General features: G+C 70.9%; 50 protein-coding genes and 2 pseudogenes (2 of these 52 running past the window's edge). 32 read left to right on the forward strand and 20 right to left on the reverse strand.

Annotated elements, in window-relative coordinates; all coding sequences use genetic code 11:
• The 7 genes in view from OG303_RS05345 to OG303_RS05375 are tightly spaced (at most 35 nt apart) and all read left to right on the forward strand, a layout consistent with a single transcriptional unit that may run on beyond the window.
• A protein-coding gene (locus OG303_RS05345) for a (2Fe-2S)-binding protein (protein ID WP_405865245.1) crosses the window boundary here: on the forward strand, positions 1–288 show its 3' portion. 183 nt of this gene lie to the left of the window's left edge; only the last 288 of its 471 coding nucleotides appear in the window; the start codon falls outside the window, past its left edge; it ends in the stop codon at positions 286–288.
• Positions 285–2,648: a xanthine dehydrogenase family protein molybdopterin-binding subunit gene (locus tag OG303_RS05350; RefSeq protein ID WP_405865247.1), complete on the forward strand. Its 2,364-nt coding sequence runs from the start codon at positions 285–287 to the stop codon at positions 2,646–2,648. The genes OG303_RS05345 and OG303_RS05350 overlap by 4 nt, the downstream gene beginning before the upstream one ends.
• Positions 2,645–3,499: an FAD binding domain-containing protein gene (locus tag OG303_RS05355; RefSeq protein ID WP_405865249.1), complete on the forward strand. Its 855-nt coding sequence runs from the start codon at positions 2,645–2,647 to the stop codon at positions 3,497–3,499. Before OG303_RS05350 ends, OG303_RS05355 begins: the two co-directional genes overlap by 4 nt.
• A gap of 27 nt (positions 3,500–3,526) precedes the next feature.
• The gene (locus tag OG303_RS05360; protein WP_405877097.1) at positions 3,527–4,411 is read left to right on the forward strand and encodes an AAA family ATPase; all 885 of its coding nucleotides are present in this window, start codon (positions 3,527–3,529) and stop codon (positions 4,409–4,411) included.
• Positions 4,408–5,601: a vWA domain-containing protein gene (locus tag OG303_RS05365; protein ID WP_405865251.1), complete on the forward strand. Its 1,194-nt coding sequence runs from the start codon at positions 4,408–4,410 to the stop codon at positions 5,599–5,601. Before OG303_RS05360 ends, OG303_RS05365 begins: the two co-directional genes overlap by 4 nt.
• Positions 5,594–6,703, forward strand: a complete 1,110-nt coding sequence (locus OG303_RS05370) for an XdhC family protein (protein ID WP_405865253.1) — start codon at positions 5,594–5,596, stop codon at positions 6,701–6,703. Before OG303_RS05365 ends, OG303_RS05370 begins: the two co-directional genes overlap by 8 nt.
• Positions 6,704–6,738: 35 nt before the next feature.
• On the forward strand, positions 6,739–7,338 hold the full coding sequence (locus tag OG303_RS05375; RefSeq protein ID WP_405865255.1) for an SRPBCC family protein: 600 nt from the start codon (positions 6,739–6,741) through the stop codon (positions 7,336–7,338).
• A gap of 7 nt (positions 7,339–7,345) precedes the next feature.
• On the opposite strand, the gene OG303_RS05380 is transcribed toward OG303_RS05375, so the two are convergent.
• From OG303_RS05380 to OG303_RS05395, 4 genes are all read right to left on the reverse strand, one after another.
• Positions 7,346–8,269, reverse strand: a complete 924-nt coding sequence (locus OG303_RS05380) for an aminoglycoside phosphotransferase family protein (RefSeq protein WP_405865257.1) — start codon at positions 8,267–8,269, stop codon at positions 7,346–7,348.
• Between the two features lie 237 nt (positions 8,270–8,506).
• Positions 8,507–8,965 (reverse strand): SMI1/KNR4 family protein, encoded by a 459-nt coding sequence (locus tag OG303_RS05385; protein WP_405865259.1) that lies wholly within the window; start codon positions 8,963–8,965, stop codon positions 8,507–8,509.
• Between the two features lie 46 nt (positions 8,966–9,011).
• Positions 9,012–9,512 (reverse strand): metallophosphoesterase family protein, encoded by a 501-nt coding sequence (locus OG303_RS05390; RefSeq protein WP_405865261.1) that lies wholly within the window; start codon positions 9,510–9,512, stop codon positions 9,012–9,014.
• A 59-nt stretch (positions 9,513–9,571) separates the two neighbouring features.
• A complete protein-coding gene (locus OG303_RS05395) occupies positions 9,572–10,384 on the reverse strand; it encodes an SAM-dependent methyltransferase (protein WP_405865263.1) in 813 nt (270 codons plus the stop codon).
• Positions 10,385–10,540: 156 nt separating this feature from the next.
• Between OG303_RS05395 and OG303_RS05400 the strand changes: the two genes are divergently transcribed.
• From OG303_RS05400 to rfbC, 5 genes and pseudogenes are all read left to right on the forward strand, one after another.
• Positions 10,541–11,002, forward strand: coding sequence for a MarR family transcriptional regulator (locus tag OG303_RS05400; protein WP_405865265.1), 462 nt, complete (start codon positions 10,541–10,543; stop codon positions 11,000–11,002).
• A gap of 29 nt (positions 11,003–11,031) precedes the next feature.
• Positions 11,032–11,911, forward strand: a pseudogene (locus tag OG303_RS05405) (MFS transporter).
• A 3-nt stretch (positions 11,912–11,914) separates the two neighbouring features.
• A complete protein-coding gene (locus tag OG303_RS05410; RefSeq protein WP_405865267.1) occupies positions 11,915–12,499 on the forward strand; it encodes a hydrolase in 585 nt (194 codons plus the stop codon).
• A 148-nt stretch (positions 12,500–12,647) separates the two neighbouring features.
• Complete coding sequence (locus OG303_RS05415) at positions 12,648–14,606, forward strand: glycosyltransferase family 2 protein (RefSeq protein ID WP_405865269.1); 1,959 nt, start codon at positions 12,648–12,650, stop codon at positions 14,604–14,606.
• 4 nt (positions 14,607–14,610) lie between these two features.
• The gene (gene rfbC / locus OG303_RS05420; RefSeq protein ID WP_405865270.1) at positions 14,611–15,213 is read left to right on the forward strand and encodes a dTDP-4-dehydrorhamnose 3,5-epimerase; all 603 of its coding nucleotides are present in this window, start codon (positions 14,611–14,613) and stop codon (positions 15,211–15,213) included.
• Here the strand turns inward: rfbC and OG303_RS05425 are convergent.
• From OG303_RS05425 to OG303_RS05445, 5 genes are all read right to left on the reverse strand, one after another.
• On the reverse strand, positions 15,203–16,006 hold the full coding sequence (locus OG303_RS05425; RefSeq protein WP_405865272.1) for a class I SAM-dependent methyltransferase: 804 nt from the start codon (positions 16,004–16,006) through the stop codon (positions 15,203–15,205). The genes rfbC and OG303_RS05425 overlap by 11 nt on opposite strands.
• Complete coding sequence (gene rfbD, locus OG303_RS05430; RefSeq protein WP_405865274.1) at positions 15,993–16,874, reverse strand: dTDP-4-dehydrorhamnose reductase; 882 nt, start codon at positions 16,872–16,874, stop codon at positions 15,993–15,995. The genes OG303_RS05425 and rfbD overlap by 14 nt, the downstream gene beginning before the upstream one ends.
• Positions 16,871–17,839 carry a dTDP-glucose 4,6-dehydratase gene (rfbB, locus tag OG303_RS05435; RefSeq protein WP_405865276.1) on the reverse strand — a complete coding sequence of 323 codons (969 nt, stop codon included), beginning with the start codon at positions 17,837–17,839 and terminating at the stop codon, positions 16,871–16,873. The genes rfbD and rfbB overlap by 4 nt, the downstream gene beginning before the upstream one ends.
• The gene (locus OG303_RS05440; RefSeq protein WP_405865278.1) at positions 17,836–18,903 is read right to left on the reverse strand and encodes a glucose-1-phosphate thymidylyltransferase; all 1,068 of its coding nucleotides are present in this window, start codon (positions 18,901–18,903) and stop codon (positions 17,836–17,838) included. The genes rfbB and OG303_RS05440 overlap by 4 nt, the downstream gene beginning before the upstream one ends.
• Before the next feature lie 401 nt (positions 18,904–19,304).
• Entirely contained in the window at positions 19,305–20,273 is a 969-nt protein-coding gene (locus OG303_RS05445) for an alpha/beta hydrolase (protein ID WP_405865280.1), read from the reverse strand.
• A 174-nt stretch (positions 20,274–20,447) separates the two neighbouring features.
• On the opposite strand from OG303_RS05445, the gene OG303_RS05450 reads away from it, so the two are divergent.
• The gene (locus OG303_RS05450) at positions 20,448–20,900 is read left to right on the forward strand and encodes a MarR family winged helix-turn-helix transcriptional regulator (protein WP_405865282.1); all 453 of its coding nucleotides are present in this window, start codon (positions 20,448–20,450) and stop codon (positions 20,898–20,900) included.
• On the opposite strand, the gene OG303_RS05455 is transcribed toward OG303_RS05450, so the two are convergent.
• The gene (locus OG303_RS05455; RefSeq protein ID WP_405865284.1) at positions 20,890–23,340 is read right to left on the reverse strand and encodes a SpoIIE family protein phosphatase; all 2,451 of its coding nucleotides are present in this window, start codon (positions 23,338–23,340) and stop codon (positions 20,890–20,892) included. The genes OG303_RS05450 and OG303_RS05455 overlap by 11 nt on opposite strands.
• Before the next feature lie 195 nt (positions 23,341–23,535).
• On the opposite strand from OG303_RS05455, the pseudogene OG303_RS05460 reads away from it, so the two are divergent.
• Positions 23,536–23,814, forward strand: a pseudogene (locus OG303_RS05460) (lantipeptide synthetase); the annotation flags it as partial.
• A gap of 136 nt (positions 23,815–23,950) precedes the next feature.
• Positions 23,951–26,104, forward strand: coding sequence for a SpoIIE family protein phosphatase (locus tag OG303_RS05465; protein WP_405865286.1), 2,154 nt, complete (start codon positions 23,951–23,953; stop codon positions 26,102–26,104).
• Between the two features lie 97 nt (positions 26,105–26,201).
• Here the strand turns inward: OG303_RS05465 and OG303_RS05470 are convergent, their stop codons facing one another.
• Positions 26,202–27,608 carry a S1 family peptidase gene (locus OG303_RS05470; protein WP_405865288.1) on the reverse strand — a complete coding sequence of 469 codons (1,407 nt, stop codon included), beginning with the start codon at positions 27,606–27,608 and terminating at the stop codon, positions 26,202–26,204.
• Between the two features lie 190 nt (positions 27,609–27,798).
• On the opposite strand from OG303_RS05470, the gene OG303_RS05475 reads away from it, so the two are divergent.
• The 5 genes from OG303_RS05475 to OG303_RS05495 all read left to right on the forward strand — a co-directional run bounded on the left by OG303_RS05475 (position 27,799) and on the right by OG303_RS05495 (position 34,843).
• Positions 27,799–28,212: a PaaI family thioesterase gene (locus OG303_RS05475; protein WP_405865290.1), complete on the forward strand. Its 414-nt coding sequence runs from the start codon at positions 27,799–27,801 to the stop codon at positions 28,210–28,212.
• A 451-nt stretch (positions 28,213–28,663) separates the two neighbouring features.
• A complete protein-coding gene (locus OG303_RS05480; RefSeq protein ID WP_405865292.1) occupies positions 28,664–28,879 on the forward strand; it encodes a type A2 lantipeptide in 216 nt (71 codons plus the stop codon).
• 120 nt (positions 28,880–28,999) lie between these two features.
• Positions 29,000–29,806: an HlyD family efflux transporter periplasmic adaptor subunit gene (locus OG303_RS05485; protein WP_405865294.1), complete on the forward strand. Its 807-nt coding sequence runs from the start codon at positions 29,000–29,002 to the stop codon at positions 29,804–29,806.
• A complete protein-coding gene (locus OG303_RS05490) occupies positions 29,803–32,025 on the forward strand; it encodes an NHLP family bacteriocin export ABC transporter peptidase/permease/ATPase subunit (RefSeq protein WP_405865296.1) in 2,223 nt (740 codons plus the stop codon). The genes OG303_RS05485 and OG303_RS05490 overlap by 4 nt, the downstream gene beginning before the upstream one ends.
• Position 32,026: 1 nt before the next feature.
• Positions 32,027–34,843, forward strand: coding sequence for an NHLP bacteriocin export ABC transporter permease/ATPase subunit (locus OG303_RS05495; protein WP_405865298.1), 2,817 nt, complete (start codon positions 32,027–32,029; stop codon positions 34,841–34,843).
• A gap of 4 nt (positions 34,844–34,847) precedes the next feature.
• Here the strand turns inward: OG303_RS05495 and OG303_RS05500 are convergent, their stop codons facing one another.
• Together OG303_RS05500 and OG303_RS05505 are read right to left on the reverse strand one after the other, a co-directional pair.
• Complete coding sequence (locus tag OG303_RS05500; protein ID WP_405865300.1) at positions 34,848–35,375, reverse strand: SRPBCC family protein; 528 nt, start codon at positions 35,373–35,375, stop codon at positions 34,848–34,850.
• Between the two features lie 6 nt (positions 35,376–35,381).
• Positions 35,382–35,726 carry an ArsR/SmtB family transcription factor gene (locus tag OG303_RS05505; RefSeq protein WP_405865302.1) on the reverse strand — a complete coding sequence of 115 codons (345 nt, stop codon included), beginning with the start codon at positions 35,724–35,726 and terminating at the stop codon, positions 35,382–35,384.
• 202 nt (positions 35,727–35,928) lie between these two features.
• Here OG303_RS05505 and OG303_RS05510 point away from each other — a divergent pair, with 202 nt between their 5' ends.
• The 4 genes from OG303_RS05510 (at position 35,929) to OG303_RS05525 (ending at position 39,646) form a co-directional block, all read left to right on the forward strand.
• Positions 35,929–37,431: an MFS transporter gene (locus OG303_RS05510; protein ID WP_405865304.1), complete on the forward strand. Its 1,503-nt coding sequence runs from the start codon at positions 35,929–35,931 to the stop codon at positions 37,429–37,431.
• 89 nt (positions 37,432–37,520) lie between these two features.
• A complete protein-coding gene (locus tag OG303_RS05515) occupies positions 37,521–38,015 on the forward strand; it encodes a methyltransferase family protein (RefSeq protein WP_405865306.1) in 495 nt (164 codons plus the stop codon).
• 38 nt (positions 38,016–38,053) lie between these two features.
• The gene (locus OG303_RS05520; protein ID WP_405865308.1) at positions 38,054–39,061 is read left to right on the forward strand and encodes a Ppx/GppA family phosphatase; all 1,008 of its coding nucleotides are present in this window, start codon (positions 38,054–38,056) and stop codon (positions 39,059–39,061) included.
• A gap of 207 nt (positions 39,062–39,268) precedes the next feature.
• Positions 39,269–39,646: an STAS domain-containing protein gene (locus OG303_RS05525; protein ID WP_405865310.1), complete on the forward strand. Its 378-nt coding sequence runs from the start codon at positions 39,269–39,271 to the stop codon at positions 39,644–39,646.
• A 140-nt stretch (positions 39,647–39,786) separates the two neighbouring features.
• Here the strand turns inward: OG303_RS05525 and OG303_RS05530 are convergent, their stop codons facing one another.
• A complete protein-coding gene (locus OG303_RS05530) occupies positions 39,787–40,221 on the reverse strand; it encodes a protease inhibitor (RefSeq protein WP_405865312.1) in 435 nt (144 codons plus the stop codon).
• Between the two features lie 324 nt (positions 40,222–40,545).
• Here OG303_RS05530 and OG303_RS05535 point away from each other — a divergent pair, with 324 nt between their 5' ends.
• The 4 genes from OG303_RS05535 to OG303_RS05550 all read left to right on the forward strand — a co-directional run bounded on the left by OG303_RS05535 (position 40,546) and on the right by OG303_RS05550 (position 45,200).
• The gene (locus OG303_RS05535; RefSeq protein ID WP_405865314.1) at positions 40,546–41,121 is read left to right on the forward strand and encodes a hypothetical protein; all 576 of its coding nucleotides are present in this window, start codon (positions 40,546–40,548) and stop codon (positions 41,119–41,121) included.
• A 193-nt stretch (positions 41,122–41,314) separates the two neighbouring features.
• On the forward strand, positions 41,315–42,898 hold the full coding sequence (locus tag OG303_RS05540; RefSeq protein ID WP_405877099.1) for a purine-cytosine permease family protein: 1,584 nt from the start codon (positions 41,315–41,317) through the stop codon (positions 42,896–42,898).
• Positions 42,899–43,053: 155 nt separating this feature from the next.
• Positions 43,054–44,223: a lactate 2-monooxygenase gene (locus OG303_RS05545; protein WP_405865316.1), complete on the forward strand. Its 1,170-nt coding sequence runs from the start codon at positions 43,054–43,056 to the stop codon at positions 44,221–44,223.
• Complete coding sequence (locus OG303_RS05550) at positions 44,220–45,200, forward strand: 2-hydroxyacid dehydrogenase (protein WP_405865318.1); 981 nt, start codon at positions 44,220–44,222, stop codon at positions 45,198–45,200. The genes OG303_RS05545 and OG303_RS05550 overlap by 4 nt, the downstream gene beginning before the upstream one ends.
• A 21-nt stretch (positions 45,201–45,221) precedes the next feature.
• Here OG303_RS05550 and OG303_RS05555 read toward each other — a convergent pair whose 3' ends face one another.
• The 3 genes from OG303_RS05555 to OG303_RS05565 form a co-directional block, all read right to left on the reverse strand.
• Complete coding sequence (locus OG303_RS05555; protein WP_405865320.1) at positions 45,222–46,814, reverse strand: RICIN domain-containing protein; 1,593 nt, start codon at positions 46,812–46,814, stop codon at positions 45,222–45,224.
• A gap of 444 nt (positions 46,815–47,258) precedes the next feature.
• Entirely contained in the window at positions 47,259–47,636 is a 378-nt protein-coding gene (locus OG303_RS05560) for a toxin Doc (protein ID WP_164311823.1), read from the reverse strand.
• 3 nt (positions 47,637–47,639) lie between these two features.
• Positions 47,640–47,885: a hypothetical protein gene (locus OG303_RS05565; RefSeq protein WP_405865322.1), complete on the reverse strand. Its 246-nt coding sequence runs from the start codon at positions 47,883–47,885 to the stop codon at positions 47,640–47,642.
• Positions 47,886–48,031: 146 nt separating this feature from the next.
• On the opposite strand from OG303_RS05565, the gene OG303_RS05570 reads away from it, so the two are divergent.
• Both OG303_RS05570 and OG303_RS05575 read left to right on the forward strand, forming a co-directional pair.
• Positions 48,032–48,523, forward strand: coding sequence for a methylated-DNA--[protein]-cysteine S-methyltransferase (locus OG303_RS05570; RefSeq protein ID WP_405865324.1), 492 nt, complete (start codon positions 48,032–48,034; stop codon positions 48,521–48,523).
• A 14-nt stretch (positions 48,524–48,537) separates the two neighbouring features.
• Positions 48,538–49,260 (forward strand): 2OG-Fe(II) oxygenase, encoded by a 723-nt coding sequence (locus OG303_RS05575; protein ID WP_405865326.1) that lies wholly within the window; start codon positions 48,538–48,540, stop codon positions 49,258–49,260.
• A gap of 8 nt (positions 49,261–49,268) precedes the next feature.
• On the opposite strand, the gene OG303_RS05580 is transcribed toward OG303_RS05575, so the two are convergent.
• Complete coding sequence (locus OG303_RS05580; protein WP_405865328.1) at positions 49,269–49,880, reverse strand: hemerythrin domain-containing protein; 612 nt, start codon at positions 49,878–49,880, stop codon at positions 49,269–49,271.
• 181 nt (positions 49,881–50,061) lie between these two features.
• Here OG303_RS05580 and sigJ point away from each other — a divergent pair, with 181 nt between their 5' ends.
• Both sigJ and OG303_RS05590 read left to right on the forward strand, forming a co-directional pair.
• The gene (gene sigJ / locus OG303_RS05585; protein ID WP_405865330.1) at positions 50,062–50,982 is read left to right on the forward strand and encodes an RNA polymerase sigma factor SigJ; all 921 of its coding nucleotides are present in this window, start codon (positions 50,062–50,064) and stop codon (positions 50,980–50,982) included.
• Complete coding sequence (locus OG303_RS05590; protein WP_405865332.1) at positions 50,979–52,451, forward strand: cytochrome bc complex cytochrome b subunit; 1,473 nt, start codon at positions 50,979–50,981, stop codon at positions 52,449–52,451. Before sigJ ends, OG303_RS05590 begins: the two co-directional genes overlap by 4 nt.
• A gap of 22 nt (positions 52,452–52,473) precedes the next feature.
• Here the strand turns inward: OG303_RS05590 and OG303_RS05595 are convergent, their stop codons facing one another.
• Positions 52,474–54,717: a glycoside hydrolase family 9 protein gene (locus OG303_RS05595; protein ID WP_405865334.1), complete on the reverse strand. Its 2,244-nt coding sequence runs from the start codon at positions 54,715–54,717 to the stop codon at positions 52,474–52,476.
• Positions 54,718–54,868: 151 nt separating this feature from the next.
• On the reverse strand, positions 54,869–57,160 hold the 3' portion of the coding sequence (locus OG303_RS05600; protein ID WP_405865336.1) for a glycoside hydrolase family 2 TIM barrel-domain containing protein. It continues 804 nt past the right edge of the window; only the last 2,292 of its 3,096 coding nucleotides appear in the window; its start codon lies beyond the right edge, outside the window; it ends in the stop codon at positions 54,869–54,871.

Genomic DNA, 57,160 nt, shown 5'->3' on the forward strand with positions numbered 1-57,160 from the left:
GTGCTCGCCGTCCAGGCGGACGGGAGTGAGGTGACGACGGTCCAGGGTCTGGCCCACGACGGTGAGCTGAGCGCTCTGCAGCGCGCCTTCCACGAGAAGCACGCCCTGCAGTGCGGCTACTGCACCCCGGGGATGCTGATGGCCGCGCGCGATCTGCTGCGCGAGCACCCGCACCCCACCTCGGAGGAGATCCGCAACGCGCTGGAGGGCAACCTCTGTCGGTGCACCGGCTACCAGAACATCGTGCGGGCCGTACAGGCCGCCTCCGAACAGGAGGTCCCGGCATGACCGACCAGGCCGTGGAACCCGAGGTCGGCCGCGCCCGGCCCCGCAAGGAGGACGCCCGTCTGCTCACCGGGCAGACCAACTGGACCGACAACATCAGCGTCAACGGACTGCTCCACCTGGCGATCCTGCGCAGCCCGATGGCCCACGCCCGCATCGGCCGTGTCGACGTCGCGCCGGCCCTGGAGCGCCCCGGGGTCATCGCCGCGTTCAGCGGCGCGGACCTCGCGGAGGGACTCGGTTCCCTCCCCTGCGCCTGGCCGGTGACCGAGGACATCGTGCTGCCCGACCACCCGCCGATCGCCGTCGACGAGGTGCGCTACGCCGGTGACCCGGTGGCCGTCGTGGTGGCCCGCGACCGGTACACGGCCGCCGACGCCCTGGAAGCGATCGAGGTCGACTACGAGCCGCTGTCCCCGGTCCTGGACCTGGAGGCCGCACTCACGGACGACTCCCCGCTGGTCCACTCCGACAAGGGCACCAACCGCTGCTACGTCTGGCCGCTGAAGACGGGCGAGGACTTCGACTCCGTACGGCAGCGCGCCGAGGTCACACTGAAGCGCCGCTACCACCAGCAACGGCTCATCCCCAACGCGATGGAGCCGCGCGCGGTCGTGGTCACCCCGCTCCCCGCGTCCGGCGAGTACACGCTGTACTCCGCGACCCAGATCCCGCACGTCCTGCGGATCATGCTGTCCGTCGTCACCGGCATCCCCGAGCACAAGCTGCGGGTCATCGCCCCGGACGTGGGCGGCGGCTTCGGCTCCAAGCTCCAGGTGTACGGCGAGGAGGCCCTCGCGCTCGCGGTCGCCCGCCGGATCGGCCGACCGGTGAAGTGGACCGAGTCCCGCTCCGAGGGCTATCTGGCCGCCCACCACGGCCGCGGCATGATCCAGGACATCGAGATCGCCGCGAACCGCGACGGGAAGCTGCTCGGACTCAAGGTCGACCTGCTGAGCGACATGGGCGCGTACCTGATGCTCGTCACCCCGGGCATCCCCATCCTGGGCGCCTTCATGTATCCGGCGATCTACAAGATGGACTCCTACGACTTCACGTGCACCGGCGTCTTCACGACCAGGACGCCCACCGACGCCTACCGCGGCGCCGGGCGCCCGGAGGCGACGTACGCCATCGAACGGATCATGGACGAGCTGGCCGTCGAACTCGGCCTGGATCCGGTGGAGTTGCGGCGCCGGAACTGGATCGGGCACGAGGAGTTCCCGTACACGTCGATCGCAGGTCTGACGTACGACAGCGGCAACTACGAGGCCGCGACCGAGAAGGCGCTCGCGCTGTTCGACTACGACAAGCTGCGCGCCGAGCAGGCGGACCGCAATCACCGGGGAGACACCGTCCGGCTCGGCATCGGGGTGTCGACGTTCACCGAGATGTGCGGGCTCGCGCCGAGCCGGGTGTTGCGCGACCTGCGCTACACGGCCGGCGGCTGGGAGGCAGCGAGCATCCGGATGCTGCCCACCGGCAAGGTCGAGGTGGTCACCGGGACCAGTCCGCACGGGCAGGGGCATGCGACCTGCTGGAGCCAGATCGCCGCCGATGTGCTGGGCGTGCCGTTCGAGGACGTCGAAGTGGTGCACGGCGACACCAAGGCGGCCCCGCAGGGCATGGACACCTACGGATCGCGCTCCCTCGTCGTGGGCGGGACGGCCGTCCACCTCGCCGCGCAGAAGGTGGTCGACAAGGCGCGGAAGGTGGCCGCGCATCTGCTCGAAGCGAGCGAGAACGACCTGGAGTTCACCAACGGCGTGTTCTCCGTGAAGGGTTCCCCGGACGCCCGCAAGACCATCCAGGAAGTCGCCTTCGAGACGTTCACCTCGCACGACCTGCCCGACGGCATGGAGCCCAGCATCAACGCCGAGCACCTGATCGAGCCGGACAACTTCTCCTATCCGCACGGCACTCACCTGTGCGCGATCGAGGTCGACACCGAGACGGGTCGGACGCACATCCGCTCCTACGTCTGCGTCGACGACGTCGGCAAGGTCGTCAACCCGACGATCGTGGAGGGGCAGGTGCACGGCGGCATCGCGCAGGGCATCGCGCAGGCGCTGTACGAGGAGGCCGTGTACGACGACGAGGGCAACCTTGTCTCCGGCACGATGGCCGACTACCTCGTACCGTCGGCGGCCGATCTGCCCGACTTCGTGACGGACCGCACGGAGACGGCGGCCACCTCGAATCCCTTGGGCGTCAAGGGAGTTGGGGAGGCGGGGACGATCGCCTCGACGCCGGCCGTCGTCAACGCCGTCATGGACGCGCTGCGGCCGATGGGGGTCGCGGACATCCGGATGCCCTGTACACCCGAGCGGATCTGGCGAGCGGTGAGGGAGACACAGCGATGATTCCTCCGGCATTCGACTACACCCGGCCGGCCACCGTCGACGAGGCGGTGCGCGCTCTCGCCGACGCCGGCGAGGACGCGAAGGTGCTGGCCGGCGGGCAGAGCCTGCTGCCCCTGCTGAGGCTGCGGCTGGCCTTTCCCGAGCTGGTCGTGGACGTCGGCCGCATCCCCGAGCTGCGCGGGGTGCGCGAGGACGGCGACACGCTCGTCATCGGCGCGATGACCACGCACCACGACGTCATCCACGACCCGCTGGTCCGCCGGCACGCGGGCCTGCTGGCGTCCGCCACGGCTACGGTCGCGGATCCCGCCGTACGGCACCGGGGCACCCTGGGCGGCTCCCTGGCGCACTCCGATCCGGCCGCGGACCTGCCCGCGGTGGTCCTGGCGCTGGACGGCGAACTGGTGGCCCAGGGCCCGCGTGGCCGGCGCGCGATCCCCGCACGCGACTTCTTCGTCGACTACCTGCAGTCCGCGCTCGAACCCGACGAACTCCTGGTGGAGGTCCGGGTGCCGAAGGTGGACGGCTGGGGCTTCCACTACGAGAAGTTCCACCAGGTCGCGCAGGCCTACCCGATCGTCGGCGTGGCCGCGCTGGTGCGGCGCGACGACGGGCACATCGCCGAGGCGCGGGTCGGTCTGGCCAACATGGGCTCGACCCCGCTGCGCGCCTCGGCGGCCGAGGAGGCCCTGTCCGGTGCCGGCGACGCGGAGGCCGTGGCGCGGGCCGCCGGGTCGGCGGCGGAGGGGACGCGTCCGTCGCAGGACACCTCGGGCTCGCCCGAGTACCGCGAGCACCTGGCGCGGGTGCTCACCAGGCGGGCGGTCCTGGTCGCGGCCGGAATGGGGTGAGGACCGATCACGCTCAAGCGGGACCCGATCGGGGGCATCGACGGCCCGGAGCAGGTACGGGACCGCCTGGAGAAGACGGGATATCTCGTCGACGACGGGCTGGCGACCGCCTGCTTCCTGGCCCTGCGGCTGCACCGGCCGATCTTCTGCGAGGGCGACGCGGGCGTCGGCAAGACCGCGCTGGCGTCCGCCCTCGCCGAGGCGCTCGACGCGCCGCTGATCCGGCTGCAGTGCCACGAGGGCATCGACGCCTCGCAGGCGCTGTACGACTGGGACTTCCCCCGTCAGCTGCTGCACCTGCGGGCCGCGGAGGCGGCCGGCATCAGGGACGCCGACCGGCTCGAGGGCGAGCTGTACGACCGGCGCTTCCTGGTGGCCCGTCCGCTGCTCAAGGCCCTGGAGACACAGCCGTCGGTGCTGCTGGTGGACGAGATCGACCGGGCCGACGACGAGTTCGAGGCGTTCCTGCTGGAGCTGCTGTCGGAGTTCTCGGTCACGATCCCGGAGCTGGGCACCCTGCGCGCCGAGGTGCCGCCCGTGGTGGTCCTGACCTCCAACCGCACCCGCGAGGTGCACGACGCGCTGAAGCGGCGCTGCCTGTACCACTGGTTCGACCACCCCGGCTTCGCCCGCGAACTCGCCATCGTGCGGCGGAGGTTGCCCGGTGTGTCGGCACGGCTGGCCGAGCAGGTGACCGCACTGGTGCAGGCTCTGCGCTCGCAGGACCTGCTCAAACCGCCGGGGGTCGCCGAGACGATCGACTGGGCCGAGGCCCTGGACGCACTCGGCGCGACCGAGGTGGACGCCGAACTGGCGGTGACGACACTGGGCTCGGTACTGAAGTACCGCGAGGACGCGGAACGGGCACGGGGGCTCGACCTGTCGGCGGTACTCGCGGCTCGGGGGGCGTGAGCGGCGTGGGCGGGCGGACCGACGCGGGCGACCCGGACGGCGGGCACTCCACGGGCGTCCGTGCCGACGCCGCCCTGCTGGGTTTCGCCCGGGCGCTGCGAGCCGCCGGGGTCGATGCGAGTGCCGAGCGGGTGCATGCCTATGTGCGGGCGGTGGGTGAGTTGGGGCCCGGGATGCGGGCAGACGTGTACTGGGCGGGGCGGTTGACGCTGTGCGGCGGGCGGGACGATCTGGAGCGGTACGAGCGGGTGTTCGCCGCCTACTTCGGGGGTGACCCGACGGGTGGGGGGACGGTGGCCGCCGCTCCTCGGTCACGGCTGCGGCTGATCGCACGGGACGGTCCTGTGCCTCGTTCGAGTGCTCGGGACGAGAACCAACAGGCACCGCCCGCGGCCTCACTCGCGAGTTCCTCCGAGGTCCTGCGCCATCGCGACGTCGCCGAGCTGGACTCCGCCGAGCGCGATCAACTGCGCCGTCTGCTGGCCGCGTTCGCGCTGCGCGGCGAGGTGCGGCGCACCGCGCGGCGGCGGCCGTCCCGGCGCGGGGAGGTCGATCCGCACCGCACGGTGCGGGAGTTGCTGCGGCGCGGCGGGGAGCCGGCGCGGCTGCGGCGGCACGCCCGGGCCGACCGGCCGCGGCGGTTGGTCCTGCTCGTGGACGTCAGCGGTTCGATGGCGCCGTACGCGGACGCGCTGCTGCGGTTCGCGCACGCGGCCGCCCATGGAGGCCGTACGGAGGTGTTCACCATCGGCACCCGGCTGACCCGGGTGACGCGCGAACTGTCGCACCGTGACCCGGACTTGGCGATGACGGCGCTCGCGGCGGCCGTGCCCGACTGGCGTGGCGGCACCCGGCTCGGGGAGCTGCTGCGCGAGTTCCTGAACCGCTGGGGGCAGCGGGGCATGGCGCGCGGGGCGGTCGTGGTGGTGCTGTCCGACGGGTGGGAGCGTGGCGATCCGGAGCTGCTCGGGGCCCAGATGCGACGTCTGCACCGGCTGGCGCACCGGGTGATCTGGGCCAACCCCCGCAAGGCACGGCCCGGTTACGCTCCCCTGGCCGCCGGGATGGCGGCGGCGCTGCCGAGCGTGGACGCGTTCGTGGAGGGGCACAGCCTGGCCGCGCTGGAGCGTCTGGCAGCGGTGGTGCGCGGGGCCGGGCCGGCCCCCGTGGAAGGAGCGGATCGTGCGTGAGATTCTCCCGACGCTGAGCGAGTGGTACGCGGCGCGGGTCCCGTTCGGCCTCGCGACCGTCGTCGCCGTGAGCCGCAGCGCACCGCGTGATCCCGGTGCGGCGATGGCGGTGGGCCCCGCCGACGAGGTGGTGGGGAGTGTGTCCGGCGGCTGTGTCGAGGGCGCCGTCTTCGAACTCGCCCAGGAGGTCGTGGAGAGCGGCGAGGCACGCCTCGAGACCTTCGGATACAGCGACGAGGACGCGTTCGCGGTCGGGCTGACCTGCGGCGGCGAGATCACCCTGCTGGTCCGGCCCGTCACGGCCGAGACCGATCCGGCCTTCGTGGCGGTCGCGGAGTCCGTCGCCGCGGGCCGTCCGGTGACCTTGGCGACGGTGACGGACGGCCCGGCGCCGATCGGGGCCACCCTCGCGGTCTGGCCGGACGAGGTGTCCGGCACGCTGGGCTCGACCGGCCTGGACGTGGCCGTCACCGCGGACGCGCGCGGGGAACTCGCCCTGGGCGCCACGGGGTTGCGCCACTACGGCCCCCGGGGCGAGCGCCGCGAGGACACGGTCACCGTCTTCCTGCACTCCTTCGCCCCACCGCCGCGAATGCTGGTCTTCGGCGCGATCGACTACGCGGCCGCCGTCGCCCGCATCGGCAGCTTCCTCGGCTACCGGGTCACCGTGTGCGACGCCCGCCCGGTGTTCGCCACACCGAAACGCTTCCCCGAGGGCGTCGAGGTGGTCGTCGACTGGCCGCACCGCTATCTCCGGGGCACCGACACCGACGAGCACACGGTGATCTGCGTCCTCACTCACGACCCCAAGTTCGATGTGCCGCTGCTGGAGGAGGCGCTGCGCCGGCCGGCGGCCTACATCGGGGCGATGGGCAGTCGCCGTACGCACGACGACCGGATGAAGCGCCTGCTCGAGGCCGGACTCACGGAACCCGAACTGTCCCGGCTGCGCTCACCGGTGGGACTCGACCTCGGCGCCCGTACGCCCGAGGAGGTCGCCGTGTCCGTGGCCGCCGAGATCGTCGCACTGCGCTGGGGCGGCAGCGGCACCCCGCTGACCGCGACCGGCGGAGCGATCCACCCGCCGCCCAACTCCCCTTGAATCCCTGTGAATCGCACGCATCCCAGGAGGATGTCATGGAGCTGAACCACGAGTTCACCGTGCCCGTCCCGGTCGACGACGCCTGGCAGACGCTCCTCGACATCGAGCGGATCGCACCGTGCATGCCCGGGGCGACCGTCGAGGAGTACGACGGGAAGACCGTCACCGGCTCGGTGAAGGTCAAGGTGGGTCCGATCACTGTGACGTACAAGGGCACCGCCGTCTTCGAGGAGCAGGACGAGACGGCGCACCGCATGGTGCTGATCGCCAGCGGCCGGGAGACCCGCGGTCAGGGCACCGCACGCGCCACGGTGACCGGCACGTTGACCGAGGGCGAGGGCGGTACGGCCGTGTCGGTGCGGACCGATCTGACGGTGACCGGGCGTCCGGCGCAGTTCGGGCGCGGCGTGATGGCGGAGGTGGGCGACCGGCTCGTCGGCCAGTTCGCCACGTGTCTGTCGGAGCGGCTCGTCGAGCCTGCCGCAACGGTGCAGGAGCCGCCGGAGGAGGCCGAGCCCCTCGACCTGTTCCGCACGGCGGGGGTGCCGGTGGCCAAGCGGGCGGCGGTCGGGGTAGCGGCCGTTGTCGCGTTGGCTCTGGTGATAGTGCGCGTACGGCGGTGGCGGCGGGGTTGATCCCCCTTCAGATTCCGTTGCGCCGGTAGTCCGCGAGGATCGCCTCCAAGTGCTTGAGCGCTGCCGTGACCCGGGCCGGGTGGTCCCGGAAGAAGGGGTCGTCGGGTACCGGCAGCGACCCCGCGAGGGCCCAGCCGCGGCCCCGTGCCCAGGTCGCGTCGTCGGTGCCGACCGCCTCGCGGAAGACGTCCCGTGCCTGCGGGGGCAGGAACTTCCAGGCGGGCACCAGGTCCACGGCGGGATCGGCCACCGCCAGCGTGCCGAAATCGATGACGGCGCTCAGCCGACCGTCCCTGGCGAGGAGGTTGCCGGCGTCGAGGTCGCCGTGGATCCACACCGGCGGCTTCTGCCAGGCGGGCGCCGCGAGGGCCGCCTCCCACACCTCCGTCACCGCGTCGGTGTCGACGAGGCCCGTGTTCTTCAGGGCGTCGAGCTTGGGACGGACGCGTGCCTCGGCGGCCAGGGAGTCGCGCGCGTCGCCGAGCGGGACGCCGCGGAAGGCGTTGCTCTGCTCGGGTCCGGGTCCGCCGGTGGAATCGGCGGCCTGCAGGGCGGTGATGAACTCGGCGAGGTCGAGGGCGGCTGCGACCGGGTCGGCCAGGCTCTCGGTGGTCGCCGTCTCTCCGTCCAGCCATCGGTACACGGACCACGGGTAGGGGTAGCCCTCGCCGGGCTCGCCCATCAGGAGGGGCTCGGAAACTTCCAGCGGAAGGTACGGGGCGAGGCGGGGCAGCCAGCGGTGCTCGCGCTCCACCTGGCCGACCCAGTGCGCATAGCGCGGCAGGCGCACGGACAGCTCGTCGCCGAGGCGGAACGTGGCGTTGTCCATACCGGACTGCAGCACCGGGCGGACGGGAAGGTGGGCCCATTGCGGGAACTGAGCGGCGAGCAGACGGCGTACGAGAGTGGCGTCTATCAGCACACCGTCCATCTCAGCGGGGAGACGGCCGGAGGTCCATCGAATATCGGGGGTGTGAGACGGGCCGTGCGGGGTAGCCACCGCCCAACGGGGCATGCACGCCCCCGCGACACAGCACCTCTGCGGGAAGGAGGTCCGTGACAGCGCACACTCGCAGCGCCCGGGCCGCTCGCAGCCGCTTGGAGCGGCCCGGATCCTGTGAAGTCACGCCGGTCCCGGATCTCGTCCAGGTATGCATCTCACGCTGATTCACGATGAGGTCCGCTGGTCACCTTCGGAATCGAGCGACGTGGCCGCAGCCGGCCGCTCGACGAACGCCTGGAAGTCTGCGGCCAGCGGGAGTTCTGTGCCGTCGTCCACGTCGAACCACGTCACGGACGGCTCCCCGCGCTTCCCGCACACCCGGTAGTCGAGAGCGATCCAGCAGTGACCGTCACCGGACAGCAGAACCAGAGGAGACGGAAGACCCCACTCCTCGACCAGGTAAGCCGTGTCCAGCAAGGACAATTGGCCGCCGTGACGGCCGATGCCCATCATGTCGTCGAGCGGAACGTGGTTCTCGCTCCACGACGTCGGCGCATCGGTCGGGAACGCGTTCCACAGCTCCGCCACCGCACCGCCGTTCTGGGCTCGCAGGATCTCCAGCAACGAAGCCGGCAGACCGACACCGAGCCGACGCTCGGCGTCCTGAACGACCGCGTCGGTCAACGGCGGCTGAACGAGTGCCCCACCTCGCTGCCCCCGAAACCGGTGGCTACCTGGGCGGCAGCCGGTGCAGCTGTACGTCCGTGAGCAGGCCGTCGGCCGCGGTGGCGGTCATGTACGTGCAGTGGGGCTGACGGCGGCGGTCGGTCGGGGAACCGGGATTGAGTAGGCGCAGACCGCAGGGGGCGGTGGTGTCCCACGGGATGTGGCTGTGCCCGAAGACGAGCACGTCGAGGTCCGGGAAGCGGGCCGCACAGCGCGCCTCCCGGCCCTGCGCCGCGCCCGTCTCGTGCACGACCCCGAAGCACAGCCCTCCGATCTCGGCATACGCGACCTCGGGCAGCCGGGCACGCAGCGCCGGCCCGTCGTTGTTGCCGTACACCCCGACGAGTCTGCGGCTGCGGGTCTCCAGCAGGTCGAGAGTGTCCGTGTCGACCCAGTCCCCGGCGTGGAACACGACGTCGGCGCGCGGGAGTTCGGCGAGGAGCCGGGCGGGCAGCTCCTTGGCGCGCTTGGGGAGGTGGGTGTCGGTCGTGAGGAGAAGGCGCACGGGGGCAGCCTAGAGAGGGCATCAGCGCCGCGGGCGGAGTGGGCCGCCCGGTGCGTCGCTCAGGGCTTGCGGCCGACCCCGCACCACATCGGCAGGCCGGGTGCCGGTCCGTCTTCGGGGCCGGGGTGCCAGTCGGGGAGTTCGACCACACCGGGGGCGAGGAGCTCCGTACCGGCGAAGAAGCGGGTGACCTCGGCGTGGGTGCGAGGTGTCGCGCCGGCGTGGTCGGCGGCCCGTTCGTTGTACACGCGCATGGATGCGGCGACCGCCTCGGCGCCGATGTCCGCGGCGGGGTGGGAGAGGACGAGGTGGCTGCCGGGGGCGAGGGCGTCGAGGAGGCGCCGGGTGAGGGCGTAGGGGTCGTCGGCGTCGGGGACGTACTGCAGGATCGCGACCAGCATGAGGCCCACCGGCTGTGACAGGTCCAGCGTCTCCTGTGCGGCGGTGAGGATGCGGTCCACGTCGCGCAGGTCGGCCTCCAGGTAGTCCGTGACGCCTTCCGGGGTGCTGAAGAGAAGGGCCCGGGCGTGGGCGAGGACGATCGGGTCGTTGTCGACGTAGACCACCTTGGCGCCCGGATCGTGCCGCTGGGCCACCTCGTGGGTGTTGTCCGCCGTGGGGATTCCGGTGCCGATGTCGAGGAACTGGCGGATTCCGGCCTTGGCGGTCAGCTCGCCGACGGCGCGTCCGAGGAAGGCCCGGTTGGCCCGGACGGCGGGGACAATCTGCGGGTTGGCCGCGGCGGCCAGCTCGGCCGCCTCCTGGTCGGCGAGGTAGTTGTCCCGTCCGCCCAGCCAGGCGTTGTAGACGCGGGCGGGATGCGCCACCGAGGAGTTCACCGGCGCCATCCCGCCGGCCGAGTGCTCGCTCATCCGGATCCACTCCCGTCGTCGGTGTCGGCCGCCGACGCACACGGTAGTCCAACAACCTTGCGGGCGAGCCGAGTTGCCGATTGCCGGAGGTGATCTACAGCTGAAACTGTTCAGTCTGGACTGGACAGTTTTGACTGACGGTCTTACGGTGAGGGCATGGATGCACAGCGCACCGACCCTCCCGAGGGCATCACCGACTCCGCCGCCCGCGCGGCGCGAGACCTGCGGGTCGTGGTGATCCGGCTGCGGCGCCGTCTGAGGGAGGTCGCAGAGGACGACGAGCTCACGCCGCCCCAGGTCTCCGCGCTCACCCTGGTCGCCAAGCACGGGGCCGCCACGGCCAGTGCGCTGGCCACGGCAGAGGGCGTGCGCCCGCAGTCGATGGCCACCACGCTCGCCGCTCTGGACCGGAACGGCCTGATCCGGCGCAGTCCCGACCCGGACGACGGCCGCCGCCAGCTCGTCACCCTGACCGACGCGGGCCGCCTGCGGGTCGAGGGCAACCGGCAGGCGCGTGAGGAGTGGCTGGCCCGCGCCCTGCAGGACCGGTACACCGAGGACGAACGGCGGAAGGTGCTCGAGGGTCTCGCCCTGCTGGAACGGCTCACGCAGCAGTGATACCGAAGCTCTCCGGCATCGGGCGCGGGATGCGGACCGCCGCCCCCTCCCCCACCGAGTTCGACCGGCGGCTGATCGCGCCGATGCTGTTCGGTTCCGTACTCAACCCGATCAACTCCTCGATGATCGCGGTGGCGTTGGTGCCGATCGGCGTCGCGTTCGGTGCGCCTCCGGCCGAGACGGTGTGGCTGGTCTCGGCTCTGTATCTGGCCACCGCGGTGGGGCAGCCCGTCGTCGGGCGACTCGTCGACATGTACGGGCCGCGTCGCCTGTATCTGATCGGTACGGGCCTGGTGGGGATCGCCGGGCTGCTCGGGGCCCTCGCACCCTCGCTCGGCGCACTGATCGGTGCGCGCGTGCTGCTCGGTTTCGGGACGTCGGCGGCGTATCCGGCCGCCATGCAGCTGACGCGGAGCGAGGCCGAGCGCACGGGCCGTCGAGAGCCGTGAGCGCGGTGTCGACCTGCCCGGCATGGGCCTGTTCGCGGTCATGCTGGTCACGCTGATGCTGTTCCTGATGGGCCCCCGGCTCGACCACTGGTACCTGCCGGTGCTCGCCGCCGCGGCCGCGCTGCTCCTGGTCGGCTCCCGGAACCCCTTCTGGGCGCTGCCGGCCGTGGCAGCGGTGATGGGTGTGCCGCAGGGGCTCAACGGGCTCGCCACCCAGAACGCGCTGTACCGGCAGGCCGACCCCGCGCGCAACGCTTCGGCCGCCGGGCTGCTGCGCACCTTCGGATACCTCGGCGCGCTGGCCGCCTCGGCCGCCACCGCGGCCTTCTTCACCCACCGCGCTGACACGCCGGGTCTGCACAGCCTGGCCCTGTTCATGCTCGCCGGGTCCGCACTGCTCCTGGCGACCACTCTGCCCGACCGCTCACTGAGCACTCTTGCACCCACCGGAAAGGCCTGACCCATGACCGTCACCACCTTCGACCCGCGTACCGCCCTCGTCGTGATCGATCTCCAGGCCGGCATCATCGGCATGCCCGCGCAGCCGTACACCGGCGCCGAGGTCGTCACTCGTACGGCCGAACTCGCCGACGCCTTCCGGGCCCGTGACCTGCCCGTGGTCCTGGTCAGGGTCTCGTTCACCGCCGACGGGGCGGACGCCGTCCCGGGCCGCACCGAGGCCTCCCGCCCGGGCGGCACCCGGCCGGAGGGCTGGGACCTCGTCGTCGACGAACTGGCCGGTCACCCCGGCGACATCACCGTCACCAAGCGCAACTGGGGTGCCTTCCACGGCACCGACCTCGACGTCCAGCTGCGCCGTCGCGGTGTCACGCAGATCGTGCTGACGGGCATCGCCACCAGCATCGGCGTGGAGTCCACCGCCCGCGCGGCCTACGAGCACGGGTACAACGTCACGCTCGCCACCGACGCCATGAGCGACATGAGCCATGAGGCCCACCGCAACAGCATCGAGCGGATCTTCCCCCGTCTGGGCGAGACGGGCACCACGGCCGAGCTGCTGGAGCTGCTGGCCAAGTCGCACGACTGAGCACGGCCAAGTACCACCGAGTACGCCTCCGCCGGCCGACGGAGGCGCTCTCACATGCAGTTGAGAGTGGGGCGAATGCCCTGGCCGGGTTAGCATCGGGCCACCGAACCACACACACGGCGAGCGACCCGAGGGGGCTCGGAGCCCGATGCCGGTCAAGGTCAGTGTCATCGTCCCCGTCTACAACCCGGGGCCCTACATCGAGGACTGCATCACCTCGTTGCTCAAGCAGTCCCTTCCGCCCGACGAGTACGAAGTGGTCTTCGTCGACGACGGCTCCACCGACCAAACCCCGGCCCGGCTCGACGCGCTCGCCGCCGAGGAGCCCCGGTTCCGGGTGTTCCACCAGGAGAACTCCGGCTGGTCGGGCAAGCCCCGCAACGTCGGCATCGCCGCCTCGCGGGGCGAGTACGTCATGTTCGTCGACAACGACGACTACCTCGGGGACGAGGCACTGCAGCGGATGTACGACTACGGCGTGGCCAACGGCGCCGACGTCGTCGTCGGCAAGATGGCCGGCCGGGGCCGTTCGGTGCCGGTGGAGCTGTTCCGCCGCAACCGGCCGCGCGCGAGCGTGGCGGACGCCCCGCTCATCGACAGTCTCACCCCGCACAAGATGTTCCGCCGGGCCTTCCTCGACGAGATCGGCCTCCGTTTCCCCGAGGGCAGGCGGCGCCTTGAGGACCACGTCTTCGTGACGGAGGCGTATCTGCGGGCGGCCAACGTCTCCGTGATCGGCGACTACGTCTGCTACTACCACGTCCGGCGGGACGACTCCTCCAACGCGGGCTTCCAACGCTTCGACCCGGTCGGGTACTTCAAGAACCTGCGCGAGGCGCTGGACGTCGTCGAGCAGTACACCGAGCCGGGCAAGGTGCGTGACAGCCTCTACCGGCGCTGGCTGCGCGTGGAGATGGTGGAGCGGCTGCGCGGCCGGCGCCTGCTCTCCAAGCCCGACGACTACCGGCGCAAGCAGTTCGAGGAGATCCACGCCGTCGTCGCCGAGCGCTTCGGCCCCGATGTCGCCACCGGACTGCTGCCGACGCAGCAGGTCGTGGCCGCGCTGATCTCCGCCGACCGGTACGACGACGTCGTGGCCTTCGCCGAGTGGGAGATCGGGCTCGCCCTGTCGGCCGGGCCGAAGACCGTCGAGTGGCGGGACGGCACGCTGCGGATCGACTTCGCCGCCGAGTTCACCACGGGCGGTACGCCCATGACGTTCCCCGGCGGCGGGGTCCCCACCCCGTTGGACGGCCCGCCCGCGGACATCGCCGAGGCGATCGCCTGGGTCGGCGCCCACACCGTCGACCGGTTCGGCCAGGCCACCCTGGACCTGCTGGTGCGCGAACGCTCCAGCGGCGCCCAGTACTTCCAGCCGATCGAGCTCACCCGGGAGCTCGTGCCCGTCGAGGACAGCGGGCAGGTCCGGCTGGTGCTCCGTGGGACGGCCACCGTCGACCCCGCCACGGCAGTGGACGGAGCACCGCTGGGCGGCGGGCTGTGGGACACGTACGCCCGCGTCAGGCTGGGCGGTTGGAGCAAGGAGGCCCGCATCGGTCCCGGCTCGCGCAAGGCCCATTCCGCCGCGTCCGCCGGTGTCGTCGGCGGGCTGGTGATCCTGCCGTACTGGACCGACCAGCACGGCCATCTCTCCCTGGACGTCGACCACGCGAGCAAGCGCCTGGGCCTCAGTCGCCTCGACCCCGCTGCAGTCGGCCTCTCCGGGGGCCGGTTGCGCGCGCCCCTGCCGCTGCACGTCCCGGCCGACACCGCCGTGCTGCTGCGGCTCACCTCACCGGACAGGTCGGTCGAGACGCCCGGCACACTCTCCCCCACCGGAGAAGGGGCCCTGCTGGAGGCCACGCTGCCCGTCGCCGATCTCGGCAGCGTGACCTGGCGGACCGCCCTGTGCCCGGCCCCCGACGCCGACGAGCGGCGCTTCCTCCCGCTGCCGCTCGCACTGCGCGCGGACACGAGCTCGGTCAAGGTGGTACGGACTCCCAGGCCCTCGGCGGTACGACGACTGGCCCGCAGGGCGCGGCGTGCGCTCGCCGCGGTCCTCGGACGGCGTACGGCATCCCGGGCGGCCAAGGCGCGAAAGGCGTGACAGCGTGCGATCACTGGGCATGACGGGCGCGTGGGCGCTGGAACCGAAGGTCTTCCCCGACGAGCGGGGCAGCTTCCACGAGTGGTACCGCGGCGAGGAGTTCCGCGAGGCCACGGGCTACGACCTGTCCCTCGCGCAGGCCAACTGCTCGGTCTCCCGGTGGGGCGTCCTGCGCGGGGTCCACTTCGCCGACGTGCCGCCCGGGCAGGCCAAGTACGTCACCTGCGTGCGCGGCGCGATCCTCGACGTGGTGGTCGACCTGCGCGTGGGCTCGCCCACCTTCGCGCAGTGGGAGGCGGTGCGCCTCGACGACGACAGCCGGCACGCCCTGTTCATCGCGGAGGGGCTCGGGCACGCCTTCATGGCGCTCACCGACGACGCCACCGTGGTGTACCTCGCGTCGGAGGGCTACGCGCCGGAGCGAGAGCACTGCGTGCACGCCCTCGACCCCGACCTGGGGATCACCTGGCCCGAGGGCATCCGCCCGCTGCTGTCGCCGAAGGACGCGCAGGCCCCGTCGCTGGCCGAGGCACAGCGGACGGGGCTGCTGCCGTCGTACGAGGCCTGCACCGCGTACTACGAGAAGCTGCGCGCCGTCAGCGACTGACGGCCATCGGCTCCAGGGCCGAACGCAGCGCCTCCAAGCCGCGGGTGCGCTTGTTGCCGCGGTTGCGGGCGCGGACCAGCGGGCGCCAGAAGTCGGCTTCCAGCAGGGTCTCCGGCTTGACCGCCTTCACCCGCTCCAGGACCGCCTCGGGCACCTTCTGCGGGTCGGGCACCTCGAACTCAGCGATGATCTCGTCGTACTTGTCCTTGAGCACCGTGTTGGTGTGGTCGGCGCCGAAGACGACCAGCTGCCCGGTGGGCTGGGTGTCGACGAGGACCGTCACGAGGTCCGGGCGGTAGCGGTTGAGGATCTCGATGACCTTGTAGACGTCACCGGTCCAGGCGGTGGTGTGCCGGTCGCGGGCCGCCTCGTCGATGCTGCGCGGCAGCATGTCGTCGAAGACGATCACGCTGGCCCAGTCGGAGTGCTTCTCGATGTTGATGAAGTCCCGCAGCGCGTACTCGAAGAGGTGCATGCCATCGATGAACGCCAGGTCGAGGGTGGTGCGCCGCCAGTAGCCGAACGGCTTGCGGCCCCGGCGCAGGTTGCGCACGGGGTGGCGGCCGCCCTTGAGGTGGGCGAGGGGGTTGTCGCGGGCGAAGAAGTCGTCGCTGGTGGCCTTCACCAGGTGGACGTCGCACCGGATCTCCGTGACCACCTTGAACGCGGGGTCGACCGCGATGCTGGGGACGCGCGACAGCTTGAGGCTGCGGCCGTCGTTGACCCCGATCTCCAGGTAGTTGCGGTTGGCGGTGGCCTGGTGCAGGCCCCGCAGGAACTCATGGCGTTTCACGAAGGGACTCCTTGCGGATCAGGGGAAGTGCTTCGTGCAGGACGGCGCGCCAGTCGCGCGGCGGCGACAGGCCGACCTCCTGCCAGCGGCCGTGGGCGAGAGCGCTGTACGCAGGGCGGGGCGCGGGCCGGGGAAAGGCCTCGCTGCCTACGGGGCGCACCCGGTCCGGATCGGCGCCGAGGTCGTGGAAGACCGCGCGGGCCAGCTCGTACCAGGTGGCCTCGCCCGAGCTGGTGGCGTGGAAGACGCCGTGCGCACCGCGGCCGAGGTGCGGGCCGAGGTCGGCGACGCGCGCGGCCACGTCGGCGCTCCAGGTCGGCTGTCCGCGCTGGTCGTCGACCACGTCGAGGGTGTCTCGGCGGGACTCCAGGTCGATCATCGTGCGGACGAAACTACGCCCGTGGACGCCGTAGAGCCAAGCGGTTCGCACGATCGCGCTCGCCGCGGGGAGTTCTTCGAGCACGGCGCGTTCGCCCGCGAGTTTGGTGCGGCCGTAGGCGGTGCGCGGGGCGGGAGGATGGTCTTCCGGGTACGGGGTGCGGGCGTCGCCGGGGAAGACGTAGTCGGTGGAGACGTGGACCAGGCGTGCGCCGCTCTTCGCGCAGGCGCGGGCGAGGAGCCGGGGCCCGTCGCCGTTGATCCGCAGGGCCCGCTCCTCGTCGGTCTCGGCGTCGTCGACGGCCGTGTACGCGGCGCAGTTGACGACCAGGTCGGGGCGGTGCTCGGCGAGCACCGCCCCGATCGCCTCGGGTTGGGTGATGTCCAGGGCCCGGTGATCCAGGCCCAGCACGTCCTCGCCTCGCCTGGCGAGTTCGTCGACGGTGTCGCGGCCGAGCATTCCGCCGGAGCCGGTGACCAGCCACCTCATGGCGTCCGCCGCTTCAGGGGTTCCCACCAGGCCCGGTTGTCCCGGTACCAGGCGACGGTGTCGGCGAGGCCGGCGGTGAAGTCGTGGCGCGGGCGGTAGCCGAGCTCGTCGCGGACCTTGCTCCAGTCGACGGAGTAGCGCAGGTCGTGGCCCTTGCGGTCCTCGACGTACTCGACGCGGTCCCAGCCCGCGCCGCAGGCGTCCAGCAGCAGGCCGGTGAGCTCCTTGTTGCTCAACTCCGTTCCGCCGCCGATGTTGTAGACCTCCCCCGGCCGCCCCTGGGCACGCACGAGTTCGATGCCCTGGCAGTGGTCCTCGACGTGCAGCCAGTCGCGGACGTTGAGGCCCTCGCCGTAGAGCGGGACCTTCTTGCCGTCGAGGAGGTTGGTGACGAAGAACGGGACGACCTTCTCGGGGTACTGGTGCGGGCCGTAGTTGTTGGAGCAGCGGGTGACGCGGACGTCCAGGCCGTGGGTGCGGTGGTAGGCGAGAGCGAGGAGGTCGGAGGAGGCCTTGGAGGCGGAGTAGGGGGAGTTGGGCCGCAGCGGGTGGTCCTCGGGCCACGAGCCGGACTCGATGGAGCCGTAGACCTCGTCGGTGGAGACGTGTACGAAGGGTCCGACGCCGTAGCGCAGGGCCGCGTCCAGCAGGGTCTGGGTGCCCACGACGTTGGTCAGGACGAAGTCGGTCGCGCCGGCGATCGAGCGGTCCACGTGGGACTCGGCGGCGAAGTGCACCACCTGGTCCGCCTCCGCCATCAGCTTGTCCACCAGCTCGGCGTCACGGATGTCGCCCTGGACGAACTCCAGCCGGGGATGGTCGAGATCGAGGTTGTCCAGATTGCCGGCGTAGGTGAGCTTGTCCAGCACGGTGACCCGGAGCGCGCCGGACGCCTCGGAGGCCAGCAGGGTGCGGACGTGACAGGAGCCGATGAATCCGGCGGCGCCGGTGACGAGAAGGTTCATGTATGGATCTGCACCTTGCTGTGGTCTCCGAGGACTAGGCGGTGGGCGCTGGGGACACTCGGGGCCGGCGTCACCTCGACGTGCCGGCCGATCAGGGAGTTCTCGATCCGGCCGACCCCGAGGATCGAGGAGTCGCGCAGCACGATGGAGAACTCCACCTCGCTGTCGGTGATCCGGCAGTTCTCCGCGACGGAGGTGAAGGGGCCGACGTAGGAGTCCTCGACGACGGTGCCGGCGCCGATCACGACGGGGCCGACGATGCGCGAGTTCACGATCCGCGCGCCCTCCTCCACGACCACCCGCCCGATCGTCTCGGAGCCCTCGTCCACCTCGCCGTCGATGCGGCGGTCGAGGATTTCCAGGACCGTCCGGTTGACCTCCAGCATGTCGACGACGTTCCCGGTGTCCTTCCAGTAGCCCTTGATGACGGTGCAGCGCACGTCGGCGCGGCTGTCGATCAGGTGCTGGATGGCGTGGGTGATCTCCAACTCGCCACGCCAGGAAGGCCGGATGGCACGCACCGCCTCGTGGATGACGGGCGTGAACAGATAGACGCCCACCAGGGCGAAGTCGCTCTTGGGGTGTTCCGGTTTCTCCTCCAGGCCGATGACCTGGCCGGAGGCGTCGAGTTCTGCGACGCCGAAGGAGCGGGGGTCCGCCACTTCGGTGAGCAGGATCTGGGCGTCGGGGCGGTTCCTGCGGAATTCCTCGACGAGGGGGCTTATGCCGCCGACGATGAAGTTGTCGCCCAGGTACATCACGAAGTCGTCGTCGCCGAGCCAGTCCCGCGCGATCAGTACTGCGTGGGCCAGCCCGAGGGGCTTCTCCTGGGGAATGTAGGTGATCTCCAGACCGAACTTGGATCCGTCGCCGACCGCTTCCTGGATCTCTTCCGCGGTGTCTCCGACAATGACACCGACCTCGGTGATGCCGGCTTCGGCGATGGATTCCAGCCCGTAGAAGAGCACGGCCTTGTTGGCTACTGGCACGAGCTGCTTGGCCGATGTGTGCGTGATCGGCCTCAGTCGTGTACCGGCGCCACCGGACAGCACGAGAGCCTTCATCTGCTTCACCTTAGTCGCGAACCCTGACAGCGGGTCGCGGCTCATGTGGCTTGTTCGTTACGACGAGGCTGCGCCACCGGTCCGGCGGCGCAGCACATGCCTGTCGTCACGGGGCTGGTCAGTCGTCGCCCCGCACGATGTTTCCCTCCGGGGCGGGTTGGTCCGTCCGGGTGGCGCCCTGGTCGAGAACGGCTGGAACGCAGGTGCGCACGACGCCTTTGCCGCGCCGGCGCCGAGCCTTCGACCAGCCGGTCTCCGGTCTACGGATCACGAGCTTCTCACTGGTGTGCGACGTCACGGCGACTCATCTTCCTTCCGCCTCGATGCCCGCCTTCTGCAATGCCCGCGGGTCGAGTCCCCGGCGGCAGTACGGCCAAACGCCGCGTCCCCGGCAGCGGTGGTCAGGCGGTGCCCAGCGCTGCGCGCAGGGTGGCGATCGCCTGGCTGATGGCGGCCTCGGCGGCGTGGGTCCCGCGCAGGGCGTCGAGCATCACGAAGTCGTGGATGATGCCCTGGTAGCGGACCGCGGTGACCGGGACGCCGGCCTCGCGCAGCTTGTTGGCGTACGCCTCGCCCTCGTCGCGCAGCACGTCGGCCTCGCCGGTGACGACGAGCGCCGGCGGCAGGCCGGTGAGCTGCTCGGTGGTGGCGCGCAGCGGGGAGGCCGTGATCTGGGCGCGCTCCGCCTCGTCGGTCGTGTACTGGTCCCAGAACCACTGCATGGCGTCCCGGCGCAGGAAGTAGCCCTCGGCGAACTGGTGGTACGAGCCGGTATCGAAGGCGGCGTCGGTGACCGGATAGAAGAGCACCTGCGCCACGAGCGGGACGTCGCCGCGCTGCTTGGCCATCAGGGTCAGGGCGGCCGTCATGTTGCCCCCGACGGAGTCGCCGGCCGCGGCGATGCGGGAGCCATCCAGGTCCTTGGAGGCGCCGTGTTCGACGACCCACTTCGCGACGGCGTAGTTCTGCTCGATGGCGACCGGGTAGCGGGCCTCGGGCGAGAGGTCGTACTCGGGGAAGACGACCGCGGCGCCGGTGCCGACAGCGAGTTCGCGCACCAGGCGGTCGTGGGTGTGGGCGTTGCCGAAGACCCAGCCGGCGCCGTGGATGTAGACGATCACCGGGAGGGTGCCGCTGGCGCCGGCCGGCCTGACGACGCGCGCCCGGACACTGCCCGTCGGGCCGCCGGGGACGGTGATCCACTCCTCGTCGACGGCGGGCTTGGCGATGTCGCCGGACTGCACCTCGTCGACGGTCTTACGGCCTTCGGCCGGGCCGAGGTCGAAGAGGTACGGCGGGTTGGCGGTGGCCTCGGCGAAGGCCTGGGCGGCGGGTTCGAGGACGGGGCGGGGTGCGGTGGTGCCGGTCATGGCGGCCTCCTCGGATCGGGGGTGCCGCAGCTGCGGCACACAACAAACAGTAGTACACGATTAAGTCGTGCGCTACTTATTAGGGCTGTATTAATTTGGGCTCGATAGAATCGAACGGACCCGAACGATAGAGTGGTGATCGTCGTGAACAGGACAGGAACCGGGAGCCATGCCGTGAGCCCAGCCGCAGCGGAGCCGAGCGAGGGATCGCTGCTCCTCGACGACCAGCTCTGCTTCGCCCTGTACGCCGCCTCCCGCGCCGTCACCGCGCGCTACCGCCCGCTGCTGGACGCCCTCGGCCTGACCTATCCGCAGTACCTGGTCATGCTCGTGCTCTGGGAGCAGGACTCGATCTCCGTACGCGACCTGGGGACCTCGCTCCAGCTGGAGTCCAGCACGCTGTCTCCGCTGCTGAAGCGGCTGGAGGCGAACGGGCTGCTGCGCCGGGAACGCCGTGCGGAGGACGAGCGGTCCGTCGCCCTCCGCCTCACCGAGGCCGGGGCCCGGCTCCGTGAGCGGGCGGGCGAGGTCCCCGTGGCCATCGGCGACGCGATGGGCCTGACTCCCGAACAGGACGCTGTGGCCAAACAGCTCCTCCGTCTGATCACGGCCAACGTCACGGACTGAGCGCGAGCTCGGCCCACACCTGTTTGCCGCCGCTGACCGGCACGGTCCCCCACGTCTCCGACATGGCCTCGACGAGGAGGATGCCGCGGCCGCCGGTGGCCTCCCAGCCGATGCTGGTCGGTTTGACGGGGGTGCGGGCCGAGGAGTCGGCGACCGAGACGCGCAGCCGGTTGTCGAGCAACGTGAGGTCGAGCCGGACCTGACCGTCGGTGTGCACGAGGGCGTTGGTGACGAGCTCGGAGACGATGAGGAGTACGGCGTCCATGTCGTCCCGGGGCACACCCCAGGCGCGCAGGGTGCGCCGGGTGAAGCGGCGGGTGTGTCCCACGGCCTCGGGGACGCGCCACACCGTCCAGCTCTCGCGCAGCGGGCGCAGCGTCATGCCGTCGTAGCGCAGCAGGAGCAGGGCGACGTCGTCGCTGCGCTGGGCGTTGCCGAGCAGGGCGTCGGCAACCAGGCCGAGGTGCGCGGGGTCGGAGGCGGCCAGTTCGCGCGCGAGGCGGTCGAGGCCCACGTCGATGTCGGCCTCGTGGGACTCGACGAGGCCGTCCGTGGTCAGCGCGACCACCGTGCCTGGCTGCAGCCTCAGCACGCTCATCGGGAAGTCGGCCTGCGCGACCACGCCGAGCGGCGGTCCCCCCTCCGTGTCCGGCACCTCCGTACTGCCGTCCGGGTGGCGCAGCACCGGCGGCAGATGTCCGGCACGGACGTACCAGGCGGAGCCCTCCTCCATGTCGACGTCGACGTAGCAGCAGGTGGCGAAGAGATCGGTCTCCAGGTCCATGAGGAGCCGGTTGGCGTGGGAGACGACCACGTCCGGCGGGTGTCCCTCCACGGCGTAGGCGCGCAGGGCGGTGCGCATCTGCCCCATGAGGGTGGCGGCGCTCGCGTTGTGGCCCTGGACGTCGCCGATGACGAGGGCGACGTGGTTGTCGGGCAGCGGGATCACGTCGTACCAGTCGCCGCCGACCTCCAGGCCTGCCGTGGTGGGCAGATAGCGGGCGACGGCGACCGCGCCGGGCAGCTTGGGCAGGCGGCGCGGCAGCAGCTGGCGCTGGAGCATGCCGACGAGTTCGTGTTCGGCGTCGAAGGCGTGGGCCCGCATCAGGGCCTGGCCCGCGAGGCCGGCGGAGGCGGTGAGCAGGGCGCGTTCATCGGGGCCGAAGTCGTGAGGGGTGTCCCAGCCGATCAGGCAGGCGCCCGCCATGCGGTTGCCGGCGGGCAGCGGCAGGACGGCGAGTCCGCCGGGGCCGACCTCGGCGAGGGCCGGTTCCAGAGGGGTGCCGGCGGGCCAGATGTGGGTGCGGCCCTCGCGCAGGGCGGCGGCGAGGGTGGGCATGGCGCGCACAGGTGCGTCGGGCCACTCGCTGCGCCACTCCAGGCGCCACAGCTCGGGCCAGGACTCCGGTTCGGGCGGGTCGAGGACCGTGACCACGAGCCGGTCGCCCTCCAGCTCGGCGAGCGCGATCCGGTCGGCCTGCAGCGGCTTGCGCAGAGCGGAGACCACGGCCTGGCTGACGTCGCGGACGGTGCCGGCGGTGGCGAGCGTGGCCGCGAGGCGCTGGACGCGGGCCACGTCGGTGACGTCGGAGCGCAGTTTGGAGGCGTCGGCGACCGTGCCCTCGAGCCTGGCGGGCCGGCCCTCGCCGCCGGGCAGAAGGCGCCCGCGCAGCCTGAGCCACTTCGGCGGGCCGGAGGGCTGCAGGACCCGGAACTCCAACTCCCGGTCGCCGATGGACATGTGGTCGGCCTCGACCACGGACATCAGCGAGGGCAGGTCCTCCGGCACGGTCAGGCCCAGCAGGGTCTCGACCTTGCCGTCGAACTCCTCACGGGTGAGCGAGAACAGTTCCAGGATGTCGTCGCCGATCTCGACGCGGCCCGTGTCCATGGCGAGGCCGAACGCGTTCGCCGGCAGTTCGCCGCCCTCCGCGGCCCGGGCGGGGGCGGGGCAGCCGACGGCGTCGGCGATCAGCTCCAGGCACTTGCGGTCCTCGGTGTCGAAGCCGTCGGGCCGCTCGCTGACGGCCAGCAGACAACCGCCGCCGTCGTCGTCCCCGCGCGTGGGCAGCACCGCCAGGGAGAAGTCCCCCGCCGGCGTCCGCCGCGACTGGGCTCCCTCGGCCAGTTCCTTGGGCCCGAGCCACACCGGGCTCCCGGAGCGGTGGCCGTCGGCGACCGGGGAGCCGCCGGAGCGCGGATAGGTGTCGCGCACGCCGAACAGCGTCCTCGGCACGCCCGCCGACTCGACCAGGCACAGCAGCTCGCCGTCCTCCCCCGGCGTGTACACGGCGACGAACGCCGCTCCGGCGAAGACGAGCGCCTGTTCCAGGACGCGACGCACCCGGTCGGGCGAGGCCGGACCGGACATGAGCGCTTTCAGGGCACCTTCGGCGCGCAGAGTTCTCGTTCTGCGTCCCTCCGCACCCTGACTGACCACGTCCGCAATTACAGCGCGTATGAGACGCCTGCGCAGCCCCTGTGAGCATTCCGTGGACGCCGTCTGCGGCGCGCACTCGAAACGCGCCGAACATGTCTTTACGCGTGCGTATCGCACGGTGATCTCGTGACAGGCGTGACTGTCGGGGGCCGCCGACCGGCTGGAAGTGTCGGTGCCGGGCCACGGAGGGGGCGCATGGACAAGCGGTACGAGGCGTACGCGCCGGTGTTCAAGACCGCTCGCCGCGAGGTGCCCGAGGGCTGGGCGACGGCGCGGATCGGGGACTGGCTGACTCTGACGCCGCTCGGCGCGGACGGGGGCCCGCTGCCGGGCCCGGCGAAGCGGTGGAAGATCCACGCCTCGGCGACCCGGGCGAACGCGGAACGGATCGCGGCGATCGTGTGGGACTACCGCGTGCCGCCCCGGATCCCGTTCAGGTTCGTGCCGGGCCCGCACCTGCTGCACCTGCGCAACGGGCGCCGGGTCGTCCTGAAGGAGGGGCGGCCGCGCGCGGGCCGGGCGGCGGCGTCCTGGCATCGCTCGCCGTGCGCGACCGGCCGTCAAGGGGCAGATTTGATGACTGGGACCCGTCGCCCGGCCGTGCGAGGAGGTGGTCGGCGTGTCCGACGGGCAGACGTCCGCTCAGGCGCCGGCGGCCGCGAGGACGCGGGTGGGCCGACCGCTGCTGTCTTTGGCGCTGGCGTCGATGATGGACGACGTCCACGCGCACTCCGGCGCGGTGTATCTCGTGGCGCCCGGCGAACCCGTACTGGAGATGGCCGTGATGGCGGGGCTGCCGCGGGCCTTCGCCGCGCCCTGGGAGCGGGTGGGGCTGAGCGCGCCGGTCCCGGTCGCCGAGGCGGTGCGTGAGCGGCGGTTGGTGTGGGTGGGCGGCGAGGAGGAGATGGCGCGCCGCTATCCGCGTATCGCCGTCGTGCTGCCGTATCCCTTCGCGCTGGCCGCGCTGCCGGTGGCCACGGCGTCGACGGCGTTCGGCGCGGTGTTCGTGACCTGGCCGGGCTCCCATCCGCCCGAGCTGTCCGACCGGGAGCGGGAGAATCTGACCGCGGCCTGCGACCGGCTCGCCATGCGGCTGGAGCGTGCCCTCGAGGAGAGCCGCCCGCTGCTGCCCGAGCCCGATCTGCTCGGTGTGCCGCCGGTGGGCGGGGCGGCCGGCACGCTCGGCAGCGTGGAGGCGGCGCGGATGGTGGCGCGGCTGCCGTACGGGCTGTGCTCGCTCGATCTGCACGGCCGGATCAGCTTCGCCAACGCGGCGGCGGCCGAGCTGATCGGGGTCCCGGTCAGCAGACTGCTGGGCACCCAGCTGTGGGCGTCGGTGCCCTGGCTCAACGACCCCGTGTACGAGGACCGCTACCGGGCGGCGCTGATGAGCCAGCACACCACCTCGTTCGTGGCGCTGCGCCCGCCCGGCGACTGGCTGTCGTTCCGGATGTATCCCAGTACGACCGGGCTGAGCGTCCGGGTCACCCGGGCGCGGGCAGTGGCGGAGATGAACCGGGCCGGACCGCAGCCCGGTGACACCCCCTCCCGCCTGGTCACCATCTCGCAGGTACTGACGCTTGCCGGCGCGCTCACCGAGGCGGTGGGGGTGCAGGACGTGGTGCAGCTGGTCGCGGACGAGATCGCCCCGGCCGTGGGCAGCCAGGCGCTGGTCGTCCTCGGTACGCGGGCGGGGCGGCTGCATGTGCTGGGGCACCGCGGGTATCCGGACGCGCACATCGTGGAGCGGTTCGACGGGCTGCCGCTGGCGGAGCCGACGCCGGGCACGCACGCCCTGAACACCGGGCAACCGGCGTTCTTCGACTCCCAGGAGCAGTTGGAGTGGCTGTATCCGTCGCGGCACGCCACCCCCGACGGCTTCGCCGCCTGGGCCTATCTGCCGTTGATCGCCTCGGGACGCCCGGTCGGCACGTGTGTCCTCGCCTACGCCGAACCGCACCAGTTCCCGGCGGACGAGCGGGCGGTGCTGATGAGCCTGGGCGGCCTGATCGCACAGGCCCTGGAGCGGGCCCTGCTCTACGACGCCAAGCACCGGCTGGCGCACGGCCTGCAGGCGGCCCTGCTGCCGCACTCGCTGCCGACGCTGCCCGGCATCGACGCGGCCGCCCGCTATCTGCCCGCCACCCAGGGCATGGACATCGGCGGCGACTTCTACGACCTGGTGCCGACGCAGGGCGTGGCCGCGGCGGTGATCGGGGACGTGCAGGGCCACAACGTGACGGCGGCCGGGCTGATGGGACAGATCCGCACCGCCGTCCGCGCCTACACGACGGTCGGTCAGACCCCCGCGGAGGTCATGGGCAGCACCAACCGGCTGCTGATCGACCTTGGCGCCGACCTGTTCGCCAGCTGCCTGTACCTACGGCTCGATCCGGCGCGTGGGCGGGCCGTGATGGCCCGGGCGGGGCATCCGCCGCCGCTGCTGCGACGCCCCGACGGGCGGGTACGGGTGCTCGACCTGGCCGGTGGCCCGCTGCTCGGCATCGACGGCTCGGCGGTCTATCCGACGACCGAGGTCGACCTCGCGCCCGGCTCCGTCCTCGCCCTCTACACCGACGGGTTGATCGAGTCCCCGGGCGTCGACATCGAGGACGCGCTGGCGAGCCTCGGCAAGCGGCTCGCCGAAGCCGGGGAGCTGCCCCTGGACGAACTCGCCGACCACCTCGTAGAACACGGCACCGCCGGGCGGGAACGGCTCGACGACGTGGCGTTGTTGCTGCTCAGGGCCCGAGAAGCCGGCTGAGCGGCGGGTACGGACTCCCTGTGGGAACGACGCGGTCCGGCCCCCCCGCCGGAGGGCCGGACCGTCCACCGTCGACCTGAACCGCTGGTCGGGTCGATCAGTGGGTCTGGGACGAACCGTCGTCCGCACCGGCCCCGCTCTGGTCGGCCGCGCCGGCGCCGGACTGGTCGTCCGCACCGGTCCCGGACTGGTCGCCGACGGCACCGGACTGGTCACCGGCAGCGTCGCTCGCCGTCGCGGACGGGTCCGCGGTGCCGGCCTGGTCGTCGCCGCCGACCGCGTCGCCGCCGGCCGCCGGGTCGCTCGCCGTCGCGGACGGGTCGGCTGTGCCGGCCTGGTCACCCGCGCCCGCGCCGCCGTCACCGAGGGTCGCGCCCGTGGCCTGGAGAGCAGCGGTGACCGGCTGGAAGAAGGTCTCGCCGCCGCTGGTGCAGTCGCCGCTGCCGCCGGAGGTCAGGCCGACCGCGCCGCCGTCCTGCGTGAACAGGGAGCCACCGCTGTCGCCGGCCTCGGCGCAGACGTCGGTCTGGATGAGACCGGTGACCGTGTCGACGCCGTTGGGGTCGGTCTCGCTCTGGAAGTTGACCGTGGCGTCGAGACCGGTGACCGTGCCGTCGTGCAGGCCGGTGGTGCTGCCCATCCGGAACACCTGCTCGCCGACGGTGGCGTCCGCGGCCTGGGTGATCTGGACGGCCTGTCCCTCGCCGGTGTTGACCTCGCTCGCCGCCTGGGTGGCCGGGTCGTCGTACTTCACCAGCGAGAAGTCGCCGTCGCCGGGGAAGGTCGCCTGGTCGACGGTGGCGATGGGCTGCCCGGTCTCGGAGTCGGACCACTGCTTGGCGGCGACACCGCAGTGACCGGCGGTCAGGAAGGCCGGACTGCCGTCGCTGGCCGTGACGTTGAAGCCGAGGGAACAGCGGACGGTGCCGCCCTCCGCCTGGGCGAAGATGGCGTCGCCGCCCGACACGAGCGTCTTGAAGGTGCCGGAGGACTTCTTCACCGTGGCCATGTTCGTGCCGAGGCTCTTGACCGTCGACGTCAGTCTGTCCCAGTTGGCGCCGGTGACCGTGCTGTCGGCGGTGACGGCGAGCTTGTTGGTCTTCGGGTCGACCGCCCACGCGGTGCCCGGGATGGTCGCCTTGGCCTTCAGGGTCTGCGCCCCGGCCGTCAGCGCGGCGAGGCTGTTGTCGACCTCGCGGACCTTCGCACCCGCCTTCTTCGCCTCGACGATCACCTTGTTGTTGTCGCCGGATATGACGTTGACGACCAACTGCTGGCTGCCGGAGTCGTAGTACGAACCGGCGAAGGCCTGACCGAGCAGATCCTGGAGCTGCGAGGCGAGATCCGAGGCGTCGGACGCCTTCAGGGTCTTGGGGGCGGCGTCGGTCGACGATCCGTCCTGCGACGCGTTGGCGTTCGGCAGCAGGATTGCAGCTGCGCCGAGCGCCGCGACGCTGCCTGCCGCGATCGCGGCCTTGCGCTTCGGAATTCGCTTGTGACTCAAACTTCTCGACCTCCTGGGGGACCGGAGTCTGTGCCGCCGTTCGGCAGCGGTTCTGTTCGGGGCGCCTGGATGGCTGTTGGTACGCACGGGCCGCACGGGGCGTTCAAACCCGTTTGCCAACTCCCTTTGCTGAATGCCGAATCGGCCATGACCCGCGTCTGACGCGCCGGCCCGGGGAACAATCGCCCATATGACGATGACCACCGCCGAAGCCGACAAGATCCTCTCCGCCAACTTCGCCCCTTGGGTCCTCGAGCTGGGCCTGACGGTCGAGGAGTTGGGCGACGACCGGGCGACGCTGCGTCTGCCCTGGTCGGACCGGCTGTCGCGGGAGGGCGGCGGGCTGTCGGGGCAGGCCCTGATGGCCGCCGCCGACACGGCCACCGTGATCGCGGTGTCGAGTGCGCGCGGGGCATACGGACCCATGACGACGGTCCAGCAGTCCACGTCGTTCCAGCGCGCAGTGACCGGTTCTGATGTCCTGATCGAAGCGGTGCTCACCAAGCTGGGCCGCCGCATGGCGTTCGCGGACGTCACGATGACCGACGCGATGTCGGGTTCACTCGCGGCGCGTGCGAGCACGGTCTACGCGCTTCTGGGCTGACACCGTCCGCAGTCGATCGGCAACGGTCCGTTCAGAACACGGATCCGAATCACGGCTTCAGCGAATCTGCACATCCAATACCCAACCAAGTCACCGTCGGCGGGGGATCTGCACACGCCGACGGCCTCCGCCACGCCATTGGGACGGGAGTGTCGGATTCGTCGCCGTGGCGGCAAGGCCTCGGACGAACCGATGTGGAGCCGCATGTGAAGAACTCGCCATCGAGCCGTGCGCACTCCTGCACGGATCGGTACCGCAGGGGCTCAAGTTGCCTGGTGAGGCGGTTGGTTGATTGGAGCCGCGCACCCGCAGCGTGCTTTGATCCATCGCACCGCAGGGCCGGCACGGTTCCTGGCAACGGGTGCCGGGCGCCTGCGGTCGCGGCCGTCATCTGTCCCCAGAGGGGGCCGCTCCCCCTTATGAGTTACCCATTAGGAAGGGAAGTTCCATCATGAACTCCACCCCCCAGGTTCAGACCGTCGAGATCTCCGACGCCGAGCTCGACAACGTCTCCGGCGGCCTTTCCCTGAACGCCGTCAGCACCCTGACCGGCACGCTGGACAGCGTCGCCCCGGTTTCCTCCACCGTCGACACGGTTGTCGGCACCGTCGAGGGTGTCTCGGGCCTGAACACCGCCCCGGTCACGGGCCTGGTTGCCGGTCTCTGATCGCACCTTTTGTGATCGTCGAGTCCCGGAGCCGTATCGCGGCTCCGGGGCCTTCGGTTGTCGTAAACCAGCCGGCTCGTGCGAGCCGGTCATCTCTCGTTTTCAGGTGAGGGAAGTTCCGTGCAGTTCCGCCAACAGGCCCTCGCCAAGCTCCAGTCGCCGGAGGAGCTCGACCTTCCGGTGCGGTTCGCCCGTCCGCAGGGCTGGCTCGTCCTGTCCGTGACGGTGGTCGCGATGGCGGCCGCCTCGGTGTGGGCGGTGACCGGTTCGGTGACCTCCACGGTCTCCGCGCCCGCCATCCTCACGCACGGCGAGGGCAGTTACATCCTGCAGAGCCCGGTCGCGGGCCAGGTCACCGCCGTCGTGGCGAAGCAGGGCGAGCGGCTGCCGGCCAACTCCCCCGTTCTCAAGGTCCGTACGGCCCAGGGCGACTCCGTCGTCCGCACGGTCGCCGCGGGCCGGATCACCGGGCTCGCCGCCACGATCGGCCAGATCATCCAGACCGGCGCGAACGTCGCCGCCGTGGAGAAGGTCGCCAAGGCCGACGATCCGCTGTACGCCACGGTGTACGTCCCCGCCGAGAACGCGGCCGCCATCCCCGAGAACGCCGCCGTGGACCTGACCGTCTCCTCGGTGCCCACCCAGACGTACGGCGTCCTGCGCGGACATGTGAAGTCGGTGGACCGCTCCGCGCAGTCGGCCCAGCAGATCTCCGCGTTCCTCGGGGACAGCCAGCTGGGCGAGCAGTTCACCAAGAAGGGCCGCCCCGTGGCCGTACTGGTCAAGCTTGACAAGTCGTCCGCCACGAAGAGCGGTTACAAGTGGTCGTCCAAGGACGGTCCGCCCTTCGGCCTCACCTCCATGACGATCGCCTCGGGCTCGATCCGGCTGGCCGACCAGCGTCCCGTCGATTGGCTGCTGCCGTGAGCACCGCACAGGACACCCGCGGCAGACGCCGCGCCGCGCCGCCCAAGCGCCCCGTCCCCAAGGGCAGGGCGAAGACGGTCCGCACACCGACCGTCCTCCAGATGGAGGCCGTGGAGTGCGGCGCCGCCTCCCTGGCGATGGTGCTCGGCCACTACGGCAAGCACGTCCCGCTCGAGGAGCTGCGCATCGCCTGCGGCGTCTCCCGCGACGGCTCGCGCGCGAGCAACCTGCTGAAGGCGGCGCGCAGTTACGGCCTCACGGCCAAGGGCATGCAGATGGACACGGCCGCCCTCGCCGAGGTGAAGACGCCGGCCGTGCTGTTCTGGGAGTTCAACCACTACGTCGTCTACGACGGCATGGGGCGCCGCTTCGGCCGCCGCGGGGTGTACATCAACGACCCCGGCAAGGGCCGCCGTTTCGTGCCGATGGAGGACTTCGACGGCAGCTTCACCGGTGTCGTCCTGGTCATGGAGCCCGGTGAGGACTTCACCAAGGGCGGCCGCAGGCCCGGTGTGCTCGGCGCGATGCCGGCCAGGCTGCGCGGCACCGCGGGCACGATGCCCGCCGCGATGCTGGCGAGCCTGCTGCTGGTGCTGGTCGGTGCGGCGGTGCCCGCGCTCAGCCGCACCTACATCGACGAGTTCCTGATCGGCGGGCAGACCTCACTGCTCGGCGTGCTGTTCGCGTCGATGGGCGCGTCCGTGCTGCTCACGATCGTGCTGACCTGGCTCCAGCAGACGAACCTGCTGCGCGGCCGCATCATCTCCTCCACCCTCTCCAGCGCCCGTTTCCTGCGGCATCTGCTGCGGCTGCCGGTCACCTTCTTCTCCCAGCGCAGCCCGGCGGACCTCGTACAACGGCTGCAGTCCAACGACGCCGTGGCCGAGACCCTGGCCCGCGACCTCGCAGCGGCGGGCGTGGACGCGGTGGTGGTCGTGCTCTACGCGATCCTGCTGTACACCTACGACCCGCAGCTCACGTTCCTCGGTATCGGCGTCGCGCTGCTGAACATCGTCGCCATGCGCGTCGTCATCCGCCTGCGCGCCACCCGGACGGCGAAGCTGCGCGCCGACAGCGCCCGGCTCACCAACACCGCCTACACCGGCCTGCAGTTGATCGAGACGATGAAGGCGACCGGCGGCGAGGACGGCTACTTCCGCAAGTGGGCCGGACAGCACGCCACCACGCTGGAGGAGCAGCAGCGGCTCGGCGTGCCGAGCGCCTGGCTGGGCGTGGTCGCGCCGACGCTGGCCGCCCTGAACAGCGCGCTGATCCTGTGGATCGGTGGCATGCGCGCGGTCGAGGGCGGCATCTCGGTCGGTCTGCTGGTCGCCTTCCAGGCCCTGGTCACCCGCTTCACCGCGCCGATCACCCGCCTCAACGGCGTCGCGGGCCGCATCCAGGACTTCGCCGCCGACGTGGCCCGCCTCAAGGACGTCGAGAACTTCCAGGCCGACCCGCTCTACGGCCGCCCCGGCGCAGGCGACTCGACGCGCCGCCTGCAGGGTCACGTCGAGCTGCAGAACATCACCTTCGGCTACAACCCGCTCGACAAGCCGCTGCTCACCGGTTTCGACCTGACCGTGGGCCCCGGCCAGCAGGTCGCCCTCGTCGGCGGCTCCGGCAGCGGCAAGTCCACCGTCTCCCGCCTGATCTCGGGCCTGTACACGCCGTGGGAGGGCGTGATCCGCATCGACGACCAGCGCCTGGACGACATCCCGCGCGGCGCCCTCGCCGCCTCAGTGTCCTTCGTGGACCAGGAGGTCTTCCTCTTCGAGGGTTCGGTCCGCGACAACGTCGCGCTGTGGGATCCGTCGATCCCGGACGATGCAGTGGTGGACGCGCTGCGGGACGCGGCGCTCTACGACGTCGTGATGCGCCGTCCCGGCGGCATCCACAGCAAGGTCGAGCAGGACGGCCGCAACTTCTCCGGCGGGCAGCGCCAACGGCTCGAGATCGCACGGGCGTTGGTGCGCAGGCCCAGCATCCTGGTCCTTGACGAGGTGACGAGCGCGCTGGACGCGGAGACCGAGCAGGTCGTGATGGACAACCTGCGCAGGCGTGGCTGCGCCTGTGTGGTGATCGCGCACCGGCTGAGCACCGTGCGCGACAGCGACGAGATCGTCGTGCTCCAGCACGGCACGATCGTGGAACGCGGGCGGCACGAGGACCTGCTGACGCACGGCGGCGCGTACGCGGCGCTGGTCAGGGAGCGATGAGATGACGACCCATCAGGAAGGTGACCTGGTTCTCGGCGCGCTCGGGTCCATGGGCGCGCGGATCGACTGCTCGGGCCTGAACCGGCTCGACCTGGAAGGCCCGCAGGCACTGTGGCTGGTCGCGGCCGGCACCCTGGACCTGTTCGCGGTGGACGCCGTGGGGCAGGGCCACTGGCACCACCTCGGCCGTCTGGAGGCGGGCTCGCTGCTGCTCGGCCCGGTCGCGGGCCCCCAACACACCCTGGTCGCCCGCCCGTTGCGCGACTGCGTCGTCCACCGCATCGGCCTGCGCGAGCTGTACCAGACGGCCGACACGCAGACCTGGTCCTACGACGAGTACGGCAACCCCCAGTACGTCCCGCCGACGACGAGCCCGCTGGAGTACGCCCTCGCCCTCGGCGTCGGCCGCAGCCTGTCCATCCTCTTCCAGGCACCGATGGCCACCGATCGGGCCGCCGAGATCACCGACGACGACGTCTTCTGGATGCAGGTGCCGCCGGGCAGCGTGCAGTACGGCTCGCTCTACGGCGCCGAGGCGGCCGCCGACCTGCTGATGGACCCCGCGGTCTGGCAGAGCATGGTCGACCAGCAGTACCGGCTGCTGACCACGCTGGACCGCTGGATCGAGCAGCTGGAGCGCACGCACGAGACCCGGACGGCGGCCGGCATCAAGGCAGGTGAGGCGGTCCGCGCCCAGGCCGACCGCACGCTGCTGGCCTCCATCGGCAAGTCGTCCGCCCAGCGCTCCACGGCCGCCGACGCGGACGCCTCGTACGCGGCGTGCAAGCTGGTCGCCGAGGCCGCCGGGATCACGCTGGCCGAGCCCGCGCAGAGCGGGACGGAGAGCGACCGCCTGGACCCGGTGGAGCTCGTGGCCATCGCCTCGCGCGTCCGCACCCGGGCGGTACGCCTGGACGGCCGCTGGTGGCGGGACAACATCGGCCCGCTGGTGGGCCACCGGGCCCTGTCGGGTGCGCCGGTGGCCCTGCTGTGGCGGCGCGGCGGCTATGTCGCCGTACATCCGGCGACGGGTCGTGAGACACCGATCGAGAAGGCCAACGCGGAGGAGTTCGAGGCGCGGGCGGTGATGTTCTACCGACCGCTGCCCGATCGCGGCCTGAGTCCGCTGCGGCTGTTGCGGTTCAGCATGCGGGGAACCGGCAGCGACCTGACGAACCTGCTGATCAGCGGTCTGGTGACGGTGGCGATCGGCGCGCTGGTGCCCATCGCGACCGGCAAGGTGCTGGGCGAGTTCGTCCCGAAGGCCCAGACGGGCCTGATCGTGCAGGTCTGTCTTGCCGTGATGCTCACCAGCGTCGTGGCGGCGGCCTTCATGCTGCTGGAGAACCTCACCATTCTGCGGCTGGAGGGCCGTATCGAGGCCACGCTCCAACCGGCCGTCTGGGACCGCCTGTTGAGGCTCCCGACCAAGTTCTTCACCGAGCGCTCGACCGGCGAGCTGGCCAGCGCGGCCATGGGCATCAGCGCGATCCGCCGTCTGATGGCGGGAGTCGGGCCCGTGGTCGCCCAGTCGGTGACCGTCGGAGCGATGAACCTCGGGCTGCTGTTCTGGTACAGCCCCTCGATGGCACTGGCGGCGATCGGCATGCTCGTCGTCATCGCCGCCGCGTTCCTGGGGCTCGGCCTGTGGCAGGTGCGCTGGCAGCGCAAGCTGGTCGTGCTCAGCAACAAGCTCAACAACCAGGCGTTCCAGACGCTGCGCGGTCTGCCGAAGCTCAGGGTCGCGGCGGCCGAGAACTACGCGTACGCGGCCTGGGCCTCCGAGTTCGCGCACAGCCGTGAACTGCAGCAGAAGGTGGGGCGCATCAAGAACCTCACCACGGTGATGGGAGCGGTGTACCTGCCGCTGTGCACCCTGCTGATGTTCATGCTGCTGGCGGGCCCGGCGCGCGGGGCGATGTCGGCGGCCGCGTTCCTCACCTTCAACACCGCGGTGACGATGCTGCTGACCTCGGTCACCCAGCTGACCGGCGCGTTCGTCTCGGCGGTGGCCGCGCTGCCGCTCTTCGAGGAGATCAAGCCGGTGCTGGACGCCGCGCCGGAGGTGCGCACGGCGAGCACCCGGCCGGGACCGCTGTCCGGTGCGATGGAGGCACGGCGCCTGTCCTTCCGGTACGCGGACGACGGCCCGCTGGTCCTGGACGACGTGTCGTTCGAGATCCGCCCGGGCGAGTTCGTGGCGATCGTCGGCCCCAGCGGCTGCGGCAAGTCGACGCTGCTCAGGCTGCTGATCGGCTTCGACAAGCCGGTCTCGGGCAGCGTGCTGTACGACGGCCAGGACCTGGGCGCGCTCGACCAGTCGGCCGTGCGCCGGCAGTGCGGTGTCGTGCTCCAGCACGCGCAGCCGTTCACCGGCTCCATCCTGGACGTCATCTGCGGCACCGAGCCGTACACGCCGGAGGAGGCGATGGCCGCGGCCGAGATGGCGGGACTCGCCGAGGACATCAAGCGGATGCCGATGGGCCTGCACACGATCGTCTCGGGCAGTGGTGCCGTCTCCGGCGGCCAGCGCCAACGCCTCATGATCGCGCAGGCGTTGATCCGCCGGCCGCGCATCCTCTTCTTCGACGAGGCGACCAGCGCCCTCGACAACGAGACGCAGCGCACGGTGATCGAGTCGACGAAGGCCCTCAACGCCACCCGCATCGTCATCGCGCACCGCCTGTCCACGGTCCTGGACGCGGACCGCGTGATCGTGATGGAGGACGGCAAGGTCGCCCAGCAGGGCCCGCCCGCGCAGCTGCTCGCGGACACGGGCGGGCGGCTGCACGAGCTGGTGCGGCGGCAGATGGCGTGAGCGGTCAGTCCAGGCCGGGAACGGGTGCGCCGGAGGGCACACCGGCCTCGACGTACCCCTCGTAGAACTCCTTCCAGGGAGCGCTCGTCCCGGCATGCGGCCCCTCGGGCCGCTCCCCCTGCGCCTTCGCGTCGAGGGCGGACAGGCACACCTCCCAGCCGGCGCCGTTGCGGGCGGCGGTGTCGGCGGCCTGGAGCACGTTGGTGAGGGTGAAACGGGTGCGCTTGTCGTCCAACTCCTCCAGGTCGAAGTGCAGTTCGTCGCCGCCCCACGCGAAGGACAGGTGCCGGGGCTCGTCGACGGCGAGCACCCGGCCGGTGGACTCCGGCATGTTCGGATCGCCGCTGAAGGCGATCGTGCCACCGGGGCGCAGGTCGATCTCGGCGCGGGACGGGAACCACTGGGCGAGCTCGTCGGCGTCGGTCACGAACTGCCAGACGCGCGCGACGGGATGGTCGTAGGTACGGCTGAAGCGGACGGCCGGGCGGCCGTCGTCCAGGGTCAGATAGGTGCCGGTGAGATCAGCGGCCATGGTGGATCAGTCCTTCGGGGCGGGTTGCTCGGGATCGTCCGGCGCCGTCTCGTCGAGGCGGCGGCCCAGCACGTCCAGGCTGCGGTTCCACAGCCTGCGGTAGGGGGCGAGCCACGCGTCGAGCTCGGCGATCGGGGCCGGGTCGAGGGCGTAGACGCGGCGCTGCGCGTCCTGCCGGACCCGGACGAGACCGGCCTCCCGCAGCACCTTCAGGTGCTTGGAGGTGCTCGGCTGACTCAGACCGGATGCCTCCACGATCTCGCCCACGGGCCGCGGCCGCTCCAGGAGCAGCGCGACGATGGCCCGCCGGTGGGGATCGGCGAGGGCGGTCCAGAGCGCGGCATCGGACATGGCTCCAATATGCCTCGCCAGTTATATGCCTGTCAAGGAATACGCCCCTTCACCAACCACCTCCAACCACCCCCCTCAGCGAAACGTTGCCGTTTCGCTCGGAGTCCTCTAATGTCGACGTGTACGAAACAGTTTCGTTTACACTCCCTTTGCCCCGGGTCGCCCGACCCGGCTCGAACGACTTCCCTGGAGTGGTTCTCCCATGCCCCAGAAGACCTTGACCGACAGCGCCCACCAGGGCGTCGTCGAGGCGCCGCCGGCGGCCTCGTCGAAGCGGTGGTGGATCCTCGCGGTCGTCGCCGTCGCCCAGCTGATGGTGGTGCTCGACGCCACCATCGTGAACATCGCCCTGCCCTCGGCCCAGGCCGACCTCGGGTTCTCGGACGGCAACCGGCAGTGGATCGTCACGGCCTACGCGCTGGCCTTCGCCTCCCTGCTCCTGCTCGGCGGCCGCATCGCCGACCTGTTCGGCCGCAAGACCGCCTTCCTCATAGGCGTCGTCGGCTTCGCCGCCGTGTCCGCGCTCGGCGGTGCCGCGAACGGCTTCGGCATGCTGGTCACCGCGCGCGCCCTGCAGGGAGCCTTCGGCGCACTGCTCGCGCCGGCCGCGCTCTCCCTCCTCAACACCACGTTCACCGACGCCCGGGAGCGCGCAAGGGCGTTCAGCGTCTACGGCGCCATCGCCGGTGCCGGTGGTGCGGTGGGCCTGCTGCTCGGCGGTGTACTGACCGACGCGTTCGACTGGCGCTGGACGCTGTACGTGAACGTGCTGATCGCCGTCGTCGCCTTCGTCGGCGGCTGGATGCTGCTGACAAACCACCGCGACGCCGGCAACTCCAAGCTGGACGTGCCGGGCACGGTGCTGGTCGCCGCCGGTCTGTTCGCCCTCGTCTACGGCTTCTCCAACGCCGAGACGCACGACTGGGGTTCACCCCTGACCTGGGGCTTCCTGATCGCGGGCGGTTTGCTCCTTGCGGCCTTCGCCTGGTGGCAGACCCGGGCCGCGCACCCCCTGCTGCCGCTGCGCATCCTGCTGGACCGCAACCGGGCGGCCTCGTTCCTGGCCGTGCTGATCTCCGGCGGCGGCATGTTCGGCGTGTTCCTCTTCCTCACCTACTACCTGCAGTTGAACCTCGGCTTCAGCCCGACGAAGACCGGTGCGGCCTTCCTGCCGATGGTCGGGGCACTGATGGTGGCCGCGCAGCTCGGCACCACGGTCCTGGTACCGCGGATCGGGCCGAAGGCGGTCGTCCCGCTGGGCTTCGCGATCGCGGCGGTCGGCATGGCCTGGCTGACCGGGATTGGCGTCGGCTCCAGCTACGTCAGCGCGGTACTGCCGCAGCTGATCGTGACCGGTGTCGGCCTCGGCCTGGTGATGCCGGCGGCCATGCAGCTGGCCACCGGCGGAGTCGCGGCCGAGGACGCGGGCGTCGCCTCCGCGACGGTCAACGCCATGCAGCAGGTGGGCGGTTCGATCGGCACGGCACTGCTGAACACGCTTGCCGCGAGCGCCGCGACCGACTACCTGGTGGGCAAGAACGCGACCAACAAGCTGGTGCAGGCCCAGGCGACGATCGAGAGCTACACCACCGCGTTCTGGTGGTCGGCGGGCCTGTTCGCCGTCGGCGCGGTGATCGCCTTCCTGCTCTTCCGCCGCGGGGTGCCGGAGCAGGACGCGGACGCCGCACCGGTCGTCCACATGTGATCGTTCCGACCCGAGAAGACAGGCCCTGGGTCCGAGGGGCCGCCGTCCACAGGGAGACGGCGGCCCCTCCTCGCTGCCATGGTGGCCGTATGCGCAAAGAGGCGGCGGCACTCGGCAGCACGCTCTTCCTGCTCGTCGCGCCCGGCACCGTGGTCGTCCTGCTGCCGTGGTGGCTGACCGGATGGCGGTCCGGCGACTGGTGGCCACTACTGCGCGCGCTCGGCCTGATCCCGCTGACCGTGGGGGCGGTCGTCCTGCTGTCGGCCTACGTGCGCTTCGTGGTCGAGGGCCTCGGCACCCCGGCACCGGTCGCACCGCCCGAACACCTCGTGGTGGGCGGGCTGTACCGGTACGTACGCAATCCGATGTACGTCGCCGTGGTCGCGGCGATCGGCGGCCAGGGCCTGCTGCTCGCCCGGCCGGTCGTGTTCGGGTACGCCGCCTGCGCCGGAGTTGCGATGGGGGCGTTCGCGACGTGGTACGAAGTGCCCGCACTGACCCGGCGGTTCGGTGCCGAGTACACCCGTTACCGGCGGGCAGTGCGGGGTTGGTGGCCGCGGCTGACGCCCTGGGATGGCGACTGAGGGCGTCGATCTGCCCGGAAGTGGGTACCCACGGGCCCATGCGAATCAGTGTGGTGGATGTGGGATCGAACGCGGTCCGGCTGGTTGTGGCGGACGCGGAGGGTGGGGTGCCGTTGCCGGTGCACACTGCCAAGTGGCGCCTGAGGCTGTCCGAACACGTGAAGCCGGGATGCAGCATTCCCGAGGAGGACATCGACCGGCTCGCCCTGGCGGTCGCGGAGGCGAGCCGGACCGCGACCCGGTGGGGTGCGGCCGGTCCGCTGGCCTTCGCGACCGCCGTGGTGCGCGCCGCCCCGAACCGCCGGGAGGTGCTGCGCGCCGTCCGGACCCGGACCGGGGTCGGTCTGTGCACGCTGCCCGGCGAGGTCGAGGCCGAACTCACGTTCCTCGGGGCCCGGCGCTGGATGGGCTGGCGGTCGGGGCCCCTCGCGCTGCTGGACATCGGCGGCGGTTCCCTCGAAGTGGCCTTCGGGCGGGGCCGGTTGCCGGACTTCGTGGCCTCGCTCCCGCTGGGCGCGGGACGGCTGACCCATGAGTTCCTCCAGGGCCAGGACCCGCCCCTGCCGGAGCAGATGCGGGCGCTGCGCCGCAAGGTCCGGCATCAACTGCGGGACGCGGCGGCGCGGATCCGCTGGGAGGGCCCGCGCACCGCGGTGGTCACCTCCCGCACCTTCCAGCAACTGGGACGGCTGTGCGGAGCGTCGCCCGGGCGCCACGGCCCGTTCATGGAACGGCAGTTGTACCGCCAGGACCTGCGGACGGCAATCGACCGCCTGGCCGCCCTGCCCGCCGCCGAACGCGCCCGGCTCCCCGGCATCTCCGCGCCGCGCGCCGAGCAGAGCCTGGCCGGCGCGGTGGTCGCGCACACCGCGATGAAACTGACCGGCCTCAAGGCGGTCACGATCTGCCCCTGGGCGATCCGCGAAGGCATCCTGCTGCGCCACATCGAGGACGGGGCGTCCTGGTGGGCGGAGATCAACCGCCTCAACGAGGCACCCCCTCTCCCGGATCCGGTCCCCCTGCTCATCGCGACCGCGACCAGGTGAACGCCGGCGACGGGGCCCGGCACGTCCGGTGCGACCGCTCGCGATCCAGGCGCCATGACGGGTGAACTTGAAGAATAGTCAAGCACTTTCGCCGTAATTCACCAGGTCGGGTGAACCAGATCTTGCGCACGGCGTGTCAGGGATGTTCCCCCGCGCGCCGGGGTAGCTACCGAGATCGAATGCGCCCCTTGCCGAGGTGGAGCGGACATGACGCCGGATGCGGACCACCGCGCTTCCGAACCGCCCGCGGCGAACCCTTACGCCCGGTCCCGGGCCGGCAGTCGGTTCACCGTGGTCGAGGTCTCGGGTGAGATCGACCTGGCGACCTCGGTGTTCCTCTCGGAACACCTGGATGCGGCGACAGCGTGGCCGCGGCCGGACATACTGGTCGACCTGCGGCAGGTGGAGTTCTTCGACTGCTCGGGACTGCGCGCGCTGTGCCGGGCCGAGACACGCGCCAGGGAGCGCGGCGGCCGGCTGCGCATCGTCTCCGACGCACCCCGCATCCACCGACTGCTCGCCGGTGCGGGACTGCTGGGACGCTTTCCGCCCCTCCCCACGGTTCCCGGGGAGGGGCGGAATTGATCCCAGGAGTCGGCGGGCGGCCCCACTCCGCCCTGCCGACCCCTGGTGCGAGATCGCCGGGTACCCCGCGACAAGGGACTCGCACTCCCCAACTGCGGGCCACTTCAGGTGTGCACGGGGGACTCCGCGATCCCGGTCCCTCAGAACGTGAAGACGCTGGTCCCGTAGGAGTTCTTCACGCACTCGTTGGCGAAGGTCCGCTCGTAGGAGACGCGCTTGCCCTGCCAGACGCCGTCGACCGTGACGACGACCGGGTCGTACTGCTTGGTGCACTGCACGTCGTCTCTCGCCCCCAGGGCGTCGAAGTCGCCGGCGGCGCCGCGTAGTTCGGCGCAGGCGAGGGCGGCTGCCGGGTGGGTGCCGGAAGCCGTCGGGGCGCAGGTCAAGGTGACGGCGCGCAGCGGCGTCGCGGCGGCCGCGCTCTCACCGTGGCCGGTGGTGAGCACCAGGGCCGAGGGGGCGTAGAGCGAGGCGGGGGCGGTGGCCGGGGTGGCGAGGGCGGCTCCGGTGAGGGGTCCGCAGACGGCGGTGGCGGTGAGGGCGAGGGTTGCTGCCCAGCGCGCGGTGTTCCGCATTGTGTGCATCCTTCCGCTGGATTCGAGGGTGTGCCGGACCGTTCAGGGTTGGTGCCGGACCGGCGAGCGCGAGTCTGCCGAGTCCGCCGCGGAAACACACCTCGACCCCACGTGTTTCAGTAACCTTGTGTGTTGAATCAGTGGCGTGAAGTCACGGAATTCGAACGTTCCAACCCCGGAACTGAGCGCTTCTTGATCGCTCGAAGCAGCCAAGTGGCTGGTTTCCCGCGCTTCGTTAATAGGCCTGAAACATTCCGATTGAGCTGTCGGCTGACTCCGCCGCACCCCCTTGTGTTCATGGTCGACGCGAGTAATCGTCATTACATGATTACGACAGAGCAGCAGGAGAAGCTGCGCGGCTGGTTCGCCGGCCGTGTTCCCGAGGATCTCTTCGAGGAGTTGGCCGAGCTGACGGTCGACCGCGAGGAGATCACCGTGATCGGCCGCATCCCCGAGCCCCGGCTCACCGAGGGCGCTTCGGACGCCGAGCGGGAGGCCGCCGTACAGGGCCGGATCCAGGAGTTCCGGGAGCGCACCCGGGATGCGCGGATCGAGGTGGCCCGCGAGGCCGAGCACCAATTCCGCCGGAAGGTCTCCTGGGGTGTGGAGTGCGGCGGCGAGCGCGCCCTGTTCACCCACGTCGCCGCGCCCGTGATGACCCGGCTGCGCCAGCCCGAGCGCCAGGTCCTGGACACCTTGATCGCCGGTGGCGTGGCCCGCAGTCGCAGCGACGCCCTCGCCTGGTGCGTGCGCCTGGTCCAGCGCCACACCGACGACTGGCTCACCGAACTGCGGGACTCCCTCGAACACGTCCAGCGGGTACGGGCACAGGGCCCGGACACCGAACCGGAGGACGCCCCGACGGACATCCCGACCGACGCCTCGGCGGACGAGGAGTGATGGAGGTTTCGTACATTCTCGACGCGGAAGGTGGATGAACCGTCCTCTGGTGCGCGTCCTGCCACCGCCGTACGGTCGGCAGACCCCCAAGAGGACGGCCGCCGCGCCCGCCGCACACCCCCGCGCCGGCGACCGGCCGTCCACCCCACCGCGCCACGACGCGCTCCACCGCCCCGCCCCCGCTGGAGCCCCCTTGCCCTCCCAGTCGTCCGACTCCCCCGCCACGCCGCCCCCGTCCCTGATCGAGGTCGAGGCACATGGCGTCGAGCGCATTCCAGACGCGGACCGCACCGCGAGCCCGCTCGACCTGTTCCGGCTCGCCTTCGGCGGCGCCAACACCTTCTCCACCTGTGTCCTCGGCGCCTTCCCGATCCTGTTCGGACTCTCCTTCTGGCAGGGCCTCGCGGCCACACTCCTCGGCGTCCTCGCGGGCGCGCTGATCCTGTGCCCGATGGCGGTGTTCGGCCCGGTCAACGGCACCAACAACGCCGTCTCCTCATCCGCGCACCTGGGCGTGCACGGCCGGGTGGTGGGCTCGTTCCTGTCACTGCTGACCGCGGTCGCGTTCTTCTCCATCTCGGTGTGGAGCTCCGGCGACGCCCTGGTCGGCGGCGCGCACCGGCTCTTCGGCCTGGAGCGCGGCAACCTGTCGTACGTCGTCGCGTACGCGCTGTTCGCCGGCCTGGTCCTCGCGGTGTGCGTGTACGGGTTCCGATTCATGCTGTTCGTCAACAAGGTCGCGGTGACCTCGGCGACCGTGCTGTTCCTGCTCGGCGCGATCGCCTTCGCCGGTGACTTCGACCCGTCGTACGCCGGTGTCTTCACGGACTCCGCGGACGCGGCGACGCAGTCACTGTTCTGGCCGTCGTTCATCGGCGCCGCGCTCATCGTGCTGTCCAACCCCGTGTCGTTCGGGGCGTTCCTCGGCGACTGGTCGCGCTACATCCCGGCAAGCACCCCGCGCCGCCGTGTCATCGGCGCGGCGTTCCTGTCGCAGATCGCGACACTGCTGCCGTTCGTCTTCGGTCTGGCGACCGCGAGCATCATCGCCGCGAAGGCCCCGAAGTACGTCGACCCGGCGGCACCCGACTTCGTGGGCGGACTGCTCGCCATCTCGCCGACCTGGTACTTCCTGCCGGTGTGCCTGCTCGCGCTGATCGGCGGCATGTCCACGGGGACGACCTCGCTGTACGGCACCGGGCTCGACTTCTCCTCCGTGTTCCCCCGGCTGTCGCGGGTGCAGGCGACGGTGCTGGTCGGCCTCGTCTCGATCGCGTTCATCTTCATCGGCCGGTTCGGCCTCGACCTGGTGCAGTCCATCTCGACCTTCGCCACCATGATCATCACGTGCACCACACCGTGGATGGTCGTGATGATGCTGGGCTTCTTCACCCGGCGCGGCTGGTACGACCCCGACGCCCTCCAGGTCTTCAACCGCCGTCAGCGCGGCGGCCGTTACTGGTTCGCGCACGGCTGGAACTGGCGGGGCATGACCGCGTGGTGGGTGTCCGCGCTCGTCAGTGTGCTCTTCACCAACATCCCCGGTCAGTTCGTCGGCCCGCTGGGCGATCTGGCGAACGGCATCGACATCAGCCTGCCGCTGTCGCTGGTCGTGGCCGCGGTGCTGTACCTGGCGCTGTTGCGGCTGTTCCCCGAACCCCGGGCGGCGTACGGACCCGAGGGCGCCCGGCTGGCCCGGACGGTCGAGGTGCCGGTGCCGCCGATCACGGGGGCCGACGGCGCGGTGCAGGTGCGGGCGGGTGCGCACGTGAACTGACCGGGTCCCGGGGGCCGTTGTCAGTGCGTCCGGTCCCGTACGAGTTCGCCCGCGAGCAGTGATCCACAGGGGCACCCCGGTGGACGGACCTGCACTTACTCGCAAGTATCGTCTGGGTGCAACGCGGTCTCAGCGACGAGAGGCGGGACGTTCCCATGGCCAAGCACTGGGCGGACTTCCAGTACGAGATCTATCTCAACGGGATGTCGGGCGCCGTACCGCGGCTGCCCACCGATCTGACCCGGCTGGAGGAGCTGACCGAGCAGCGACTCGGACCGGGGCCCGTCGGCTATGTCGCGGGGAGTGCGGGCGACGGCAGCACGGCGCGCGCGAACCGGGCCGCGCTCGAGCGGCGCCGGATCGTGCCGCGGATGCTGCGGGACGTGCACGAGCGGGACCTCTCGGTCGAGGTGTTGGGCCGCGCCCTGCCGGCCCCGCTGGCCCTGGCCCCGGTCGGCGTGCTGTCGATCATGCACCCCGACGCCGAGACCGCCGCCGCCCGGGCAGCCGCAGCCCAGGGTGTGCCCTTCACCCTGTCCTCGGCGTCCAGCACGCCGATGGAGCAGGTCGCGGAGGCGATGGGCGACGCGGAGCGCTGGTTCCAGCTGTACTGGGCCAAGGACCGTGAGGTGACGCGGAGTTTCCTGAACCGGGCCAAGGCGGCCGGGTTCACCGCGCTGATCGTCACCCTCGACACACCGCTGCTGGCCTGGCGTCCCCGCGACCTCGACCAGGCCTATCTCCCCTTCCTGCACGGCGTCGGCACCGCCAACTACTTCTCCGACCCGGCCTTCCTGGCGGGCCTCGCCAAGCCGGTGCACGAGGACCCGAACGCGGCCGTGCTGCACTTCGTCGGCATGTTCGCCGATCCGGGCAAGACCTGGCCGGACCTGGCGTTCCTGCGGGAGAACTGGGACGGCCCGATCGTCCTCAAGGGCATCCTGCACCCGGACGACGCCCGGTTCGCCGCCGACGCCGGGATGGACGGCGTGGTCGTCTCCAACCACGGCGGCCGTCAGGTGGCCGGTTCCGTGGCGGCCGCCGACGCGCTGCCCCGGGTGGCCGAGGCGGTCGGCGACCGGCTGACCGTCCTGTTCGACAGCGGCGTGCGCACCGGCGACGACGTCTTCAAGGCCCTCGCGCTCGGCGCGCAGGCAGTGCTCCTGGGACGGCCGTACGTGTACGGGCTCGGACTCGACGGACAGGCCGGCGTCGAGCACGTGATCCGCTGTCTGCTCGCCGAGTTCGACCTCACGCTCGCCCTGTCCGGGCACGCCACGCCCGCCACGATCGGCTCCACCGACCTCATCGAGGGATCCGCATGACCACTGCCCCGAAGAACGTTCTCGCCGTCGTCTCCCCGCACGTCGGCGGCCGCACCGCCGGCGCCGGCCTCGCCACCCTCTTTCCCGGCGAGGCGAACGTCACCGTCGTCGAGGCGGCCGCCGAGGACCCGGCCGCCCTGCGCGCGGCGCACGTGATCATCACCGCGCTCTCCCCCGTGACCGCCGAACACCTCGCCGCCGCACCGGACTTGGAGCTCGTGCAGTGCGCGAGCCATGGCTTCGACTACGTCGACGTGGACGCCGCCCGCGCCCGGGACGTGCGCGTGTGCAACATCGGCTCCAGCGGCGCCGAGTCCCAGAACGTGGCCGAGCAGACCTTCGCCCTCATGCTCGCGCTCGCCAAGCAGCTGATCCCGGCGCACACCGCGCTCGTCGAGGCCGACTGGGCGCTGCCCCGGCTGCAGCGCTCCCTCACCGAACTGTCCGGCAAGACGCTCGGCATCGTCGGGCTCGGCCAGATCGGGCAGGAAGTCGCCCGCCGCGCCGTCGCGTTCGACATGAGCATCGTGTACGCCGGTCGCCGCCGCCTGCCGGAGGAGACGGAGGCCCGGCTCGGCGGGGCCCGCCACGTCCCGCTCGACGAACTCCTGCGCACAGCCGACTACGTCTCCCTGCACGCGCCGCTCACCGACGAGACCCGGCACCTTCTCGACGCCGGGCGGCTCGCGCTCCTCAAGCCGACGGCCTTCGTGATCAACACGGCGCGGGGCGCCCTCATCGATCAGGACGCCCTCGCGGACGCGCTGGAGAAGGGCGCCCTGGCCGGGGCGGGCATCGACGTCTTCGACCCCGAACCGCCCACCCCGGCCCTGCGGTTGCTCAAGTCCCCGGGCGTGGTGCTCTCGCCGCACGTCGGCGGGGTGACCCGGGAAACGGTGATCCGCATCGCACTGGCCGCCGTGCAGAACGTGACGGACTTCCTGACGGGCGGGCAGCCGCGCGACGTCGTGATCTGAACCCGGTCACGTATTCCGTTCCTACAGCTGCGCCGGCGGCGCCACCGGAGAGCCGGTCCCAGTGATCGACAGCGAGCCCGGGCTGGCCGACGTCGTCGGATCGGCCAGCCAGCGCTGCTCCGAGGAGTCGTCGCGGACCTTGACGACGACGTCCGCGCCCGGGTCCTCGCCGGCGGAGGCGAGGGCGAGCTGCTCGTCCCAGCGGGGCAGCAACTCCCCCTGCACGGTGAGGTCGTAGCGCACGTCGTCACCGCGCTTGGCCTTCTCTGCGGCGCACTTGCCGAGCACGACCACGCCGGCGTCCACGTGCGAGTCCAGGCACAGGTCGGCGTCCGCCACGCTGCGCAGCAGCCCGTCGCTGTCGTACGCCCACTGCTGGGTGCGGGCGTCCGAGCAAGCCGCCAGGTCGGTCCCGGCCCCGGACTTCACCTTGCCCTTGATGTCGAGGCACAGGTCGGCGCCGACGTTGCGCAGCCTGGACTGCCCCGGCAGCGTGGGGAGTTGGGCGGTTCCGGGCGTCGACTGGGAACCGACGCCCGGTGCCGTGCCGCCGCTCGCGCTGTTGGAGGCGGCCGGGTCGACACCGTCGTCGTTCGACCACAGACCGGCCGCGAACAGCGTCGCGATCAGCCCGGCGGAGGCGACGCCCACTCCGGTCAGCAGCGCTCGCGAGTTCCGGGGCGCCCCAGGAGGCCGGCGGCCGGGCAGGGGGATGCGGGGCAGGATGCGCGAGCGTCCGCCGCCGTGTCGCGCGGCGCTGCGGGCGCCCGTCCCCTGCTGCGCCCGGCCCGGGCGGGAGTCGAGGTAGCGCCGGGCGCCCCAGCCGAGTACCGCTTCGGCCAGGAGTACCCCCAACCCGCCCTCGAAATGACTCAGTTGCTCGGCGGCGAAACGGCAGTAGCGGCACTGCGACAGATGCTGCTGGACATCGGGCAGCAGGGCCCCGCCCCGGCGAATCGGAACGTCGAGGAGACGGTTGTAGAACCGGCAATCCTTGCTCGGCGCGAGTTCCCGATGGGCATGTACACAACCTTCACGGAATTTTTCACGCGCCTGTTCGAGTGCGGCCGACGCGGTGTCGGTATCCATCCCGAGCAGTGCGGCGGGAACGCCAATGGACTCCGCTTCGACCTCGGTGTGCCAGAGCAAACACCGGGAGAGTCCGGGAAGAGCCTGGAATGAACGCTCGGCCAAGTTGCGATTTTCGGGGGTCATGGACTTCGTCGTACGCATACCGCGGCCGCCCGCGGGTTTCAGCAGCTCCGGCAGAACACCGGATATTCGGTCCTCGGCGGACCACACACGGACCGTCTCCCGCACGGCCACCAGAAGCCGGGGGCGCACCGCGATCGCGGGCTCGCCGAGCGCCAGCCGGTCGAGTACCTGGTGGAAGGCGGCCGAGGTCACCATGGAGGCGAGCTCGTCCGAGGAGGCGAGGCAGATGCCCGCGTAGTCGCGGGCGGGCTGCCAGTGCCGCGCCATGAGCAGCGCGACGGATTGGGCGACCTCGCCGTCGGGACGGCCCCTGAGCCGGGTGGCGAGGTTCTCGTCGGATTCTCCGGGAACCCCGCCGGGCGGCGGGTAAGGGGGGCGAGGTGGGTGGGGGGTGGGCACTGAGCGGATTCCTTCCCACGCGCATGAGACATACAGGAGGGCGTGAATTCAGGTATGTCCATCCAGCCCGGTTTCCGATAGGGCGAACGACACCCGGCCATTACACCCCCCGCACGGGTAGTTCACCCTTGCACAACACACTCATGACCAACAAGGCACTTGAACAACATCAGCCTCTTTGAAAGATAGTCAGAAACGGCGACAACTCGCCTCACCCACATGAGCTTTCGTCATTCCATGCGCCCCGTGTGAAAGAGGCGCACGCGCCGGAGCACCGCGCACGCTCCCGGCGTGCACCACCCCGTAGTGCACTGGGTACCGGCCCTTCTCGGGGGCTCCGCGCAGGAAGGCGGCTCTCCTGCGCCGCACGGGCCGCCGACCTTGTTCCTCCCGCCCTCGGTCGGCGGCCCCGGGGGCGGGTCGTACCGGCTCGGTCGGCGGCCCTCAGATCTGCCAGGAGCGCAGCCGGTCGGCAGCGCCGTAGACGTCGACCTTGCCGGAGATCAGATCGCGGGCGAGGTCCACCAGGGCCCCGTAGGGCGGGTCGATTCCGACGTCGCTGACGAACATGTACGCCACGGCGGTCGCGCACGCGAAGCGGGCGTTGGCCGAGGGCAGGGGCTTGAGCAGGGCGAGGGTGTGCAGCAGGGCGGCGGCGCGCCAGGCCGGATCGGAGTCCACGCCGAGGCGGGGCGGGTCGACGCGGTGGCGGGCGACGGCGGCGACCAGGGCGGAGAAGTCGTTGACGGTGGGCTGGTCCGGTAGGACCTCTTCGTGGCGCTGGAGCAGCCACGGCACGTCGATATGGATGACGGGTGCCATCGGTCAGGCGACCCGCCCCTCGCCGGTGTGGGCCGGTTCGTCTTCGGGGAAGGCGGCCGCGAACTCGTCGGCGTGGGACGCGAAGAAGCGGCGGAACGCCTCCGCGCCCTCCTGCAGCGCACGGTGCCGGGCTATGTCCGCCGCGGCGGCCTCGCGCACGAGCGCTTTCATCGACGTACCGCGCTCCTTGGCGATCTGCCGCAGGTCCTCAAGTTCGCGATCGCTGAACTCGACATTCAGGGCTGGCATGCCTTCACGGTACCGCCGAGGTACTTACTCGTAAATACTCCCTGCTCACAGCACCTTTATGACGGTACCTTCCGGTGCCCGCGGCGGCTGAGGACCATGTCCGATTCCCGCCGGTTCCGACCGCCGCGGCGCAGCAGACTGAAGCCATGAAGACGTACACGACGATCGACAGCCCGGTAGGTGAACTGCTTCTGGTGGGCGAGGGGACGGCCCTCAACTCGCTGTCCCTGCCCGGGCAACGCAACGCGCCCGTGGTCCGCGCCGACTGGCGGCGCGACGACGGGACGTTCGCGGAGGCCGCCCGGCAGCTCGCCGCCTACTTCGAGGGCAGGCTCACCCGCTTCGACCTGAGCCTCGCACCCGAGGGGACGCAGTTCCAGCAGCGGGTATGGCAGGCGCTCGACGAGATCCCGTACGGCACCACGACGACGTACGGCGAGCTCGCCGCGCGGCTGGACGTGCCGCGCGACGAGATCCGGGCGGTGGGTGCCGCGATCGGGGCGAACCCGCTGCTGATCGTCCGCCCCTGCCACCGCGTGATCGGCGCCGACGGCTCGATGCGCGGCTACGCGGGCGGCGTCGAGCAAAAGGTGCGGCTGCTCACGCACGAGGGCGCGCTGCAGCAGATGCTCGCGTGACGGAAGGAACCGCGATGACCCTCACCACCGCGCAGGCCCGCAAGCGCGTCGCCGAGACCGAATGGGCCGCGCTCGCCGCCGAGCTGGACGTGCACGGCAGCGCGCCGACGGGGCCGCTGCTGACGCCCGCCGAGTGCCGCGACCTGACCGCGCTGTACGAGAAGCCGGAGCTGTTCCGGACCACGGTCGACATGGCGCGGCATCGTTTCGGATCCGGCGAGTACCGGTACTTCACCCACGACCTGCCCGCTCCCGTGGCCGCCCTCCGCGCCGCCCTGTACCCGCGTCTGCTGCCGATCGCGCGGGACTGGGCGGCCCGGCTGGGCCGTCCGGCGCCCTGGCCGGACTCCCTCCAGGAGTGGCTGGAGACATGTCATGCGGCCGGGCAGGACCGCTCGGCACAGATCCTGCTGCGCTACGGGGAGGGCGACTGGAACGCCCTGCACCGTGACGTGTTCGGCGACCTGCTCTTCCCGCTCCAGGTGGTCGTCGGCCTCGACGAGTACGGCAGCGAGTACACCGGCGGCGAGTTCCTGATGGTCGAGCAGCGGCCCCGCGCCCAGTCCCGGGGCACCGCGAACGCACTCCGCCAGGGCCACGGCCTGGTCTTCACCACCCGGGACCGCCCGGTGCGGACGAAGCGCGGCTGGTCGGCCGGAGCGATGCGGCACGGCGTGAGCACCGTCCGCTCCGGCCGCCGACACGCACTGGGCATCGTCTTCCACGACGCCTCCTAGCCAGTACCTCAGACGCCGGCCCACAGCCCCTTGCGGCGGTAACTCCCCTCCCAGAACAAGCGGTTGAGGACGCGTACCGGCGGCGGCATGGAGCCGAAGAACGTGGCGCGGTCGGCCGGCGGCGCACCGTCCACGATCCACGGCACGAAGACCGCGGCACCGCGCAGGCCCTGCACCTCGCGCATGCGCCCGGTGAAGGCGGCCCAGTCGGCGGCCGTCAGGACCTCCTGCATCAGCGGCAGGGCGCTGTCCTCCTCGTGCTTGAGGTGGTCGTCGAGGGTGGCCCTCAACGCCCGTACGAGATCCGGCAGTTCGGGGGCCCGGTCGGCCAGTGCCGTGTCGACCGCGGCGAGCAGCGGGTCGATGCGGGAGTGTTCCGCCTCCATGTCGTCCAGCACGGCGAGTTCGCGGGAACGTCCCGCGACGCGGTCCCGCACCTGCGGCCACAGGTTGCTGTCCTCGGCGGTGTGGTGGATGTGCAGCTGATGCTTGAAGTTCTCCCAGCCGGAGCGGACGCCGGGTGTGTGCGCCCGGTTCTCGGCGACGGCCTGCGCGAGGCGCTCCAGATCGCGCCGGAAGGCGTCGTGGGAGGCGTACATGGCGGTGAAGTCGATGCTCATCGAATGGCTTCCTTCCGTCCGGGTTCCCCTGTTCGGGACTCCCGTTCAAGAGGCCGGGGCTGCCGGCAGGTGTGACGCGCTCGGGATTCACTGAGACCTACGTCACATATCGCCCCTCCGATGTCACATTCGGACCCCCTCCAGGCCTCGAAGGAGTGAGCGCCACTGGGGAGGCACACGTATGTCCGACAGCCATGTCACCGATGAGGCGACCGATGTCTTCATGGACCATCGCGAGCTGCTCTTCGGCCTCGTCTACAACATGCTGGGCAGCGTCGCGGACACCGAGGACGTGCTGCAGGAGACCTGGCTGTCGTGGTCGGGCCGGGGCACCGAGGGGATCGACAATCCGCGCGCCTACCTGGTCCGTATCGCCGTCAACCAGGCCTTGCAGCGGCGGTCCGTGATCACCCGCCGTCGCGAGACCTACGTAGGACCGTGGCTGCCCGAGCCGCTGGTCGCCGACGACGACGGAGCCGAGGACCCGGTCCTGCGCCACGAGTCCGTGTCACTCGCGATGCTGGTGGTCCTGGAGTCGCTGACCCCACTGGAACGCGCCGTGTTCGTCCTCAACGAGGTGTTCAGGTACCCCCACACCGAGATCGCGGACATCCTCGACCGCACCCCGGCGGCCGTACGGCAGCTCGCGCACCGCGCGCGGGCCCATGTGCACGCCCGGCGGCCGCTGTACCAAGCGCACCCGCGGGTACGGCGGGAGGCGACCGAGCGGTTCGTGCGGGCCGCGCTCGGCGGTGACATCGCGGCGTTGATGGAGATCCTGGCGCCGGACGTGACGGTGTGGGCGGACGGCGGCGGCAAGCGCAAGCCGGCCGGCCTGCGCCCCGTGCACGGCCGGGACAACGCGGCGCGCCTCATCACCTCGTACGCGGCTCGGCGCGGCGCGCAGGACATGGACCTGCACTACCGCCGCGTGAACGGCGACGACGCCGCCGTGCTGTTCCAGGGCGACTCCCCGTACGCCGTGATGGTCATGGACCTCACGCCCGAGGGCGACCAGGTGTCCGGGGTCTACATCGTGACCAACCCCGACAAGCTCACGCACGTGTACAAGGACGACGACAAGGCCGAGGAGGAGGCATGAGCACCACCCAGGAGCCTGCGAAGGGTGAGCGCGTCGCGGACTGGCTCGACGGCCGCCTCGGCATCCACTCCCTCGGCAGGAAGTACCTGCGCAAGGTGTTCCCCGACCACTGGTCGTTCCTGCTCGGCGAGATCTGCCTGTACAGCTTCGTGGTGCTGATCCTCACCGGCGTGTACCTCACGCTGTTCTTCCATCCGTCGATGAAAGAGGTGACGTACCACGGCAGTTACGTCCCGCTCAACGGCGTCCGGATGTCCGAGGCATACGCCTCCACGCTCGACATCAGCTTCGACGTGCGCGGCGGGCTGCTGGTCCGGCAGCTGCACCACTGGGCGGCACTGGTCTTCGTCGCCGCCATGTTCACGCACATGATGCGGCACTTCTTCACGGGCTCGTTCCGCAAGCCCCGTGAGATCAACTGGCTGTTCGGCTGGACGCTGCTGTTCCTCGGCCTGTTCGAGGGCCTGTTCGGCTACTCGCTGCCGGACGACCTGCTGTCGGGAACGGGCCTGCGCTTCGTCAACGGCGCCCTGCTGTCGGTCCCGATCGTCGGAACGTACCTCTCGATGTTCCTGTTCGGCGGTGAGTTCCCCGGCCACGACATCGTGGCTCGCTTCTACTCGCTGCACATCCTGCTGATCCCCGGCGTCATGGCGGCGCTCGTCGTGGTGCACATCCTGCTGGTCGTCTACCACAAGCACACCCAGTTCGCGGGCCCGGGACGGACCGAACGCAACGTCGTGGGTGCCCCGTTCATGCCGGTGTACCTGGCGAAGGCGGGCGGTTTCTTCTTCCTGGTCTTCGGCGCCCTGACCCTGATCGCGGCGGTCGCGGCGATCAACCCGGTGTGGGTCTACGGCCCCTTCCGGCCCGACCAGGTCTCCACGGGCGCGCAGCCCGACTGGTATCTGGGCTTCGCGGAAGGCCTGGTCCGGGTGATGCCGGGCTGGGAGATCACCCTGTGGGGCCACACGCTGATCCTCGGCGTGCTGATCCCGGTCGTGGTCTTCCCCCTGCTTCTCGTGTTCATCGGGGTCTACCCGTTCCTGGAGTCCCGGGTGACCGGCGACAAAAGGGAACACCACCTGCTGGACCGCCCGCGCAACCGCCCGAACCGCACGGCGATCGGCACGGCCTGGATCAGCCTCTACCTGATCCTGCTGGCGGGCGGCGGCAACGACATCGTGGCGACCCGCCTCCATCTGTCGATCAACATGGTCACCTGGACGGTCCGCGTGGCGGTGTTCGTCCTCCCGGCGGCCGTCTTCTTCGTCACCCGCCGCATCTGCCTTGGCCTCCAACTGCGCGACCGTGAGCTGGTGTTGCACGGCCGGGAGACCGGCCTGATCAAGCGGCTGCCGCACGGCGAGTACGTCGAGGTGCACCAGCCGCTCGATCAGGCCGAGCTGCACACCCTGACCGCCCACAGGGGTCAGGGCGAACTCGTGGAGCGCGAACCTCAGCCCTGAAGAGCTTCGTCCTTGAAGAGCCTCAGCCCTGATCCGCCACGAAGGACGCCATCCGGGCCAGGGCCGCGTTCCAGTTGATCGCGGTTTCGTTCGTCGACCAGGACTGGATGTCGTCGATGTAGCAGAACTGGCCGACGCATCCCTGGAGTTTGCTCTGTGCGTAGGGATCCTGGATGGAGGAGTTCGGACCGCCGGCCAGCGTTCCGCTCGGCGGGTTCGGCAGGTTCGGATCGAGCTCGTGGGCGTACCAACGGCTGTGCTGGTTGTGGGAGTTGGCCTCGCCGTAGCCGGTGACGTACGACATGTTCAGGGCGTTGCGGCCGAGGATGTAGTCCATGCTCTGGACCGCGCCGTCACGGTACTTGGAGCCGCCCGTGATGTCGTACGCCGTCGCCAGGACGACCGCGTTGTTGAGGATCTGGTGGCTGGAGCCCCAGTCGTAAATGTTGCCGTCGGGTGCGTACGGCATGCCGTACGGCTGTGACTTCAGCGTGGCCAGGTAGCCGTCGGCGCCCTTGACGACGGACTGGCGCACCTTGTCCCTGCCCGGCAGCCTGCTCGGCACCGTGGCGAGGTCGAGCCGGCCCGCTGCGGCCGTCCTGCCCCAGTCGAAGCCGAGCGCCCCGTAGATGTCGGCCGTGTGCACCGGGGAGTTGAGAACATAGTCCGCGAACTGCTTCTCCCCCGTGGTGAGATACAGCTCCGCGGCCGCCCAGTAGAACTCGTCCGTCGCGTTGGTGTCGGAGTAGGCGCCGCCTCCGGTGCCGTCGCTGTCGGAGGCGTACAGGGCGGGGTGGGCGAGTGCCGCCGACCAGGCCTTGCGGGCGGCCGTCAGCGCCTTCGCCGCGAAGGCGCGGTCGTAGGGACGGTACAGACGGGCCGCCTGGGCAGCCGTGGCCGCCAGGTTGAGGGTCGCCTGCGTGGACGGCGGGTGCAGTTCGCGCTTCTGCGGGTCGTCACTGGGCAGCAGCGGCAGACCGGTCCACTGCTCGTCGTGGATCTTGTGATGCGCCATGCCGGCCAGCGGCTGCCCGTCGGGCACCTGCATCTTCAGCAGGAACTCCAGCTCCCAGCGGGCCTCATCGAGGATGTCGGGCACCTTGTTCCCGCTCTCCGGGATGGCGAGGGTGCCGTCCCGCAGCTTCTCCGACTCCCCTGTGCGGGCGAGCAGTTCGCGTTCGTACGTGCTCAGCACCTCCCAGGTGGCGATGCCGCCGTTGACGACGTACTTGCCGTGGTCACCGGCGTCGTACCAGCCACCGGTGACGTCGAGGGTGTAGTCGCACACGCCGGGCTGGCAGGGCACGTTCGCATCGCCCTGGTTGGGCGCGACATTCACATGCCCGGCGGCCCTCCCGTACCCGGGCCGCAGATCGTCCCGGATCGCGATGCTGCTGCGCTGCGTGTAGTAGTACTTCACCGAGTCGAGCCGCAGCTGCTCGTACGCACTCGTGCCGATGTCGAACGGCCGGCTCGTCTCCCCGTCGGCGACCAGCGTGAGCCCCTTGGCCTGCTTGCGGTAGGCGCCGAAGTCGATCGAGTGGACGTTCTGCCCGGAGGAGACGTCGACCCCGCGCGGCACGGTCCAGCCGTGCGCGACCGTCGACCCGTCCGCGCTCTTGAGCTGCCAGGGCAGCTTCGAGGTGGCGTCGGTGACGAGCGTGGCGTTCTTCGGGCCGGAGGGCAGATAGGCGACCTGGTTGACGCGCACGCGCGGTCCGGTGTCCGGCTCGTACACCTCGGGCGGGACACCGCCGAGCAGCGACGCGTCGTCCATGCAGAACCGCCAGGCGTCGGCACTGCCGCCGGCCTGGAAGGCGACCTGGCCCTGGCTGGTGTCGACGGGCGAGGTGAAGGTGTACGAGTAGGTGTTGCCGGAGACGCTCAGCTGCGGGCTGACCTCGAAATAGGTGTCGTACGGCGCCACTTGGAGCCCCACGACGGCCCGCACCACGTGCCCTTCGGGCGAACCGGACACCTTGAAGCTGAACTTGTAGGACTCCCCCTTCACCAGGCTGACGTCGTTCTGGCCGACTGCGGCGTCCCAGCGGTTGGTGGTGCCGCCCGGCACGTCCGCGCAGAGCTGTCCGTCGGACAGGCCCGCGGTGACGTTACTGGTCGTCCACCAGGGCTCGGTGGTGGTGTCGAAGGTGCCGTTCTTCAGCTGCTCGACCTCGTCTGCGGCGGCAGGTCCGGCCGGCAGTGCGGTGAGCGCCGCTCCCAGCAGGGCGGTGATGGTCAGCAGGACGGTTCTGCGTCGTTTCACGTCTGGGCTCCTCGGGCGGAGGGACGGGTGACGCTCGCCGATCACAGTGGGAGCGCTCCCAGATGCGGATGCAGCTCATGCTTGTTCGCGCCATGACACCCGTCAACGGTCCGGACGGGACTGGTTTTCCCGCCCGGACCGCCACGCCCGCTCAGCCGCCCGGCGCCTCCAGCTTGCTGATCCGCGCCGCCCCGACGGCTTCGCCGGGGTGAGCGCTGGTCAGCGTGAGGTGCAGCCGGGAGCCGCGTGCCGCGTCGAAGGTGAGGACGGTCGGCGTGTCCGAGGCGGTGGCCCAGTCGACCGCCGCTCCGGAGACGGGCACGTACCGGTGGCCGTCCCATACGGCCGCCTCGACCGACGCGGGCAGGCTGTGCGTCGCGTCCACCGTGAAGGAGACCTCCACCCGGTCGAAACTGCGGGCCCGCCCGTAGTCGACGGACACCCAGTCCTCGGACCGGGCTCCGCTGAAGGCGGGCAGCAGGGCCGTGGCCGACTTGGAGAAGGCGTTGGACCAGCCGGTGGCCGCATTGCCGTCGAGCATCGCGGCGGGGAGCGTGTCCGAACGACCGGAGTAACTGGCGTCCGCATACGGGTAGTTCGGGGCTGCCGGATAATCCGGTGCGAAGGCGGCCACCGGGGTGGTCGCGGCCGACCGGGCGTGCGTGGTGCGCACGCTCGCCGTGCCCGCCCGCAGGCCCTCCGCGCGTGCGGTCACCTTCAGGGTGCCTGCCTTGGTGCCGGAGCGCACGATCGCGAGCGCCTTGCCGTGGAAGGCGGTGCGGGTGCTCGCCTGGTAGCGCTCGGCGCTCTCCTCACGGCCGTTGTCGAGCCCTGCGAGGGATCCGCCCTTCACGTCGAACGTGATCAGGTGCTCGGCGTCGGGCACCACCACTCCGCGGGCGTCGACGACGTCCGCGGTCACGAAGACCAGCGAACGCCCGTCTGCGGCAAGGGACTTGCGGTCGGCCGTGATTCGTACGGCATGCGGTTCGCCCGCCGTGCGCAGCACGTCGGTGGCGACCGCCTTGCCGCCCTTCCTGGCCACGGCCTTCAACTCGCCCGGCTTGAACGGCACTTTCCAGATGACGTGGAGCTTGCCCGCCCTGCCGTTCGGGCTGGTGTAACTGCCGGGATAGGGGCCCGTGGTGAAGGTCTTGTCGTCGCCGGTCGCCTCCGTGGTCTCCAGATAGGTACGTCCGTCCGTGGTCTTCTTGGTGTCGAAGGTGCGCGTGCCGAGGGACTTTCCGTTGAGGAACAGTTCAACGGTGTCGACGTTGGAGTACGCCCACACCTCGACCGTGTCGCCCTCCTCGTGGTTCCAGCTCATGGGCAGCAGATGGACCATGGGCTCACCGACCCACTGGCTGCGGAACAGGTGGTACATGTCCTTGGGGAAGCCGGCCGTGTCGACCGCGCCGAAGAAGGACGCCTTCACGGGGAAGACGTTGTACGGGGTCGGCTCCCCGATGTAGTCGATGCCCGACCAGAGGAACTGGCCCGCGAACCACTTCCGGTCCCGGTCCTTCTTGTGCCCGTACTCCCCGCTCATGGTCCAGGAGGACAGGTTGTTGTCGTACGAGGAGGTGGCCCGGCCGCCCGGCGTGTAGTTCTCACCGGTGTTGAGGTGCTCGGGCTCCTGGTACGTCGACCGGGTCGAGGTCTCCGACGAGGACTCCGACTCGAAGAGGAACAGGTGCGGATAGGCCGCGTGCAGGGCGTCCACCGACTTGGCGGTGTTGTAGTTGAGGCCGAGCCCGTCGAGCTTGGCGAGCATCAAGTCGGCCGCGGAGCCCTTGGCGGGCGGGTTGCGGTACTTGTCCGAGCCGATCACGAGCGGCCTCGTGTCGTCGGCGGCCTTGATCGCGCCGATGATGCGGTCGGCCATCGCGAGGCCCGCGGTGGAGGTGGAGTCGGGGATCTCGTTGCCGATGGACCACAGCACCACGGCGGGCGAGTTGCGCGCGGCGAGCACCATCTCGGTGGCGTCCTTCTCGCACCACTCGTCGAAGAAGCGGCCGTAGTCGTACTTCGTCTTGCCGGTCTTCCAGCAGTCGAAGGCCTCCACCATCATCACGATGCCCAGTTCCTCGCAGACCTCGATCATCTGCGGCGAGGGCGGGTTGTGGGAGGTGCGGAAGGCGTTCACACCCATCGACTTCATGATGGTCATCTGTCGGCGCACGGCGTCGATGCTGATCGCCGCACCGAGGGCACCCTGGTCGTGGTGGAGGTCCACGCCCTTGATCTTGGCGTGGGTGCCGTTGAGCTCGAAGCCCTCGTCCGGGTCGAAGCGGTAGGTGCGGATGCCGAACGTGGTGCTGTAGGTGTCGACGGTCTTGCCGCCGACGCGCAGTTCGGTCTCCAGGGTGTAGCGGTGGGGCGACGCGAAGTCCCACAACTTGGGCTTGGGGACGGTGAGTTCATGGGTCTCGTCCGTCTTGTC

This window comes from Streptomyces sp. NBC_00005 (genome assembly GCF_045160215.1).
Lineage (GTDB): Bacteria > Actinomycetota > Actinomycetes > Streptomycetales > Streptomycetaceae > Streptomyces.

What these genes read in the sequence shown, in the direction of transcription:
- OG303_RS05350 (WP_405865247.1), top strand. Translation starts at nt 285, where the DNA reads ATGACCGACCAGGCCGTGGAACCCGAGGTCGGCCGCGCCCGGCCCCGC.
- OG303_RS05355 (WP_405865249.1), top strand. Translation starts at nt 2,645, where the DNA reads ATGATTCCTCCGGCATTCGACTACACCCGGCCGGCCACCGTCGACGAG.
- OG303_RS05375 (WP_405865255.1), top strand. Translation starts at nt 6,739, where the DNA reads ATGGAGCTGAACCACGAGTTCACCGTGCCCGTCCCGGTCGACGACGCC.
- OG303_RS05380 (WP_405865257.1), bottom strand. Translation starts at nt 8,269, where the DNA reads ATGGACGGTGTGCTGATAGACGCCACTCTCGTACGCCGTCTGCTCGCC.
- OG303_RS05395 (WP_405865263.1), bottom strand. Translation starts at nt 10,384, where the DNA reads ATGAGCGAGCACTCGGCCGGCGGGATGGCGCCGGTGAACTCCTCGGTG.
- OG303_RS05400 (WP_405865265.1), top strand. Translation starts at nt 10,541, where the DNA reads ATGGATGCACAGCGCACCGACCCTCCCGAGGGCATCACCGACTCCGCC.
- OG303_RS05410 (WP_405865267.1), top strand. Translation starts at nt 11,915, where the DNA reads ATGACCGTCACCACCTTCGACCCGCGTACCGCCCTCGTCGTGATCGAT.
- OG303_RS05415 (WP_405865269.1), top strand. Translation starts at nt 12,648, where the DNA reads ATGCCGGTCAAGGTCAGTGTCATCGTCCCCGTCTACAACCCGGGGCCC.
- rfbD (WP_405865274.1), bottom strand. Translation starts at nt 16,874, where the DNA reads ATGAGGTGGCTGGTCACCGGCTCCGGCGGAATGCTCGGCCGCGACACC.
- rfbB (WP_405865276.1), bottom strand. Translation starts at nt 17,839, where the DNA reads ATGAACCTTCTCGTCACCGGCGCCGCCGGATTCATCGGCTCCTGTCAC.
- OG303_RS05440 (WP_405865278.1), bottom strand. Translation starts at nt 18,903, where the DNA reads ATGAAGGCTCTCGTGCTGTCCGGTGGCGCCGGTACACGACTGAGGCCG.
- OG303_RS05445 (WP_405865280.1), bottom strand. Translation starts at nt 20,273, where the DNA reads ATGACCGGCACCACCGCACCCCGCCCCGTCCTCGAACCCGCCGCCCAG.
- OG303_RS05475 (WP_405865290.1), top strand. Translation starts at nt 27,799, where the DNA reads ATGACGATGACCACCGCCGAAGCCGACAAGATCCTCTCCGCCAACTTC.
- OG303_RS05480 (WP_405865292.1), top strand. Translation starts at nt 28,664, where the DNA reads ATGAACTCCACCCCCCAGGTTCAGACCGTCGAGATCTCCGACGCCGAG.
- OG303_RS05495 (WP_405865298.1), top strand. Translation starts at nt 32,027, where the DNA reads ATGACGACCCATCAGGAAGGTGACCTGGTTCTCGGCGCGCTCGGGTCC.
- OG303_RS05500 (WP_405865300.1), bottom strand. Translation starts at nt 35,375, where the DNA reads ATGGCCGCTGATCTCACCGGCACCTATCTGACCCTGGACGACGGCCGC.
- OG303_RS05505 (WP_405865302.1), bottom strand. Translation starts at nt 35,726, where the DNA reads ATGTCCGATGCCGCGCTCTGGACCGCCCTCGCCGATCCCCACCGGCGG.
- OG303_RS05510 (WP_405865304.1), top strand. Translation starts at nt 35,929, where the DNA reads ATGCCCCAGAAGACCTTGACCGACAGCGCCCACCAGGGCGTCGTCGAG.
- OG303_RS05515 (WP_405865306.1), top strand. Translation starts at nt 37,521, where the DNA reads ATGCGCAAAGAGGCGGCGGCACTCGGCAGCACGCTCTTCCTGCTCGTC.
- OG303_RS05520 (WP_405865308.1), top strand. Translation starts at nt 38,054, where the DNA reads ATGCGAATCAGTGTGGTGGATGTGGGATCGAACGCGGTCCGGCTGGTT.
- OG303_RS05525 (WP_405865310.1), top strand. Translation starts at nt 39,269, where the DNA reads ATGACGCCGGATGCGGACCACCGCGCTTCCGAACCGCCCGCGGCGAAC.
- OG303_RS05530 (WP_405865312.1), bottom strand. Translation starts at nt 40,221, where the DNA reads ATGCGGAACACCGCGCGCTGGGCAGCAACCCTCGCCCTCACCGCCACC.
- OG303_RS05535 (WP_405865314.1), top strand. Translation starts at nt 40,546, where the DNA reads ATGATTACGACAGAGCAGCAGGAGAAGCTGCGCGGCTGGTTCGCCGGC.
- OG303_RS05545 (WP_405865316.1), top strand. Translation starts at nt 43,054, where the DNA reads ATGGCCAAGCACTGGGCGGACTTCCAGTACGAGATCTATCTCAACGGG.
- OG303_RS05550 (WP_405865318.1), top strand. Translation starts at nt 44,220, where the DNA reads ATGACCACTGCCCCGAAGAACGTTCTCGCCGTCGTCTCCCCGCACGTC.
- OG303_RS05560 (WP_164311823.1), bottom strand. Translation starts at nt 47,636, where the DNA reads ATGGCACCCGTCATCCATATCGACGTGCCGTGGCTGCTCCAGCGCCAC.
- OG303_RS05565 (WP_405865322.1), bottom strand. Translation starts at nt 47,885, where the DNA reads ATGCCAGCCCTGAATGTCGAGTTCAGCGATCGCGAACTTGAGGACCTG.
- OG303_RS05570 (WP_405865324.1), top strand. Translation starts at nt 48,032, where the DNA reads ATGAAGACGTACACGACGATCGACAGCCCGGTAGGTGAACTGCTTCTG.
- OG303_RS05575 (WP_405865326.1), top strand. Translation starts at nt 48,538, where the DNA reads ATGACCCTCACCACCGCGCAGGCCCGCAAGCGCGTCGCCGAGACCGAA.
- OG303_RS05580 (WP_405865328.1), bottom strand. Translation starts at nt 49,880, where the DNA reads ATGAGCATCGACTTCACCGCCATGTACGCCTCCCACGACGCCTTCCGG.
- sigJ (WP_405865330.1), top strand. Translation starts at nt 50,062, where the DNA reads ATGTCCGACAGCCATGTCACCGATGAGGCGACCGATGTCTTCATGGAC.
- OG303_RS05590 (WP_405865332.1), top strand. Translation starts at nt 50,979, where the DNA reads ATGAGCACCACCCAGGAGCCTGCGAAGGGTGAGCGCGTCGCGGACTGG.